The sequence below is a fragment of the Pseudomonas sp. DSP3-2-3 genome, from assembly GCF_049898225.1.
Classification (GTDB): domain Bacteria; phylum Pseudomonadota; class Gammaproteobacteria; order Pseudomonadales; family Pseudomonadaceae; genus Aquipseudomonas.
Genome location: NZ_JAFCXH010000023.1, coordinates 57,672 through 99,893, shown reverse-complemented (window position 1 = coordinate 99,893; position 42,222 = coordinate 57,672). Strand labels below are relative to the sequence as shown.

Sequence of the window (42,222 nt, the reverse complement as noted above, 5' to 3'; positions counted from 1 at the left end):
TGCCGTCTTCCCGGCTAAAGCCGGTCCCACAGTGGGACCGGCTTTAGCCGGGAAGGCGTCGGTTCAGACAATACGTCTGGCGCCTGGCGGTTGCCCCCGGACATAGAATCTCCAACGGGAATAACAAAAGCACCGTCAGACAGCGTCTGACGGGGTTTTTTGCTGCGTGCTTGCTAGAGCGACACCTACCCTGTGGGAGCGAGCTTGCTCGCGAAGAACGATGACGCGGTATGCCTGATCCACCGAGGCGCCCGGTTCGCGGGCAAGCTTCGCTCCCACGGGGATGGATTCGGCTCGAAACTGCGCAGTAAAAACCAGACGCAAAAAAAAAGCTGTAAGGCCACATTTTCACGGGCCTTACAGCTTTACAACTACTACATCTAAAAATGGTGGGTCGTGTGGGATTCGAACCTACGACCAATTGGTTAAAAGCCAACTGCTCTACCAACTGAGCTAACGACCCTCTGTTGCGTGGCGCGTATATTACTGATTTCTATGAGTAATTCAACACCTAACTGCAATTAATTTAAAAATAACGGGTTGGGTCGGTGATTCCGGCGTTTGCGAAGCCCTCTGCGCGCAGGCGGCAGCTGTCGCATTTGCCGCAGGCACGGCCTTGATCGTCCGCCTGATAGCAGGAAACGGTAAGCCCATAATCGACGCCCAGCCGCACGCCAGCCTGGACGATTTCGGCTTTGCTCAGATTCTGCAGCGGCGCTTGAATCGTGAAGCCGTTACCTTCAACGCCGGCCTTGGTGGCCAGATTGGCCATGCGCTGGAACGCCTCGATGAATTCCGGCCGGCAGTCCGGGTAACCCGAATAATCCACCGCATTGACGCCGATGAAGATATCCCGTGCGCCGAGCACTTCTGCCCAGCCCAGGGCCAGCGACAGGAAGACCGTATTGCGAGCTGGAACGTAAGTCACCGGAATGCCCTCGCCGGGAGTTTCCGGGACGGCGATGGAACTGTCGGTCAGCGCCGAGCCACCCATGCCATTCAGGTTCAGGCCGATCACCTTGTGCTCGACAGCGCCAAGGTCACGCGCGACGCGTGCCGCCGCATCGAGCTCCGAACGGTGGCGCTGGCCATAATCAAAGCTCATGGTGTAACAGGCATAACCCTCAGCGCGGGCCATGGCCACGACAGTGGCGGAATCCAGGCCGCCAGACAACAGGATTACCGCTCGTTTTTCAATCATGGTTGATTCACTCATCTCAGCGCCCCGGCTCATCGTTCCAGAGAAATTTATGCAGCTGCATTTGCAGGCGTACAGGCAGGTTGTCGGCAACGATCCAGTCGGCCAGATCCCGTGCGTTCAGTTGATGGTGGCTCGGCGAAAACAGCACCTCACCCGCGCGACGCTCCAGACCATACTGAATCAGCTTGGAAACCGCCCAGTCGTAGTCTTCGCGGGAACACAGGACGAATTTAACCTGGTCGTTCTGGGTCAGCAGGTCGATATTTTCATAACGATTGCGTGCGACCTCCAACGAGCCAGGCGTCTTGAGATCCAGGATGCGGCTGACGCGGGTGTCCACCGCAGAGATATCAAGGGCGCCGCTGGTTTCCAGCGAGACCTCGTAGCCGGCATCACAGAGACGCTTGAGCAATGCAATGGCGTTGGGTTGGGCCAGCGGCTCGCCGCCGGTCACACAGATATAGCGAGGCCGGTAGCTGGCGACCTGCTCGATGATGGCGTCCAGCGTTTGAATCGTGCCGCCGCTGAAGGCGTAGGCGCTGTCACAATACTGGCAACGCAGCGGGCAGCCGGTGAGGCGTACAAATACAGTGGGCAGGCCAGCTGTACGTGTTTCACCCTGCAACGAGTAAAAGATTTCGGTGATACGTAATGTGTCTTGCATAGGGGCCACGGGCGTAACAGCTAAACAGGCCGTCCGCCTCCGTCAGGCACTTCAAAACACCCTGCACACGCAGAATCCAGAGAAGCGTATTAAATACCGGAATTTCGGGTGCCGAATTCTAACGAAAAAAGCCGCGACAAGCGCGGCTTTCTTGAGTTTCGGGTCAGAACGTCAGAGACGTTGCAGATCTCGTTGCGCCAGCTGCGCAGCCGATGTGCCCGGATACTGGGCAACAACCTGCTGCAAAATGCCTTTCACCTTGTCGGCATGACCGAGACGGCGTTCGACATCAGCGAGCTTGTACAGCGAGTCCGGCACCTTGGCGTGCTTGGGATAAAGCTGGCTGACCTTGGCGAATGCCTGACCGGCGCCTTGCAGGTCGCCTTTGGCCAGATTCACTTCACCCAGCCAATACTGGGCATTACCCGCGTAGAGACTGTTCGGATACTTGCGAAGGAAAGCGGTAAAAGCCTGACTGGCCTTATCGAAATCCTTGGCCTTGATCAGGTCGAAGGCGGCTTCGTAATAAAGCTTCTCCTTGGCCGGATCAGGGGTTTCCGTACCTGCGGCCGGCGCTTGCGCGCTCGGTACGACAGGTGCTCCGCTGGCGTTTATTTCACCGCCACCGGGTTGGGAATTATTGGTAGCCGCTGCGGCTGCGCCGCCTGCTCCTATGCGTGAATCAAGATCCTGATACCGTTCTAGCGCTTCTTGTTTCATGCGCTGGATATCGTTTTGCTGGACCTCGACCATACCGCGCAAACGCGCGATTTCGTCTTGCATTTGCTGCAACTGCATGAACAGCTGACCTTGTGCCGAGGGAGGAGCCGAAACCCCTCCCCCGGCATAGGCGCCGGACGTGCCATAACCCGCTGGCGGATAACTGTTGCTGCTGCCAGAGCCAGAATTGTTATCGACCACAGGAGCCGCACCCCACGCAACAAGTGGAAGGGTGAGGGCCAAAACGGTTAGAGCACGTCGGCACGTTCGCATGTCAAATTACTTACGCAGTTCGACGCGACGGTTTTGAGCCCAGGACTGCTCGTCGTTGCCGGTAGCAACTGGACGCTCTTCGCCGTAGGAAACCAGTTCCAGCTGAGCTGGGGAAACACCTTGCAGTACCAGGTAGCGTTGAACGGCTTTCGCACGACGCTCGCCCAGTGCCATGTTGTACTCACGAGTACCACGTTCGTCGGTGTTGCCTTCCAGAACGACGCGAGCGCCATTGCCTTTCAGGTCTTTGGCGTGAACATCCAGAGCGCGCATGGCTTCTGGCTTCAGGTCCGAGCTGTCGTATTCGAAGTAGAAGGTGGTGATGGCGCGCAGAGCAGCTTCTTCGCTCAGGGAACCGTCAACAGCACCAGTGTTTGCGCCGTAACCAGCGTTTGGATCAACAGCAGCGCCTGCACCGGCATTGTCGCCGCCTTTGGACGAGCAACCTACAGCTACAGCCATGGCCAGAGCCAGCGCAGCAAACTTACCAAACTTCAGCATTTCCATCTTGAAACTCCTAATGAACCCCAGTGTGTTAAGCAAAACGTGTAGCGCCGCGTCAGTTCAGGTAAGGGGACCAGGAAGGTTCTCTGACTTCGCCTTGAGCGGTAGGAAGCGGGAGCCTTACGCGTCCGTTAATGGACACGAGCATCAAGACTCCCCGGCCCTGCTGGCGGGTGGCGTAGATTACCATGGTGCCGTTGGGTGCGACAGTAGGCGACTCATCTAGGTTGCTATCTGTGAGGATTTTTACACTTCCCCGTGCCAGATCTTGCACTGCAACCTTGAAATTAGTGAAGCCATCCTGCCTGTGAATCATTACCAGCGTCTTTTCATCGGCCGATAATTTCGGGTTAGCGTTGTAGTTACCAATAAAGGTAACTCGCTCGGCACCGCCACCACTGATGTTGGTTTTATAGATCTGTGGCTTGCCGCCACGATCCGATGTGAAGTAAATCGTCGAGCCATCCTTGCCGAAGAACGGTTCGGTATCGATCGAAGAATCATTGGTCACGCGATTCAAGGCGCGGGAAGCCAGGTTCATCACGTAGATTTCCGGGTTACCGTCCTTGGACAGCACGAACGCCAGCTTGCTGCCATCCGGCGACCATGCAGGCGCGCCATTGAGGCCTTCAAAGTTGGTGATCTGCTCGCGGCGACCGGTATCGATGTGCTGAACGAAAATACGCGGACGCTTCTGTTCGAACGATACATAAGCGATGCGCTTGCCATCCGGTGCGAAACGCGGCGACAGGATCGGCTCACGGGACTGCAACAGCGTCACTGCACGGGCACCGTCGTAATCCGAACGTTGCAGAGTGAAGCGGGTGTTGTTTTCCGAGAAACGTTCAGCCGTTACGTACAACATACGGGTAGAGAACGCGCCCTTGATGCCGGTCAGCTTTTCGAAAGACTGGTCAGCGATGTAATGCGCCATGTCGCGCAGTTGATCGTTGGTCCCCGAAACATTACCGGTCAACACTTGCTGTTCGGTCGCAACGTTGAACAAAGCGTACTGGATCTGCAGGCGACCGCCCGCAGGAACAATATTGCCTACCATCACGTACTGAGCATTCAGTGCTTTCCAGTCACGGAAAATGACTTCGCTGGCCTGGGTCGGCAAGCTGATCATGTTCTGCTTTGGAATAGGCGAGTAATAACCCGAATTGCGCAGGTCATTGCTGACGATTTCCGCCATGTCTTCCGGCAACACCGCCCCGCCCTGCCAGCCAAACGGCACAACAGCAATCGGGGTGGCACGGTCACTGCCGCTAGTGACCAGAATGTTCTTTTCATCTGCGGCGACCAGTGTGGCTGCACAACAGAGAACGACTACTAGCAATCCTCGAAAAAGCTTGATCACAAGGCTAGATCTCCAGGTGTGAATGTCATCTTGAATGAACGATAGGGAGCGAAGTCAGCCGGCTTCAGGCCCTGCATTTCTGTTAAACGCCCAATATTCTTGACCGCTGCTACTGCGGAACTGTCAAACGGACCGTCGCCGCTGGATTTGGCCACCGACACAGACGATATCGTACCGTCCGGCAGCATCCCGATCTGCAGTATTACCGACATATTGTTGCGCGCTGACGGTGGTCGACTCCAACCTTCTGAAGCTCGAACACGAATCAAATCATCGAAACTACCTGCCGTTTCATCGCCTTGCTCGTCCGCCAACGCCTGTTGCCGCTCCGGTTTGTCAGAGAGCAAGTCAGCCAAGGCCTGAGCCTTTTTCTCTTCGGCCGATTTACGCGCAGCTTCCTGCGCCTTCTTGGCCGCATCGGCTGTGGATTTCTTCTTGGCGTCTTCGGTCGCTTTTTTCTTGGCGTCTTCCGCGGCTTTCTTCTTCGCGTCTTCAGCTACTTTCTTCTTCGCGTCATCGGCCGCCTGTTTCTTGGCTTCCTCAGCTGCGGCTTTCTTCGCGTCTTCTTCAGCCTTTTTCTTGGCGTCTTCTTCGGCTTTTTTCTTGGCTATATCGGCGAGCTGTTTCTCTTCGACCTTTTTAGCGTCATTCACTTTCTTGGCTTCGTCAGCTTTTTTCGCATCGTCGGCTTTCTTGGCGTCATCGGCCTTTTTGGCGTCCTCTGCTTTCTGCTCAGCCTTCTGTGCCGCTTCTTCAGCCTTTTGTTCCTCGGCTTTTTGAGCTGCCTCTTCTTTCTTTTGTTCCGCAGCTTTTACAGCTTCCTGCTTTTTCTGCTCGACTAATTTCTGTTCCAGCTGCTCGGCTTCAGTCTGACGCGCAGCGGATTTCTTCGCCTCACCGGCAATTTTCTGATTGGTCTGGGTCGTCGCCTGGCTCTTGGATTTGAGCTGATAAAGCGTCGCCTGAACGATAGGCTTGGATTCCGGCAGATCCGGAGTCATGGCGAAGCTGACGAAGAGCAGGCCAAAAATCAGGATGTGCAGGGCCACGGCCCAGATACCAGGCCAGAAGTAGCTTTCCGAGGCGGAAGGCTCTCGAATTGGCTGCATCAGGGTGCCTCAGTAATCAAACCAACATTCCCGACCCCTGCTTTCTGCAGCCCGCCCATCGTGCCCATCACCGAGCCGTAATCAACGGTTTTGTCACCACGAATGAAGACCTGCGTCTGCTTGCCCGCTTCACGACCGGAGGCGACGATCTTGGTCACCGCCGAGGTCAGCTGCGGCAGGGTCATTGCCTTGTCCATCTGCTTGTCGGTATCGACTTCGCTGCCAAGGTTCCAGTAGTAGGTCTTGTCAGCCTTGATCGAAATGGTCAGGACCTGATTGTTGTTGTCTTGCGGCAAGGCCTCGCTGGAGACCTTGGGCAAATCGACTTTCACGCCCTGGTTGATCATGGGTGCAGTGACCATGAAAATGACCAGCAGCACCAACATCACGTCGATGTACGGCACCACGTTCATTTCAGCGGTCGGCTTGCGTTTCTTGCGACGATCTCGAGCGATTAAGGCCATTGGGAATTACCTGCTCACTCTTCGCTGGTGTGCACTTTACGGTGCAGGATGGCCTGGAATTCGTCGGCAAAGGTGTAGTAACGGCTGATCAAGGTCTCGCTGGTAGCGGCGAAACGGTTATAAGCGATTACTGCAGGAATCGCCGCGAACAGGCCAATGGCTGTTGCGATCAAGGCTTCGGCAATACCCGGTGCAACAGTGGCGAGTGTCGCCTGTTGCGCCGTAGCCAGGCCACGGAAGGAGTTCATGATGCCCCAGACGGTACCGAACAGGCCGACGTAAGGGCTGGTGGAACCGACAGTGGCAAGAAACGACAGGCCGGCTTCGAGCTTTTCTTCTTCGCGGGAAATAGCCACGCGCATGGCACGCGCCACACCTTCCATGACCGCATCAGGATCAACACCGGCCTGCTGACGCAGACGCGAGAACTCCTTGAAGCCAGCGCGGAAGATTTGCTCCACGCCGGAATCAGGGTCCGGGTTGCTGCCAGCCTGACGATACAGCTTGGACAAGTCGATGCCGGACCAGAAACGCTCCTCGAAGCTTTCCAGTGCACGCCGCCCAGCGCGCAGCATATTGCTGCGCTGAAAAATCATGACCCACGAAGTGACTGAAGCAGCCACCAGGATCAGCATTACCAACTGAACCACAACGCTGGCATTACTGACCAAACTCCACATGGAGGAATGGTCGACGACGTTAGCTTCCACGCTTTATCTCCTGCTCTGAATGTGTACCCGCGCCGCTCTGGTCGGCAAAGGCCGCACGCAAAGCTTCGGGAATGGCCCGGGGTTTCAAACTATCGGCGCGTACGCACGCCACCAAAAACTGCCCTTCACAGAGCAGCACTCCATCCGCGGCCCGCCTGACCTGTTGCTTGAAGCGCAGGCTGGCACGGTTCAATTCGATTACTTCGGCGCTGACCAGCAGTTCGTCATCCAATCGCGCCGGCTTGTGATAACGCGCCTCGCTGGAATGCACGACGAACAACAGGTTCTCCCCCGCCAGCGCGGATTGGGCGAACCCCAATTCCCGCAGCCGCTCGGTACGAGCCCGCTCCATGAATTTCAGATAATTGACGTAATAGACGATGCCGCCAGCATCGGTGTCTTCGTAATAAACCCGACAACGATGTGCGAACGACTGAACCCCGTTTTGCGCGCGCATACTCTAGTGCTTACTCCTCAGATTGCCAATCCGCCAGGCAACTGTTTTTCAAGGTTTTGCAGGATATTCCCGGTCAGATTGGCGCAACTGCCAGTCTGACCACGCAAACCCCGAATAAATCGGTGGTCAGCGGCTTTTTAATTGTCATTATTCTCGACAAAATCTTCCGCGACCGGCATTTCACCCATCCGCGAGGGCAGATTCAAACCAAAATGCAGGTAAGCATGCCGCGTCACCACACGGCCACGAGGTGTGCGCATCATATAGCCTTGCTGGATCAAATAGGGTTCGAGCACATCTTCAATGGTGTGACGCTCCTCACTGATCGCCGCCGCCAGGCTGTCGACACCCACCGGACCGCCGTCGAACTTCTCGATCATGGTCAACAGCAGGCGTCGGTCCTGGTGATCAAAACCGTGTTCGTCGACGTCCAGCAGGTTCAACGCCAGATCGGCGATGGATTTGGTGATCTGCCCGTTGCCGCGTACTTCAGCGAAATCCCGGACGCGACGCAGCAACCGGTTGGCGATACGTGGCGTGCCCCGCGCGCGACGGGCGATTTCGAAAGCGCCCTCCGGCTCGATGGGCAGGCCGAGAATCCCTGCCGAGCGGGTCACGATCGTCGTCAGGTCGGGGATGCTGTAGAACTCCAGGCGCTGGACAATACCGAAGCGGTCGCGCAACGGATTGGTCAGCATGCCGGCCCGGGTCGTCGCGCCAACCAGGGTGAACGGCGGCAGGTCGAGCTTGATCGAGCGCGCAGCCGGACCTTCGCCGATCATGATGTCCAGCTGGAAATCTTCCATTGCCGGATACAGCACTTCCTCGACAATCGGCGACAACCGGTGGATTTCATCAATGAACAACACGTCATTGGGTTCCAGGTTGGTCAGAATCGCCGCCAGATCACCCGGCCGCTCCAGCACCGGGCCGGAGGTGCTTTTGATCGATACCGACATTTCCTGAGCAATGATATTGGCCAGTGTGGTCTTGCCCAGGCCCGGCGGGCCGAAGATCAACGTGTGGTCCAGGGCCTCGTTGCGACCGCGAGCGGCCTGGATGAACAACTCCATCTGCTCGCGCACGGTGGGCTGGCCGATGTAGTCGGCAAGGCTGAGGGGGCGAATCGCGCGATCCAGTTGTTCGTCACGTTCACGGCCGCCAGTGGCGGTTATCAGGCGGTCAGCATCAATCACTTAAGCCATTCCCTTCAGGGCACGTCGAATCAAATCAGCACTGCTCAAGTCTTTTTCCTTGATCGCGGAGACAGCTTTACTCGCCTCCTGAGGTTTGTAGCCCAGGGAAATCAGCGCGCTGACCGCGTCGGACTCAGCTGACGCTACCGGTTCCGGCGCGTTCGGGCCATTGGAAACCAGGGTAAAAGTGCCAGGTAATGTTTCCCAGGCCTTGAATCGGTCCTTGAGTTCGACCAGCAAGCGCTCGGCGGTTTTCTTGCCTACGCCCGGAATCCGGGTCAAGGCCGAGGTGTCCTGCGCTTGCACGCAACGCACCAGCTCGTCGACTTCCAGACCCGACATCAAGGCCAGCGCCAGTTTCGGGCCGACGCCGTTGAGCCTGATCAGCTCGCGAAACAGCTCGCGCTCACGCTTCTCGTAAAAACCATAGAGCAGGTGCGCGTCTTCGCGGACCACCAGATGGGTGTGCAGCGTCACCGGCTCGCCAACATGCGGCAATCGATAGAGTGTAGTCATGGGGACTTCCAGCTCATACCCGACGCCATTGACATCCAACACCAGATGCGGCGGCTGTTTCTCGGCCAAAAAGCCGCGTAAGCGTCCAATCACGTATCGGATCCTTTCATATCGCCGACCCCGTGCAGGGCCAACGGCAAATCAATGGTCGCAATCATTGCAGGAGTGACACGTCCTGCAAGCAAAAAATAATTCATAGCCAAACCCTCGCCTACAACCGCAACCGGCCACCGCGACTTCGCGCCGTGCCCAGGCCGTGGGGAATCAGGCTGGAGCGGGTGTGCGCATGGCACAAGGCAATCGCCAGGGCATCCGACGCATCAATCTGCGGTTTCTGGGTCAGCTTGAGCAAATGCATGACCATCATCATGACCTGCTCTTTATTCGCGCCGCCGGTCCCCGCGACCGCCTGCTTGACCTGGGTCGCGGTGTATTCGGCGATTTCCAGGCTTTCCTCGGCGCCGGCGACGATGGCCGCACCCCGCGCCTGCCCCAGCTTGAGGGCCGAGTCGGCGTTGCGCGCCATGAAAACCTTTTCGATGCCCATGGTTACCGGGCCGTAGGTCTGAATGACTTCGCGCACGCCGCGATAGACAATCTGCAAGCGTTCATGCAGCTCGCCGCTTCCGGTTCTGATGCAACCCGACGCCACATAGACACAACCACGCCCGGTGTCACGCACCACGCCATAGCCGGTAATTCGCGAACCGGGGTCGATACCAAGAATAAGAGTCATAACGCCTGCAGCTTGAGAAGTGACGCATAGCAAAGAGCGCAGCATAAAGGCAGAAGCCGGAGGCCGATAGCGATGTGATCAACACTGCCTCGGATCTCCGGCCCCTGATGTAACTCCGACAGCATGCTGTCAGCCAAGCTGTTCCATGACTTCGTCCGGAATTTCCGCATTGGAATAGACGTTCTGCACGTCATCCAGGTCTTCAAGCATGTCGATCAGCTTGAGGACTTTTTCAGCGGTTTCCAGGTCAAGCACGGCACTGGTGGTCGGCAGCATGACGATTTCGGCGTCCGCAGCCTTGAAGCCGGCGGCCTCAAGGGCGTTGCGAACAGCATAAAAGCCGGCGAAGGAGGTGAATACGTCGATGGAGCCATCTTCGTTGGTCACCACGTCGTCGGCATCGGCTTCCATCGCTGCTTCGATCAGCGCGTCTTCATCAACGCCTGCCGCAAAGGAAATCTGCCCCTTGCGATCGAACAGGTAGGCAACCGAACCGTCGGTCCCCAGATTGCCACCGCATTTGACGAATGCATGACGAACCGCTGCCGCCGTGCGATTGCGATTGTCCGTCATGGTTTCGACCATGACCGCCACGCCACCCGGCCCGTAACCTTCGTAACCCAGCTCTTCTACATCGTCACCTTCGGCTGCACCGGCGCCACGCGCAACCGCGCGGTCGATGGTGTCGCGAGTCATGTTCGCACTCAGCGCCTTGTCCAGCGCCAGCCGCAAGCGCGGGTTGGAGCCCGGATCACCGCCGCCCTGACGGGCAGCGACAGTCAGCTCACGAATCCACTTGGTGAAGATCTTGCCTTTCTTGGCATCCTGACGCTCTTTGCGGTGCTTGATGTTCGCCCACTTAGAATGACCTGCCATATCTCGCTCCAGATTCTTTTCAACACGTTCATGTGTGTCGCAGAACAACCGACACCAGCTTGCCCGGCCAAAACGCAAACGGGGCGCATCGACGTCAATAATGACGCGATACGCCCCGCTCGGCATTACTCAGCTTTCGGCTGTTCGCGCAAACGGATGTGCAATTCGCGCAATGCCTTGGCGTCAACCACGCCAGGCGCCTGGGTCATCACGTCCGCAGCACTCTGGGTTTTCGGGAAGGCAATGACTTCACGAATCGACTGGGCGCCGGTCATCAACATCACCAGACGATCCAGACCGAATGCCAGACCACCATGGGGTGGCGCGCCATATTTCAGGGCGTCGAGCAGGAAGCCGAACTTCTCCTGCTGCTCATCTTCGGCGATACCCAGCAGGCGGAAGACCGCCTGTTGCATTTCCTTGCGGTGGATACGGATCGAACCGCCACCCAGCTCGGTGCCGTTGAGCACCATGTCGTAGGCGCGGGACAGAGCGGTAGCCGGATTGGCTTCCAGTTCTTCCGGGGTGCACTTGGGTGCCGTGAACGGGTGGTGCAGCGCAGTAAAGCTGCCGTCGTCGTTCTCTTCGAACATAGGGAAGTCCACGACCCACATAGGAGCCCACTCGCAGGTGTGCAGCTTGAAGTCGTTACCGACCTTGATCCGCAGCGCGCCCAGGGCTTCGCTGACGATCTTGGCTTTGTCCGCACCGAAGAACACGATATCGCCATCCACCGCGCCAACACGATCAAGGATCACGTTGAGGTTGGCTTCCGGGATGTTCTTGACGATTGGCGACTGCAGACCATCAACGCCGTTGGCGCGCTCATTGACCTTGATGTACGCCAGGCCCTTGGCACCGTAGATCCCGACGAACCTGGTGTAATCGTCGATCTGTTTGCGCGGGATGCTGGCGCCACCTGGAACACGCAGAGCGGCAATGCGGCATTTCGGGTCATTGGCCGGGCCGCTGAACACCTTGAAGTCGACATCCTTGAGCTGATCGGCAACGTCGACCAGTTCCAGCGGGTTACGCAGGTCCGGCTTGTCCGAACCATAACGACGCATGGCCTCTTCGAAGGTCATGTGCGGGAAATCGCCGAATTCCAGGTCGAGCACTTCCTTGAACAGCTGACGAATCATCTTCTCGGTCAGGCCGATGATGTCTTCTTCATTAAGGAAGCTGGTTTCGATGTCGATCTGGGTGAATTCAGGCTGACGGTCGGCACGCAGGTCTTCGTCGCGGAAGCACTTGGCAATCTGGTAGTAACGATCAAAGCCGGCAACCATCAACAGTTGCTTGAACAGCTGCGGCGATTGCGGCAAGGCAAAGAAACTGCCCGGATGTGTGCGGCTCGGCACCAGATAGTCGCGAGCACCTTCCGGCGTGGCGCGGGTCAGGATCGGCGTCTCGACGTCCAGGAAGCCGTTCTCATCCAGATAACGACGGATGCTGGTGGTGATGCGCGAACGCAGACGCAGCTTCTCGGCCATTTCCGGACGACGCAGGTCGATAAAGCGATAACGCAGGCGGGTTTCTTCGCCAACGTCCGAGTACTCGTTCAGCGGGAACGGCGGAGTTTCCGACTCGTTCAGCACTTCGAGCTCGTAGCCCAATACTTCAATGGCCCCCGAGGCCATATTGGCATTCACTGCGCCCGCAGGACGAGCACGCACCTTGCCGGTGATCTTGACGACATACTCGCTGCGCACGCGGTCGGCGGCAGCGAAGGTGTCGGCGCGATCCGGATCGAAGACCACCTGGGCCAGACCTTCGCGATCACGGATGTCGAGGAAAATCACCCCTCCGTGGTCACGACGACGGTGGACCCATCCGCAAAGGGTAATTTCCTGACCTTCCAGGCTCTCGTTCAGTTGGCCGCAATAATGGCTGCGCATCATGATGGTGGTTTCACTTCCGTAATTCGAAATTCGGTGGAGCTTTCGCTCTTGGCTTGCGCTCAATAGTGCAAGAGCCCAGGCATGCAGTTCAAGCTGTCAGCTGATCGCTGGGCGCTCTGTTTGCGCACAAGCGTGCCCGTTTTGGCAAGGCGGGGGATTATATAGGGTTAATCGAAGCCGTGCAGCCGCACGAACCCATCCTGGCAGGATAAGTTCGCCGCAGCCGCTCATGCACTGCGAAGCGCAAGCATCAGGACGCATGCAGAGCGGGCCCGCCACGCTGGCGAGCCCGCAGAAAATGGGGGCGTATCCAACCTACGCCTGGACCAGATCCAGGCTATCGCCTTTCAGGACGTGAGCCACACAGACGACCCTGATAAGACCGCTGAAATTTTTTACACCGCCGTAGCGTAAATGAACTTCCCTGTCGATGTAGGACAGCACCGCATTGACCGAGCAGTTGTTTGATCGGGCAATGGTTCCAAGAATGTTCCAGTAAACGTTTTCCAGCCGCAGGCAAGTTGCCAACCCATTCAGACGCACCGATTTGGAGTGCGGTTGCGCCAGGTTCATATTGAAATCCTCGACAAAAGGATCATTACGTATTTTTCCGTGACGATTTAAGTCTTGTACGTCGCGCTCAACCCCTCGAACCATGGTGATATTTCCTCTACACAGATCAATTCAGACTTCTTGAAGAAACATTTAAATATAAATAAATGTGCCTGCTTATAAAGCCCGAATCCCGACATTATAGCCAGTAGAGCCAATACTCTTACTGTGTAGGAGATCACTACAATTGACAGGCGAATACAGACTTGCCGCCTGGTGATAACCGACCTGAATGTTAAGAAGGTATTTAATATGTATGTAGTTGCGGAAAATATCGGCGAACGCCAGCCGTGGCCGGGAAGCAAGCTACAGGCCGGAGGGGAGGTTCCGGGGATTGGTGAGACAAGCGACGCAGCGGGTGCGTCGCTCGGCAGGACCTTAGTTGGTTTCAAGCATCGAACGCAGCATCCAGGCTGTTTTCTCATGCACTTGCATCCGCTGAGTCAACAAGTCAGCAGTCGGTTCATCACTGACTTTATCCAACAAAGGAAAAATACTACGAGCCGTGCGGACAACAGCTTCTTGACCCTGAACCAGACTTCTGATCATGGCTTCAGCACTCGGCACGCCCTCTTCTTCCTTGATAGACGACAGGCGAGCGTAAGTTGTGTAGGTACCCGGTGCCGGAAAGCCCAGTGCGCGAATGCGTTCGGCAATCGAATCCACCGCAAGGGCGAGTTCGTTGTATTGCTCTTCGAACATCAAATGCAGCGTACGAAACATCGGGCCGCTGACATTCCAGTGAAAGTTATGGGTCTTGAGATACAACACGTAAGTATCTGCGAGCAAATGAGAAAGACCGTCAACGATCGACTTACGATCTTCTTCGCTGATACCAATATCGATTGCCATGTTTTTCCCCTTAGAGATGGATTATTCAGCAGGTACAGCGGGCACTCTACCAAGAGAACGGCCGTGGCGCAGCCCTGCCCGGCAAAACAGCACCAACCGTGACTCCCACCCTCACCACGAGAAAAAGTCCGGATCAGGACACTGCACCACCCACCGCTCGTCGCTTTGCATAACCCATTTCCAACAATGCCGACGGACCCGCAGGCTCCTGATTTGAGTAGCCCCATGCTTTGCTGTTAAATACACCGCGTGTCGTTGCTGACTTTTCCTGCAACGCATAGGCTGACCCTCGCTCGTGCAGCACGCCTCCACTTTTCCAGAAGCGTACCGGGTGTCATCAGCTATTTCCTCGTGATCCATCTTAATGTGAGTTATCAACATGTTGAAAATCGTTCACCTGCTAACGGGAGCCGCAGCCCTGCTGCTTTCCTTCATCCCTAGCCTGCGCAGTGAAGCTTTGTCTTCATATCTCTTGCAGCCTGATGCGCTCTATCTGGCGTTCTTTGGCCTGCTCAATCTGTTGCTTGCACCAGTGATCCCCTATTGGAACCGGGGTCCACGTCATCAATTGCAAAACCTCGTCAGTGCGTTGCTCATTCTCGCCGTCGTTCTTCAAATCCTGACCCTGCTCGTCCCGCTGGAGATCGTCGCCGGTCAACCGGCTATTATGCTGGGCCTGATCGCAGCCACACTTGCGGTCGCCTTGCACATCGGGATCAGCTTCTATCGATCATCGCCGTCTCCCGCCGCGCAAAGTCATGACATGACCAATCGCGATACAGGGACCGTGAAGTGGTTCAATACCTCCAAGGGCTTCGGCTTTATTTCCCGGGATTCGGGCGACGACATCTTCGTTCACTTCCGTGCCATTCGCGGCGAAGGCCATCGCGTCCTCGTAGAAGGACAGCGCGTTGAGTTCTCGGTCATGAACCGTGACAAAGGCCTGCAAGCGGAAGACGTCATCGCGGCACTCCCCCGCCGCTGATTGTCCCGCCTGATAAAAAAACCGCGACCTCCTCCCGGAGATCGCGGTTTTTTTTTGCGCCAGCGGCTATTAATAGTGCGGCGGCGGCGCATCCTCCTCGAACGTGTCGAACTGACTTCCCAGCTCTTCCTGACGCTTGAGCATCGCGGCCATTTGCTGTTGCAGTCGGTCAAGTGCGCGCTGATGAGTGACCAGCACGTCATTCAACGCCTGAATCGTATCGTCCTGAAAAGCCAGTCGGCTCTCGAGTTCGGTTACCCGCCCTTCCAGACTCATGACAATCCCTCCGCGAAAGTGAAGCTGGCGTCCAGCTCGCTGCGCAACTGCTGCACAATGGTCGACACTTGCTGCGCTGTATAAGGCTGCGCGGGGTGCTTGCCCCACACCGGAGCTGGCCATGCCGGATCGCTGTGACGACGGGCAATAACATGCATGTGTAGCTGACTCACTACATTACCCAGCGCCGCTACATTCATTTTGTCCGCCGCGAACAGCTTATTGAGAATTGCTGCCAACACAGTTGTTTCCTGCCACAACTGCAACTGATCTTCAAGCGCCAGCTCAAATATTTCATTAATATCCGGGCGCTTCGGCACCAGCACAAACCAGGGATAGTTTGAATCATTGGATAACAGCAGTTGGCATAAGGAAAAATCACCAATCAGCACTGTGTCAGCCTGTAAGCGTGAGTCGAGAACGAACACGGTATAACTCCTGATCGTCAGGTTAGGTTTTTGCGCACCCTCGTTTAAGTGTATGGCGCATTACCCAGCAGGATACTCGGGAATAAGTTCAAGTTCACTCCCGGGCTCGGCCACGTGCCATTTGGCGCGGACAACAGGTCGATTGGCGCGGCCCCAGGCTGCCCATCGGCGAAGGCCCGCACCGCACCATGAATGACCATCCACGAATGAAATGCACTCATTTGGAACATCAATTGAGTGTCTTCAACGTTGATACGGTTGTTACAAATCGCTACCCAAAAGTGCGATTCGCAGGCATCAGATCGCCCAAGGCGGTTCAGGTGAGAGTCTGCCGAAACACTCGCCGGGTCCAGAAAGCTTACAGATCACAGCCATGGGCCACCTTCAGGCATCGGAAGCCAGGCGCGCACCAAAACGACTCACTCCAACTGGCCAAAAGGCCTGCCTATCCAGAATTTACCCATGTCGATGGGCAGAAAGTAACGTTCCGCACAGCCGTCCGAGCCTGAAAACACTCCAGCAGCGTGAATTAAAAAGAAAATTCAAAATTTTAAAATACCTATAAATCAATTAGTTGCGGCATGAAAGCGAGGTAAATGCTGCATTTTTCACAAATTTTTCTCATCCGCTTGAGCTTTGTGCACGGTTGTTGCTATATCACTCACAAGGTTGGCACGGACCCTGGCGGAAAACAGGATCCGGCTATCGTGATAATGCGAAGGCCTACCCAGGCATTACTTGAGGACCGGGCTTAGACTGTTTCACCCTATGCTTAGGTCGTAAAAAAGTAATGCGGTAGTTGTAGAGTCGATATGGAAACAGTGCATTTTTGCGACATGGACAGAGCAGTTTGCGACACCGCCGTAAAGATTTCGAAAGGATAGGTCTGTAACTATCGCCACCATTGTCAGCGTGATATAAGTTTCGCCGACACAAAAAAGAAAGAGCCGTCCCAGATAAAAAAACAGGTGGGTCGGCAGCAACTCTTCTTAAAAACCAAAGGAGCAAGTCACGATGAGAGTGATGAAGTGGAGCGCAATCGCACTGGCAGTTACTGCAGCCAGCACCCAACTGGCAACGGCAGCAGCGTTCGTCAGCGATCAATCGGAAGCAAAAGGTTTCGTTGACGGCAGCACGCTTGATGTGAAAGCTCGCAACTACTATTTCAATCGCGACAAAAAAGACGGCGCCGTTGATGACAAAGACTGGACCCAAGGTTTCTGGGGAACGTTCAGCTCTGGCTACACTCAAGGCACCATCGGTGTGGGCGTTGAAGCTTTCGGCTATTTCGGCCTGAAGCTTGACGGTCAGGACAAATATTCCGGTTCGGGCAACCTGGTTACCAACAGCCAGGGCGAAAACGAAGACAGCTTCGGCAAAGCCGGTGGCGCTGTTAAGTTCCGTCTCTCGAAAACCGAGCTGAAAATCGGTGACATGCAGCCTACCAGCCCAGTGTTCGCAGTAGGCGGTTCCCGTCTGTTGCCACAAACTGCCAGCGGTATCAGCCTGCAGAGCAGCGAGATCAAAGGTCTGGATCTGGAAGGCGGTCACTTCTACTCCGGCACCAGCCAGGACGACACCAGCCATACCGGCAACATCTGGGCTACCTACGCCGGTGTTTCTGCGAAGACAGCTGACTTCGCTGGCGGCAAATACGCCATCACCGACAACCTCGGTGTTGCATTCTACGGCGCCAAACTGGAAGACGTCTGGAACCAGTACTACGCCAACCTGAACTATGCACTGCCTTTGAGCGACTCCCAGTCCCTGGCGTTCGATGCCAACCTGTATCGCACTACCGATGCTGGCAGCGCTAAAGCAGGCGACATCAGCAACACCGCGTTCTCCGGCTCCGTTGCCTACTCGTTCCTGGCAGCACACACCCTGACCCTGGCATTCCAGAAGGTTAACGGTGATACGCCATTCGACTACATCGGTATCGGCGACAACAACAAGGGCGGCGACTCGATCTTCCTGGCCAACTCCATCCAGTACTCCGACTTCAACGGTCCTGGCGAGAAATCCTGGCAGGCTCGTTACGACCTGAACATGGCTCCGTACGGCGTTCCTGGCCTGAGCTTCATGACCCGTTATATCAAAGGTTATGACATCGACGGCACCAACACCCCGGCTAACAGCGCATACGCTGGCCTGTACGGTGAAGACGGCAAGCACCACGAGACCAACCTTGAAGCCAAATATGTGCTTCAAACCGGTCCAGCCAAAGACCTGTCGTTCCGCATCCGTCAAGCTTGGCACCGCGCCAATGCTGATGAGGGTGAAGGCGATATCAACGAGTTCCGCCTGATTGTCGACTACCCGATCTCGATCCTGTAATCGCACTTCAGCTACTCGTTATGCAAAGAGCCCGGCTGATGCCGGGCTTTTTCATGCAGGCAATAAAGTCATCAGCTTCGCCTCGCTCAGAGGCCTCGCGCTGTACGGGGGTAATTCGGGCCCGTACAATGCCCAGTCATTTCTAGTCCCAGCAACCGACAACGGCCTCCCATGCGCACCAGTCAATTTTTGCTCGCCACACAGAAAGAAACCCCTTCCGATGCGGTCGTCGTCAGCCACCAGCTGATGCTGCGTGCCGGCATGATTCGCAAACTCGCTTCCGGCCTCTATACCTGGCTCCCCATGGGCCTGCGCGTATTGCGCAAGGTCGAAGCCATCGTTCGTGAAGAAATGGACGCTGCTGGCGCACTCGAAGTATTGATGCCGGGTATCCAGCCCGCAGAGCTGTGGCAGGAATCCGGCCGCTGGGAACAGTACGGCCCCGAGTTGATGCGCCTGACCGACCGGCACAATCGCGAATTCTGCCTGGGCCCGACCCACGAAGAAGTGATCACCGATCTGGCCCGCAACGAGCTCAACAGCTATAAACAGCTGCCGATCAATCTGTACCAGATCCAGACCAAATTCCGCGACGAGATCCGTCCACGCTTCGGTTTGATGCGTGGCCGCGAGTTCGTCATGAAGGACGCGTACTCCTTCCATGCTGATCAGGCTTCCCTGCAGGAAACCTACGACCGCATGCATCAGGCGTACTGCAACGTGTTTACCCGCCTTGGGCTGAAATTCCGCCCGGTGGAAGCAGACAACGGTTCCATCGGCGGCGCGGGCTCCCATGAGTTCCACGTGCTGGCCGAGTCCGGCGAAGACGATATCGTGTTCAGCAATGGCTCCGATTACGCCGCCAACATCGAAAAAGCCGAAGCGATTCCCCGGGAAACCTCTCGCGCCGCGCCGACCGAAGAGCTGCGCCTGATCGACACCCCGAACGCCAAGACCATTGCGCAACTGGTCGAAGGCTTCAACCTGCCTATCGAAAAGACCATCAAGACATTGGTGGTGCACGCAGCTGAAGAAGGCAAGCTGATCGCACTGATCATTCGTGGCGATCACGAGCTGAACGAAATCAAGGCTGCCCAGCAAGAACAGGTCGCCAGCCCGCTGGTCATGGCGTCAGAAGCCGAACTGCGCGACGCGATTGGCGCCGGTGCCGGTTCGCTGGGCCCCCTGAATCTGCCGCTGCCGTGCATCATCGACCGTTCGGTAGAGCTGATGAGCGATTTCGGCATCGGTGCCAACATCGACGACAAGCACTACTTTGGCGTCAACTGGGAACGCGATCTGCCTGTTCCGACCGTTGCCGATCTGCGCAACGTTGTGTCTGGCGATCCAAGCCCGGACGGCAAAGGCACGCTTGAGATCAAGCGCGGCATCGAAGTCGGGCACATTTTCCAGCTGGGCACCAAGTACAGCGAAGCCATGAAATGCCAGGTCCTCGGCGAAAACGGCAAGCCGGTCAACCTGTCCATGGGTTGCTACGGCATTGGCGTTTCCCGGGTCGTCGCCGCAGCCATCGAACAGAACAGCGATGCCAACGGCATTATCTGGAATGACACCCTGGCGCCTTTCCAGATCGCCCTGGTTCCGTTGCGCTATGAAACCGAAGCGGTACGCGAGGCCACGGACAAGCTTTACGCCGAACTGAAAGCGGCTGGTTTCGAAGTGCTGCTGGATGACCGCGACAAGAAAACCAGCCCCGGCAACAAGTTTGCCGACATGGAGCTGATTGGTATCCCGCATCGCATCGTGGTCAGCGACCGCGGCCTGGCCGAAGGCAATCTTGAATACAAGAGCCGCATCGAGCCCGAGGCCCAGGCCTTGCCAGTTGCTGACGTGTTGTCGTTTATCCAGGCTCGTATCCGCCGCTGAGTCATGGACGCGCTCGTCGCTCGCCAAAACGAGCACGAGCGCGTCCAATTCAGGCACCGCGCCTTATCCGCATCAAGAGATCCCATGTTCAAGCGAAGATCCTTAAGCCTCGGCTGTACAGCCTTGTGCGCCAGCCTGCTTGTCAGCGGTTGTGCCAACCACTTGTCACAGCGCAGCGAGCATGAAGAGCGTGTCGAACGCAAATTGCTCGAACATACCCTGCAAATTGATATGGGCGAGCCCAAGACCCTTGAGCTGCCTCAGCGCCGTGTGCGCATCCATGAACAAAAAACCTTTGAGGTCACCGAATTCGAAGTCACCCGCCGCTACGACCGTTACACCGCTTATCAGCCGTGGCGGGAAATCTATGAGATTCCGCTGGGTGCCGTCGCGGTGGTGGCCGGTGTCGGCGCCAACGTGGTCAACGTCCTGGCCTTCGGGCAACTGCCGGACAGCGTGACCAAGGACTGGATCAACTATGGCGTGGCCGGGCTCAACCCGTTCATGAACGCGCCGTCCAATGGCCGCGCGCAACAAAACCTGGCGCACATCGACGAAGTCCAGAAGGACAAGAGAATCGAAAATTCGACCCTGCCCTGGAACGAGCGCCCGGTACTGGTCAAGTCAGGTACGCAAACCCACGAGCTGAATACTGATCGCAACGGCGTGTTGCGCCTGAGCCTGCTGGACAGCCCGTTTGCCGAACAGGACCTGAGCCACGTCACGCGGATTTATTTCAGCGTCGAAGACGATCAGGACAAGGTTCACGCCAATGCCGACTTGCCCATCAGCAAACTGTTGCGTGGCAAATTACTTGAGGCCCACGGCCTGATCTACGATGACCTGGAAGACGATGAAGTCAGTCAGTGGGTCTATCGCGTCAAGCGTCTTTCGGAACTGGGCCTTGAAGATGAAGCCAGCGAACTGGAGCAGAGCCTGATCGAACTGACGCGCAATGATCCCCAGTTGCAGCATGAGTTTGTGAAATCCCTGGCCAAGGATGCAGGTCGCCTGGTCGCTGACCCCGGCGCCAGGCACTGACATCCCTTGCCGCGTGCTCAGGGCGCGAACAGCTCCAGTTGTTCGTGACCGCTGCGCAGATCCTGCAAACGCACACCAATGCCCAATAACCGCACCGGTTTGTCGCCCCGGGCAAACGCCTGGGTCAACAACTGCTGAAAACTGGTCAGATCCCGTCCCGCCCCGGACTGCTCAAGGGTCGTTTGCGTGAAATCGTGGAATTTAACCTTCACGAAGGGTTTGCCAGGCCGATAGTTGTCGGCGATGCGCGCCATGCGCCCGGACAGGGTTTCCATCAACTCCGGTAATTTTTCCAGGCAACTGGCCAGATCCGGCAAGTCGGTGTCGTAGGTATTTTCCACGCTTACCGATTGCCGTCGGCTGTCGTTTTGCACCGGCCGCTCATCGATGCCGTGCGCAAGCCCCCACAAGCGCTCGCCGAAAGAGCCGAACTCCCTGACCAGCGACAACTTGCTCCAGCCGCGCAAGTCGGTGCAGGTAACAATGCCCAGCCTGCCGAGCTTGTCGGCCGTCACCTTGCCAACACCGTGCAGCTTGTTGACCGGCAGCAACGCGACAAAATCCTCGACCTGATCCGGCGTGATCACAAACAGCCCATTGGGCTTTTTCCAGTCACTGGCGATCTTGGCGAGGAATTTGTTCGGCGCAACGCCGGCCGAGACGGTGATATGCAATTGATTGGACACACGACGGCGGATGTCCTGGGCAATACGCGTGGCACTGCCACCAAAATGGCTCGCATCGGAAACGTCGAGAAACGCCTCATCTAACGATAACGGCTCAATAAGATCGGTGTAATCGCGAAAGATCGTCTGGATTTCCTTCGATGCTTCTTTATATGCATCCATGCGCGGCTTGACGATGGTCAGGTCCGGACACAGCTTCAACGCATGCCGCGATGACATGGCCGAGCGCACCCCGTAGGCGCGCGCTTCATAGTTGCAGGTCGCGATCACGCCTCGTCGATCTGCCGAACCGCCCACTGCCAGCGGTTTGCTCGCCAGGCGCGGGTCATCGCGCATTTCGATGGCGGCATAGAAGCAGTCACAGTCGACATGAATGATTTTTCGCTGCGTCATGTAGGCCGATTTGCAGGGGATAAGGTCGCGCAGTATCTCATCGGCATCAGGATGTGGCACTGCGTGATGTGCGAATGGTCATGAAACCTTAACTGAAAAGTGCCCAAACTTGGCCTATAGCCCGTACAGCAAGGCGTCACGGCTACATCAGACCTTAATCGGCACCGCTAAGCGATTGAAGGAAAAGCAGTTTTTTCAAACTAACGGTTGACAGCACAGCGATCCGGCGTAGAATGCCGACACACAGACGCGGGATGGAGCAGTCTGGTAGCTCGTCGGGCTCATAACCCGAAGGTCGTCGGTTCAAATCCGGCTCCCGCAACCAAACATCAAACAAGGCTACTCGAAAGAGTGGCCTTTTTTGTGTCCGATGGTTTTTAGAAGACCCGTTGGAGCGAGGCTTGCCCGCGAATAACGATAGCGCGGTGAGCCTGACCCACCAAGGCGTCAGGTTCGCGGGCAAGCCTCCAACGGATCTACGCAACGTTCGCGACAGGACATACAGCCGATGCATTTGCGTCTACTGGAATGCCGTCTTCCCGGATAAATCCGGTCCCACAAAATCAGCGCGATCCAGTGGGACCGGCTTTAGCCGGGAAGGCGTCGGTTCAGACAATACGTCTGCGGCGCCTGGCGGTTGCCCCAGACATAGAATCTCCAACAGATCCCTCTCCATTTACTGCCCCGATACTCATTTACCCTCATTTCGCATTAAAGGTTGACACCTCGTCGTTCGGCTGTAGAATGCCGCCACACAGACGCGGGATGGAGCAGTCTGGTAGCTCGTCGGGCTCATAACCCGAAGGTCGTCGGTTCAAATCCGGCTCCCGCAACCAAACATCAAACAAGGCTACTCGAAAGAGTGGCCTTTTTTGTGCCTGTAAGAAAAGCATCGCTCCAATCAAGCTAAGCGCTTGTCAGAAAAGGCTATTTTGCATTGCAGGTTTCATCTCATTTTCACGCTTGTAACGTAATATTGCAGTGGGCGACAGTTTTTCCATGGTCGGCCGATAGCCTTTTGTGACTCAATAGTCGCTTAAGCGACACAGACAAATCCGCTCCATTCGCTCGTTAGACGTTGACGCGCTAACATCTCGAAATATTTTTTGCGTAGGGATTGGTAACTTGGCTGCATACCTCCATCCTGTCGCGCACGATCCAAGGAGTGATTGATGCGCGCCAACCCGTCAGAACCCAATGAAGCAGTCACGGCGAATCAACCTATTCAACCTGCTCGCCTACATTGGCTGGAGCTGCTGAGCAAGTATCGCCAACCCATCGGCCTGGCCGTTACGTTGCTGCTTTTCGCCATCGCGCTGATCGCTTGCCGCCACATGTTGAGCGAGCTGGATCTGTATGCGCTGCATGATTCTCTGCTTAGTGTGCCTTTGCCGTCCCTGGCAGGTGCCGTGCTGGCGATGATTGTCGGTTTTATCATCCTGCTGGGCTACGAATGGTCCGCCAGTCGGTACGCCGGGGTTGATCTGCCCAACAAGACCCTGGCGATGGGAGGCTTTACCGCGTTCGCCATCGGCAACGCAGTCGGGCTTTCGATGCTGTCCGGCGGCTCGGTGCGTTATCGGCTGTATTCCCGCAAAGGCGTCGGTGCGATAGAAGTCGCACGCATGACGCTGTTCGCCAGTCTGTCATTGGGCTGCGCCCTGCCGCCGCTGGCCGCACTCGCAACATTGAGCAATTTGTCCGGCGCTTCCCTGGCCCTGCACTTGCCGGTGGGAATGCTCGCGGCGATCGCCATCGGGGTGCTGATTCTGACCGCGCTGCTGACTGTGGCGGTGTATCGCCGTCGGCTGCCGGAACAAACCATCCCGCATACTCTGTTGGTGCGTGCTGGCAGAAGAACCCTGCGTTTGCCAGGTCTGCGCCTGACGTTGATGCAGTTGGTGATCACCGCGCTGGACGTTGCCGCAGCGGCTACGGTTTTGTATTTGCTGCTGCCGCAATCCCCGCCATTCGGTGCATTCCTGCTGGTTTACCTGCTGGCATTGGCCGCAGGCGTGCTCAGCCATGTTCCGGGTGGCGTGGGTGTTTTCGAAGCCATTCTGCTCGCTGCATTCGCCAATGAACTGGGCGCCGCGCCGCTGGCTGCCGCATTGCTGCTGTATCGACTGATCTACGTCGTGCTGCCACTCCTGCTGGCCTGCATGACCCTGCTGTTCACCGAAAGCCAGCGCCTGCTGCCGACCAAACAGGCAATGCGCGTGGCCTCGGGCCTTGCAGCACCGATTCTGGCACTGCTGGTGTTTCTGTCCGGAGTGGTGCTGCTGTTCTCCGGCGCGACGCCGGAAATCGATACCCGCCTGGAATATCTCGGCTTCCTGATCCCGCATCGGCTGATCGATGCTTCGCACTTCGGCGCCAGCCTGATTGGTGTGCTGTGCCTGTTGCTGGCTCAAGGCCTGCGTCGACGTCTGTCGGCGGCATGGATGCTGACCACCATTTTGCTGGTGACCGGCTCGGTGCTGTCGATGCTCAAAGGCTTCGACTGGGAAGAAGCGGTCCTGCTGATTCTCACGGCTTGCCTGCTGGGCGTCTTCCGTCGCTCGTTCTACCGGCCGAGCCGCTTGCTGGAGCTGCCCTTCTCGCCGCTGTATCTGGTGGCGAGCGTCTGCGTGCTGGGTGCTTCGATCTGGTTGCTGCTGTTTGCCTATCAGGACGTCCCGTACAGCCATCAACTCTGGTGGCAGTTCACGCTGGATGCCGATGCGCCGAGAGCCCTGCGCTCGGCGCTGGGCAGCGCAGTGCTGCTGGTAGTGGTGTCGCTGACCTGGCTGTTGCGCACGGCACGACCGGTGATCAAGCTCCCCGACGCGGTGGAACTGGCCAAGGCCGCCGAAATCGTCAACGCCTCATCACAACCTGACGGCGGGCTGGTGTTGACCGGCGACAAGGCGATCCTGCTGCACCCCAATGGTGATGCCTTTTTGATGTACTCGCACCGTGGCCGCAGCCTCGTGGCCTTGTATGACCCGATTGGACCGACCCAGCAGCGCGCCGAACTCATCTGGCAGTTCCGCGACCTGTGCGACGTCCACCATGCACGCCCGGTGTTTTATCAGGTCCGCGCCGAGAACCTGCCGTTCTACATGGACATCGGTCTGACCGCGATCAAGCTGGGCGAAGAAGCCCGGGTCGACTTGCGCCGCTTCGACATCGAAGCCAAGGGCAAGGAAATGAAAGACCTGCGCTACACCTGGAACCGGGGCGGACGCGATGGTCTGTCGCTGGAAATCTACGAAGCAGGTCAGGCCCCGCTGGATGAGCTGAAGGTGATCTCCGATGCCTGGTTGACTGGCAAGAACGTCAGAGAAAAGGGCTTTTCCCTGGGCCGCTTCAGCCCGGAATACCTCACGCATTTCCGCATCGCCATCATTCACTTTGAAGGTAAGCCGGTGGCGTTCGCCAACCTGCTGGAGACCTCGCGCCACGATCTGGCCAGCCTGGACCTGATGCGCGCGCATCCTGATGCGCCGAAACTAACCATGGAATTCATGATGGTCGGGCTGATTTTGTATTACAAACAGCACGGCTACGAACGCTTCAGCCTGGGCATGGTGCCGTTGTCAGGCTTGCAGCCGCGGCGTGGCGCACCTTTGACCCAGCGTCTGGGCTCGATGGTGTTCCGTCGTGGCGAGCAACTCTACAACTTCCAGGGCTTGCGGCGCTTCAAGGACAAATTCCAGCCTGACTGGGAACCTCGCTATATGGCCGTGCCCGCCGGACTCGATCCGCTGGTTGCACTGGCTGACACTGCCGCCCTGATTGCGGGCGGTCTGACTGGATTGGTGAAACGCTGATGATTCAACGCTACTGGCGCTTTTTGCTCGCAGCCCTGGTTATTCTCGTGGTCGCGTTGGGGGTCTGGTTATGGAACCGCCCTGCTCCACCGGCAACCCTCGTACATTCCACCCTGGCTGACGGCTCGGCGCTGACCGACGTAACGCCGGGCAGCCGGACCAAGGTGCGGGTTGCATTGGCGGTCACTGCTGACGACTTGCTCACCGACAAGCAATTGCAGGCCTTGAGCCAGGATGCCGCCGCGCGGATCATTCAGGTGGTGCTGCCCAAGGACAATTGCGTCCTGCAACAGAAGACCTTCAACGACGCTCTGCAACAACTCGACGACGCGCCGAACGTGGTCGGCGGTATCGGCCCGGGTGCGACGTTGGCCTGGCGCTGGCTTGCAGGTCAGGACAACGACGATGCAGAGGCGATTTCGGTAGGTTTTTACCTGGAAGTCCCGTCCCAGCCGACACCGGTGGTAGAGGCCGACGAGCCCGCGCCGGTAATCTGCGACGTGGCGCTGCCAAAAACTGCGCCCCACGGCCACTGGATGGTGGCGTGGAACGACGCGCCCGACGACGCGCCAGCAGCGTTTGTGCGTGACCAGGCCAACGCTGATACGAGCATCAGCGACTACGACATCAAGCTGCCACAGGTTTTGAACAGCGAACTTCGCCACAAATTGATCGGCGAGGATGACAAGGGTGGCGGCGTCGGCGTGCCGGTGGTGGAAGTCCCGTCCGCGCAGCCTTCCGACACGGTGACGCTGTTCATGTCCGGTGATGGTGGCTGGCGCGACCTGGACAAGGTAGTGGCCGGCGATATGGCCAATCTGGGTTATCCGGTGGTCGGCATCGATGTGTTGCGCTATTACTGGGAACACAAGACGCCGGAGCAGACTGCCGCCGACCTCACCGAGCTGATGCAGCACTACCGTCAGAAGTGGGGCACCAAGCGCTTCATTCTCGCCGGCTACTCTTTCGGTGCTGACGTGATGCCTGCGGTCTACAACCGCCTGGCCGCTGAGGAACAGAACCGCATCGACGGCATTATTCTGCTCGCCTTCGCCCGCACCGGCAGCTTCGAGATCCACGTCGACGGCTGGCTCGGCAATGCTGGCAAGGAAGCCACTACCGGCGAAGAGATGGCCAGGCTGCCTGCCGAGAAGGTGTTGTGCGTCTACGGCATCGAAGAAAAAGATGAAAGCGGCTGCACCGCGACCACGGCCGTGGGCGAGAAGCTGCAACTGCCAGGCGGTCACCACTTCGATGAAAACTACCCGGCACTGGCCAAACGCCTGATCGCCGCCATCGACAAGCGTCAGGGCAAGGCTGAGAGCAAGTAAAAGCGCGCGCAAGGCATAAAAAATCCCCGCAACCTCATCAAGGTGCGGGGATTTTTTTTATGCCTGTTGACGATGGAACGCGGCACTTTCGGAGCCAACTTGTTGGCGAGGCCTCGTTTCAGAAGCTTCGCGAGCAAGCTCGCTCCCACACAAGTTAGCTCCCACAGTGGTTGCGACGCTGGCTTTTGATGTTCGCTTTTGGGTGCCGCGGCCTGGCAGACACCGCCAAACGCGCGTCGGGAGGCTGAGCGCAGGTGTCGTGGGGTGGGGCGACCGGCATGGATGCCGGTCGAGCGCCGTTGCGCCAGGTATGGCGCGTCGGCGCGTACCCACACCACGGCACCGGAGTCGAAGGAACCGCTGCGAAGCAGGGGCCGTACGTCAGCGCAGATGTTTTTCGTCTATTTTGCCGAAACAAAATGGACTCTACCGTCAGGGCGAAACCTCAATAAGCCGCACCAAAAATGCTGTTGGTGCCACTCGATCAGAGGCGCTATTCGCGCCTCACCAACCTGGATCGTCACATCGACGATGCGCGCTGGCGAAGTTCGCTCTTACATTTCGACTTGCGTCCCCAGCTCGATCACTCGGTTGAACGGCAGATTAAAGAAGCGCAGGTTGCCGTTGGCGTTCTTGAGCATGAAAGCGAACAGCGCCTCGCGCCAGCGCGCCATGCCGACCATTTTCGACGGGATCACTGTCTCGCGGCTGAGGAAGTAAGTGGTCCGCATAGGACTGAAGTCCAGCTCCTGCAAGTGACACAAGGTCAGCGCAGCCGGGACATCCGGCTCGTCAATGAAGCCGAAATGCAGGATCACTCGATAGAAGCCTTCGCCATGGGCCTCGACTTCAAATCGACGCTGCGCCGGTACGCGTGGCGTGTCTTCGTAGACCACGGTCAGCAGCACCACTTGCTCGTGCAGCACCTGATTGTGCAGCAGGTTGTGCAGCAGAGCGTGTGGGACGGCATCGGCGCGAGCGGTCAGAAATACCGCTGTGCCCTGCACCCGATGCGGCGGCTGGACCTTGATGCTGCTGATGAAGATCGGTAGTGGCAGCCCGCCTTCGTCGATACGATCGACCAGCAACTGTTTGCCGCGTTTCCAGGTGGTCATCAGGATAAACAGCACCACGCCGGCAATGACCGGAAATGCTCCGCCCTGAATCACCTTCGGCACGTTGGCGGCAAAGAACAGGCTGTCCACAAACAATAGACCCAACAACAGCGGCACGGCCAGGAACGCTGGCCACTTCCACAACAGCAGCATGACCGACGACACCAGAATCGTGGTGCAGAACATCGTGCCGGTCACCGCTACGCCGTACGCCGAAGCCAGCGCGCCGGAAGATTCGAAACCCAGCACCAACAGAATGACGCCGACCATCAACGACCAGTTGACCGCGCCGATGTAGATCTGGCCCTGAGCATCACTGGAAGTGTGCTGAATCTGCATGCGCGGGATGTATCCCAACTGGATCGCCTGCAACGTCATGGAAAACGCGCCGGAAATCACCGCCTGAGAAGCAATGACCGTCGCCAATGTCGACAGCCCTACCAAAGGCAGCAGCGCCCAGCTCGGCGCGAGCAGATAGAACGGGTTGCGCGCGGCTTCCGGGTCTTCGAGCACCAAAGCGCCCTGACCGAAATAGTTGAGCACCAGCGCGGGCAACACCAGGATGAACCAGGCGCGGGCAATCGGCTTGCGGCCGAAGTGGCCCATGTCGGCATACAGCGCTTCGGCGCCGGTCAGCGCCAGAACCACTGCGCCAAGGATCGCCACGCCAATCCCCGGATGGATGATGAAGAAGCGCACGGCCCAGAGTGGGTTCATCGCGTGCAGCACTTCCGGTTGGCGCAGAATGCCATGAATGCCCAGCAAGCCGAGCACCACGAACCAGGTCACCATCACCGGACCGAACAACACACCGATGCGCGCCGTGCCGTGCCGCTGAATCAGGAACAGCCCGACCAGCACCACCAGCGCCATGGGCACCACCCAGCGCTCAAGGCCATCGAAAGCCAGTTCCATGCCCTCCATGGCCGACAGCACGGAAATCGCCGGGGTGATCATGCTGTCGCCATAAAACAGCGCCGCACCAAACAAGCCGAAGACCACCATGACCGCCTGCAGTTTCGGTTTACTCGCCGAGGCCCGTCTCGCCAGGGCGGTGAGCGCCATGATGCCGCCTTCGCCCTGGTTGTCGGCGCGCAGGATGAACACCATGTACTTGAACGAGACGACCCAGATCAGCGACCAGAAAATCAACGACAGAATGCCCAGCACCGCGTCATGCGTGACCTCGACGCCATAACCCCCCTGAAACACCTCTTTGAGGGTGTACAGCGGGCTGGTGCCGATATCGCCATATACCACACCCACCGCCGCCATCAGCAAACTCAAGGGTTTGGCTGCGCTTTGCCCGGTCTCAGCCTGACTGCTTGCTTGACTCATCTACCACTCCAGAAACCAAGGCGCGCGCCACTCGACACACGATGATGCTTTGAGCTATCGATACTTATTACGTGCCATCGAAGCCGGTAAATCCGACACATCCCGTAACGCCGCGAAGCATAGCGCAGCACTCGTCGTAATTCTCTGCATAAAGCTGGTCAATCGCAGGACTGGCCGCTAGAATTGCGCACTTTTTGACCAGAGGCGCACGTATCCGCTACCGGATGCCAACGCCCAGCCGGTGTTCAGGCCATTTGCCGAAGCACCACTTACGCCGAGGTTCGCCATGTCCACCGTTATCACGCCTTCCGCCCCGAAGGTCGGCTTCGTTTCCCTGGGTTGCCCAAAGGCCCTGGTGGATTCCGAGCGTATCCTCACCCAACTGCGCATGGAAGGCTACGAAGTGGTCGCAACCTATCAGGATGCTGACGTCGTTGTCGTCAACACCTGTGGGTTCATCGACAGCGCCAAGGCTGAATCCCTGGAAGTGATCGGTGAAGCCATTGCCGAAAACGGCAAGGTTATCGTGACCGGCTGCATGGGCGTCGATGAAAGCGTCATTCGCAATGTGCACCCCAGCGTGCTGGCCGTGACCGGGCCGCAGCAGTACGAGCAAGTGGTCAACGCCGTCCACGACGCCGCGCCGCCTAACCTGAATCACAACCCGCTGATCGACCTGGTGCCGCCGCAAGGCGTCAAGCTGACCCCGCGCCATTACGCGTATCTGAAGATTTCCGAAGGCTGCAATCACAGCTGCAGCTTCTGCATCATCCCGTCGATGCGCGGCAAGCTGGTCAGCCGTCCGGTGGGCGATGTGCTTGATGAGGCGCAGCGTCTGGTCAAGGCCGGGGTCAAAGAGCTGCTGGTGATTTCCCAGGACACCAGCGCCTACGGCGTCGATGTCAAATATCGTACCGGCTTCTGGAACGGCGCGCCGGTCAAGACGCGCATGACCGAACTGTGCCAGGCCCTTAGCTCACTGGGCGTCTGGGTTCGCCTGCACTATGTGTATCCGTATCCGCACGTCGATGAGCTGATTCCGCTGATGGCTGCCGGGAAAATCCTGCCGTACCTGGATATCCCGTTCCAGCACGCCAGCCCGAAAATCCTCAAGTTGATGAAACGCCCGGCCTTTGAAGACAAGACCCTGGCGCGCATCAAGAACTGGCGCGAACAGTGCCCGGACCTGATCATCCGTTCGACCTTCATCGTCGGCTTCCCGGGTGAAACCGAAGAAGACTTCCAGTACCTGCTTGAATGGCTGACCGAAGCGCAACTCGACCGCGTCGGCTGCTTCCAGTATTCACCGGTTGAAGGCGCTCCGGCCAACCTGCTGGATGCACCAATTGTTCCGGACGAGATCAAACAGGATCGTTGGGATCGCTTCATGGCCCATCAACAGGCCATCAGCGCAGCGCGCCTGCAAATGAAGATCGGCAAGGAAATCGAAGTATTGATCGATGAAGTCGACGAGCAAGGCGCCGTTGGCCGCTGCTTCTTCGATGCCCCGGAAATCGACGGCAACGTCTACATCGCCCTCGAATCTGGCAGCCAGGTCAAACCCGGCGACAAGATCATGTGTCGCGTGACCGATGCCGATGAGTACGATCTGTGGGCGGACTTGCTCTGATCGCCTGTTTGTAGCCTCAACTAAAATCAGCCCTGCCCTTCAAACGGCGGGGCTTTTTATGGGTCGAACAGACTGGCGACTTTCCTTTGCACAGCGGCCAGACGGAGCCAAGCCATGCAATACCAGCATCACGAGATTTTCATCCCCAACAAGAACGAATACCCGAAACTGACGCAGGTCTGGGAGGACTCGGTCCGTGCCACTCACGACTTTCTTCCCGACTCGTATATCTCGATCCTCAAGAGCCTGCTGCTCTCGCGGTATCTGGATAGCGTCACGCTGTTCTGCACTCGCGATGGACACATGAACATTACTGGCTTTGCGGGTGTAAGCAGGACCAAGCTGGAGATGCTTTTTATCGACCCAGACCATCGCGACAAGGGCCTGGGAAAACGTCTGCTCGCCCATGCCGTCGAACACTTTGGTATAGAGGAGCTGGACGTCAACGAGCAGAACCCGCAGGCACTGGGTTTCTATCTCAAGCAAGGTTTCGAAGTAGTCAGCCGCACCGAAGTGGATGGCCTGGGCCGATGTTGCGCATGCGTTTGCGCGACGGGGTCAAACCGCAGGACCGGCTTTAGCCGGGAAGCGGCCGGTACATTCTCAGTAGTTGCGTCGTCACGCCTTCCGCCCTCCCGGCTAAAGCCGGTCCTACGGATCCTGTGTGCTGGCCGACATCGCGATGTTCCCGAAACCTGGGTATACCGCTTCGCGAGCAAGCTCGCTCCCACACAAGTTGGCTCCTGCGCACTGATTCCAGCCCATTTGTAATGTTGCCGCGATTAACCGGGCTTGCACGGGTACAATGAGCGCCTTTCTCTCAAGTAACGGCTCTTTGTCATGTCAGAACCCATCCGCCTCTCCAAACGTCTTATCGAGCTGATCGGCTGCTCCCGTCGGGAGGCTGAGCTGTACATCGAAGGCGGCTGGGTCACCGTGGATGGCGAAGTCATCGAAGAACCGCAGTTCAAGGTCGACACGCAAACCGTTGAACTCAGCCCGGCAGCCAAGGCCGACGCCCCGGAACCGGTCACGATCATCCTGCACAAACCAGCTGCCATGAGCGATGCCGATGCATTGGCGCTGATCACGCCAGGCACTCTTTCTGAAGAGCACAGCTTCGGCAAGCGTCCGCTCAAAGGGCATTTCCTGCGCCTTGAACCCATTTCAACCCTGCAGGCCAATGCCAGCGGTTTGATGGTGTTCAGCCAGGACTGGAAAATCCTGCGCAAGCTCACGGATGACCGCAGCAAGATCGAGCAGGAATACATTGTCGAGATTACTGGCGATATGGTTGCCCACGGCCTGAATCGTCTGAATCACGGCCTGACCTACAAGGGCAAAGAATTGCCTGCGGTCAAAGCCAGCTGGCAGAACGAAAACCGCCTGCGCTTCGCCATGAAAAACCCGCAGCCCGGCATCATTGCCCAGCTCTGTGAAGCCGTGGGCGTGAAGATCGTTTCGGTGCGCCGCATCCGCATCGGCGGCGTGTCGATGGGCAAGTTGCCCGAAGGCCAGTGGCGCTACATGACCAGCAAAGAAAAGTTCTGATCAACGCACCACCTCATTCAGTGCCGCAGCGGCTAGCTCCTACGGCGTAACACCCGTCTTACCAGGACTCGAACACACCATGATGAACAATGACGTACTGCGCAGCGTGCGCTACATGCTTGATATCAGCGACGGCAAAATCGTCGATATCGTCAAGCTCGCAGGCTTCGAGATTACCAAGGCCGACGTGATCGCCTTCATGAAGAAAGAAGACGAAGAAGGTTATCTGGATTGCAGCGATGAAATCATGGCGCACTTCCTTGATGGCCTGGTGATCTTCAAGCGCGGCAAGGACGATAGCCGTCCGCCACAAGCGGTTGAACTGCCAATCACCAACAACACGGTTCTGAAAAAGCTGCGAGTTGCCTTCGAACTCAAGGAAGAAGACATGCACGCCGTCCTCAAGGCTTCTGAGTTCCCGGTGTCCAAGCCTGAGCTGAGCGCCCTGTTCCGTAAATTCGGCCACAGCAACTACCGCACCTGTGGCGACCAGCTGCTGCGCAACTTCCTCAAAGGCCTGACCTTGCGGGTTCGCGGCTGATCCAGACTGCATTCTTGATCCCAGACTTGTAGGACCGGCTTCAGCCGGGAAGGCATTCTCCCGGCTGAAGCCGGTCCTATGGAAGGACATTCAATTGCGATGACTGGCCGGAACCCTCATGCCTGATTCCTACAACGTCTCTCCCATCGGCTACGTGCGCTCCTGCTTCAAGGAAAAGTTCGCCATCCCGCGCCAGCCGCAGCTCGCGCCGGCGGCTCGCGGCGTGCTGGAACTGGTGGCGCCATTTGATCAGGGCGACGCGGTGCAAGGTCTGGAACAGGTCAGCCATGTCTGGCTGTTGTTCCTGTTTCATCTGGCACTGGAAGACAAGCCTCGCTTGAAAGTGCGCCCGCCGCGCTTGGGCGGCAATCAATCCATGGGCGTGTTCGCCACTCGGGCGACCCATCGCCCGAACGGCATCGGCCAGTCAGTGGTCAAGCTGGACAAGGTTGAAGCCGGACGACTGTGGTTGTCCGGCATCGACTTGCTGGACGGCACGCCGGTGCTGGACATCAAACCCTACGTGCCTTACGCCGATAGCGTCCCCACCGCGAGTAACACCATCGCCAGTGCCGCGCCTGAGCTGATCCCGGTTCAGTGGGCGGATGACGCGCTGCGTCAGGCCCGTGAACACGCGCTGCGTCTGGGCGAGCCACTGGTTGAACTGATCGAGCAATGCCTGGCTCAAGACCCGAGACCGGCTTATCAAGTGCCAACGCCTGAACGTCGCTACGGCGCGCAGCTCTGGGATCTGGATGTGCGCTGGCATTATCCGCAAGCCGGGCTGATTCGCGTGCTTGAGGTCGTTCCGGTCACAACCTGAGTCGCAGCCGACAAACGTCTCCCACAAAAAAACCGCCTGGTCCGTGACCCCCAGGCGGTTTTTTCGTCACAAGCGCGATGTACCTTGCAGTACATCCCGCGTTGTAATTCAGCTGCGCACGTCGCTTACTTCTCGACGAACGCACGCTCGATCAGGTAATCACCCGGCTCGCGCATACGCGGCGAAACGGTCAGGCCGAAGCTGTTGAGCACTTCGCTGGTTTCGTCGAGCATGCTCGGGCTACCGCACAACATCGCGCGATCGTCCTGAGGATTGATCGGCGGCAGACCAATATCGCTGAACAGCTTGCCGCTGCGCATCAGATCGGTCAGACGGCCTTCGTTTTCGAAAGGCTCGCGGGTAACGGTCGGGTAGTAGATCAACTTGTCACGCAAGGCTTCACCGAAGAACTCGTTCTGCGGCAAATGCTCGGTGATGAATTCGCGGTAGGCCACTTCGTTCACGTAACGAACGCCATGGCACAGGATGACCTTTTCGAAACGCTCGTAGGTTTCCGGGTCCTGGATGACGCTCATGAACGGCGCCAGGCCAGTACCGGTGCTCAGCAGATAAAGATGCTTGCCCGGCTTGAGGTCGTCCAGCACCAGCGTACCCGTAGGTTTCTTGCTGATGATGATCTCGTCGCCTTCTTTCAAATGCTGCAGCTGCGAGGTGAGCGGACCGTCCGGCACCTTGATGCTGAAAAACTCGAGATGCTCTTCCCAGTTCGGGCTGGCAATCGAATAAGCGCGCATGAGCGGGCGGCCATTGGGCTGCTGCAGACCGATCATGACGAACTGACCGTTCTCGAAACGCAGACCTGGGTCGCGGGTGCACTTGAAACTGAAGAGCGTGTCGTTCCAGTGATGGACGCTAAGGACACGCTCGTGGTTCATGTTGCTCATGTACGTAGGAACTCCTGAAATTTCACCCGCGCCGGGTAAGAGCGCTATTGCGCGATATTCTAGTGGCAGACACAATATCTGTTAACTGGATTATCAAGATATAGGTTATCGGTTATATAGATATGCGATTTACTCTACGTCAACTCCAGGTCTTCGTCGCCGTCGCACAACAGGAAAGTGTTTCCCGTGCGGCCATCCTGCTGTCCCTGTCGCAATCAGCGGCGAGTACCTCCATAACAGAGCTGGAACGCCAATCCAGCTGCCAGTTGTTCGACCGTGCTGGCAAACGCCTGAGCCTCAATGCCACCGGCCGCCAGTTGCTGCCGCAGGCCGTGGCGCTGCTGGATCAGGCCAAGGAGATCGAGGACTTGCTCAACGGAAAATCCGGTTTCGGCTCACTGGCGGTCGGCGCGACGCTGACTATCGGTAACTACCTGGCAACCCTGCTGATCGGCAGCTTCATGCAGCGCCACCCGGAAAGTCAGGTCAAGCTGCACGTACAGAACACCGAGCATATCGTGCAACAAGTCGCTCACTACGAAATTGATCTAGGTCTAATTGAAGGCGACTGCACGCATCCGGACATCGAAGTACAACGCTGGGTCGAAGACGAACTGGTGGTGTTCTGTGCGCCGCAGCATCCTTTGGCCAAGCGTGGCCATGCCAGTCTCGATCAGCTGACCGAAGAAGCCTGGATCTTGCGTGAGCAGGGTTCCGGCACCCGCCTGACCTTCGACCAAGCCATGCGCCATCACCGTAACGCACTTAATGTGCGATTGGAGCTGGAACACACCGAGGCGATCAAGCGTGCGGTGGAATCAGGATTGGGGATTGGTTGTATTTCCCGGCTGGCCCTGCGCGATGCGTTCCGGCGCGGCAGCCTGGTAGCCGTCGAAACGCCGGAGCTGGACCTGATCAGGCAGTTTTATTTCATCTGGCACAAGCAGAAGTATCAAACCTCCGCCATGCGCGAATTTCTCGATCTGTGCCGCTCATTCACCACGGGCATCCGCCGCAGCGATGAAATCGTCCTGCCGAGCATTTATCAGGCTGACGCCTAAGCGGCCTGGACTGGCCTGGGCTGCGCTTCAGCCCAGCAGAATCAAGCCCCAGACCACGGCGATCATCCCCAGGGCAATGAACTGCGCGGCGCTGCCCATGTCTTTGGCATTCTTCGAAAGCGGATGCAATTCCAGGGAAATCCGGTCGATCGCGGCTTCTACGGCAGAATTGAGCAATTCTACGATCAGCGCCAGAAGGCAGACGGCGATCAACAAGGCATGCTCGGCCTTGCTGACGTGAAACAGAAAAGACACGGGAATCAGGATCACGTTCAGCAATACCAACTGCCGAAAAGCCGCCTCGCCTTTAAAGGCAGCGGTGAGGCCGTCAAAGGAATAACCAGTGGCATTGAAGATACGTTTGAGGCCGGTTTGGCCTTTGAAAGGAGACATAGATAGGCTGCTGCTTGAATAGAAAAGGCGAAGTTAATTCAGGACAAGTCAAAAAAGCGTGAACCCATGGCGCAGCTTACGCAATCAGTTTGGTGAAATAGATTCCAGTTGTTGCAGAAGCAGCGCGGCCTGAGTGCGGGTTCGCACGCCCAGCTTGCGGAAAATCGCTGTCACATGCGCCTTGATGGTCGCTTCGGAGACGCTCAGTTCGTATGCGATCTGCTTGTTCAGCAAGCCTTCGCAGACCATGGTCAGCACCCGGAACTGCTGTGGAGTCAGACTTGCAAGGCCGGCACTGGCCGCTTTGGCTTCAGCCGAAACACTGACCGGTTCATTGACCTGCGCTGGCCACCAGACGTCGCCTTCGAGAACCGTGCGCACGGCTTGCTGAATGGTTTCCAGGGAGCTGGATTTAGGAATAAACCCGCTGGCGCCGAACTCCTTGGAGCGTACAACAATCGACGCTTCTTCCTGAGCGGAGACCATCACCACGGGAATCTGCGGGTACTGCCCGCGTAACAGCACCAAGCCGGAAAAACCGTAAGCCCCCGGCATGTTCAGATCCAGCAGAACCAGATCCCAGTCGGTCTTTTCACCCAAATGAGTTTCAAGCTGAGCAATGCTGTCGGCTTCTACCAACCGGACATCCGGGCCGAGGCCGATGCTCAATGCCTGATGCAGCGCGCTGCGAAATAGCGGATGGTCATCGGCAATCAGGATTTCGTAGGTCATTGGGTGATCCTGTTTTTATAGGAGCAGCGATCCGATCGCGGCTCAGCAAGGCATTCGAAAATGCCAGCAAATGCTCGTTGGGCGACACAGCACATTCGACGCAAACCCACAAAAACAAGCGTCCAATCCTTTATGCGGCGCCAAGCATGCCCAGCGAAGCCGGGGTGGTCAAGCGCCATCCTTGGTGAAACGTTATTGCATATTGTGCACTTATCTTCAGCGGGCGGGCGCCGCAGATCAGCTATCTATATAAAAGCTTTCAGGTGAGTGTGGGCGGCGTCCTGCGCGTCAATAGGGTTTTGAAACTTGGCCCCCAGATAATGCGCAGTGAACACGTCCAGATATGCATCCAGAACGCCACTGGCGTGGGTATCGCCCGCCAGCTCCAGACACAGCGCCGCGACTTCAGCCGTGCAGAAATGATCGTCGCGCTTGGAGCGGCGCAGTCGGTAGCGAGACAGCTGCTCCGATTCCAGACTCAGCACGGGAAAACGCTCCAGATAAGGGCTCTTGCGAAACATCTTGCGGGCCTCGGGCCATGTCGCATCCAGCAAAATAAACAGCGGACGCTTGCCTGTTTCGAAGACCACTTCGCTGACCACCCGCTCCTGCGAGACAAACTCACCGGGGAACACGATATACGGCTGCCACTGCGGGTCATCCAGCAACGCCAGCAGATGCGGATTGACCTCGACGCGGGACCAGCCAAATGCGTGGGTGTCTTTGATCACGTCGGCAATCAACCAGCCGGTGTTGGTCGGCTTCAAGGGCTCGGTGTCATACATCAACAGACACACGGCCGACATCGCGGGCACGTTCGGTTTCCAGGCGCACAGGCAATAATCGGAAATCACCCGACAGCCAGGGCAACGTGGCGCGCGTGAGCCTCGGGCAATGAACGGCTTGGTACTTTGCGCCAGGCGTTGATCGCGCAGACGGGAAACGGCATGGCTCATGGCTGAGCGCACCGATGGACAGAAGGCATTGACACTGGGTTGCCCCGAGGAGGTAATAAGTTGTCGCAGTTTACCAGAGCTGGACGGCCTGCCGCTGAGCTGTCCTGTCAGGAATCCGTTTTCGGCCTAGGAGCTGTATCGGCTCGTCCTCTATACTTCGCCCCCGCTGAAGCATCTGCATCTGGCAGCCTGCTTAGTGAACGTACTTTTAAGTTTCCGGTCCAACGGCCAGTCACTGAATCAGGAGAGTTTAATGCTGCGCCTTATCGTTCCCACCCTTACGCTGTTGCTCGTTGCTCCGCTGTGCGCCAATGCGGCGTCCAAGCAGGAGTTCGAACTGAGCAAAATGCTTGAAAAAGTCGCGAAGGAAAGCAGCGTCGGTACACCACGGGCGATCAACGAAGACATTCTCGATCAAGGCTACACGGTTGAAGGCAACGCGCTGATCAACCACCTGAGTGTGCGCGAAGGGCAGGCACAACAGATGCGCGCCAACCCGGATGCCGTGCGCAATCAACTGGGCAATAGCGTTTGTCACAACAATGGCTATCGTCAGCTGATGACCAAAGGCGCGGTGCTCAAGTACCAGTTCACCGAGTACAAGACCAATCGTCCGGTCACCACCCAGATGTTCAAGGCAACCGACTGCGCCGTGAAGAAGTAACTGATCCTCGTTGGTAACAGGTGGAGCGCAATGCTTGCTCAGCGGCGCGCCACCTGACAGAGTTCTCCCCTGCAGACCATCTTGTTCTGTGCGCAACACATCCTCATAAATCATTATTCCGACGCAGACAATCGTTGCCAGCTTCAATGCTATAAGCACATCATCGAAATGAGCCAGGCTTCCTGTTCGAACGATCAGCTTTGATCAGGATGATGATTTTGCGCATGGAGAAGCTTTGAATGCCTTACGTACCGAATGACCTTCTTTCAACACACTTTCAGGGCGACGGTGCTGACCTTGCCAGGCAAATTGAAGAACAGATCAAAGTCGTAGCCCCCGACAGCCCGAATCTTCCGCTTTACCGAGACATGATGTTGACCGTGCTGCGCATGGCTCAGGATGATCGCAGTCGCTGGAACGCGAAGATCACCCTGCAGACCTTGCGCGAACTGGACCATGCATTTCGCACCCTCGATCAATTCAAGGGGCGGCGCAAAGTAACAGTCTTCGGCTCTGCGCGGACGCCTGCCGAACACCCTATGTACAACCTGGCCAGAGAACTTGGCCAGGTATTGGCGCAAGCAGACTTAATGGTCATCACCGGCGGCGGTGGCGGCATCATGGCTGCTGCCCATGAAGGAGCTGGTCGCGAGCACAGCCTGGGTTTCAATATCACCCTGCCCTTCGAGCAACATGCGAATCCGACGATAGAAGGCACCAGCAACCTGCTGCCTTTCCACTTCTTCTTCACCCGCAAGCTGTTTTTCGTCAAGGAAGCGGACGCGCTGGTTCTTTGCCCTGGCGGCTTCGGTACTCTGGATGAAGCACTGGAAGTTCTAACCCTGATCCAGACCGGCAAAAGCCCGCTGGTGCCTATCGTGCTGCTCGATGCACCTGGCGGAGGCTTCTGGCAAGGCGCGCTGGATTTCATCAAGGCTCAACTGGAAGCCAATCATTACATTCTGCCCAACGATATGAAGCTGCTGCGACTGGTTTACAGCGCTGAAGAAGCGGTCGAAGAAATCAACCAGTTCTACAAAAACTTCCATTCAAGTCGCTGGTTGAAAAACAAATTTGTCATTCGCATGCATCACTCTCTCAGCGAACCGGCGATGGAACATATGCAGGAAGCGTTCGCCGACTTGCGCCTGGCTGAAGGTTTCCATCAACACTGCTATGCAGGAGAAGAACATGATGAGGCGCAATTCAGCCATCTGACCCGGCTTGCCTTCACCTTCACCGGGCGCAATTACGGCCGCTTGCGAGAGTTGGTCGACTATATCAACCAGCCGGAAAACTGGGTTGGTACCGACAGTCACCTACGTCAGCAGCATGCATCGGTAAACGTCAGCTAATCAGTCGTCCCCGCCACGGCCGCTAAGCAAGCGGCCGATCAAATCCAGCGGATAGCCCCGATAACTCAAAAACCGGCCTTGCTTGGCGCGCTCTCGGGCATCTATGGGTAAATGCCCGGAAAATTTCCGCTGCCAGGTTTCCTGAAGCATCTCTTGCCAATCAAAGCCGCATTCCCGCAATGCCTGTTCAATGTCCCCACGCTGCAAGCCGCGCTGGCTGAGTTCTTCACGAATGCGCAAAGGCCCGTAGCCCGAGCGCGCACGATAGGAAACAAAGCTTTCAAGGTAGCGGGATTCAGACAGCAGCCCTTCTTCCGTCAGGCGGTCCAGGGCCGGGTCGATCAATTCGGGAGGTGCGCCGCGCTGACGCAGTTTACGCGTCAGCTCGACACGACCGTGCTCGCGGCGCGCGAGCAGGTCCATTGCAGTTCGCCGGATGGCGACGGGTGTATCGAGTATCGCAGACATGAACTATCAGATATCGACGTCAGCTTCAGCCATATCAGCAGCCGGAGCGACAGCAGGACGTGAACCTTCAGCCTTGGTGTCGACGCCTGGAGTCAGCAGTTTGTCGCGAATCATCTTCTCGAGCGCCGCACCGACTTCAGGATTATCCGCCAGGTACTTGGCCGAGTTGGCTTTACCCTGACCGATCTTGCTGCCCTGATAGCTGTACCACGCACCGGATTTCTCAACGAAGCCATGCAGCACAGCCAGATCGATGATCTCGCCGTTCAGGTAAATACCCTTGCCGTAAAGAATCTGGAACTCGGCCTGACGGAACGGCGGAGCCACCTTGTTCTTCACAACCTTGACGCGGGTTTCGCTACCAACGACTTCGTCGCCTTCCTTCACGGCACCTGTACGACGAATATCCAGACGTACCGAAGCGTAGAACTTCAGCGCGTTACCACCCGTAGTGGTTTCCGGGCTACCGAACATCACACCGATCTTCATGCGGATCTGGTTGATGAAGATAACCAGGCAGTTGGCGTTCTTGATGTTACCGGTGATCTTGCGCAGTGCCTGAGACATCAGACGAGCCTGCAGACCAACGTGCATGTCGCCCATCTCGCCTTCGATCTCGGCCTTTGGCACCAATGCTGCCACGGAGTCGACCACGATCACATCGATCGCATTCGAACGCACCAGCATGTCGGTGATTTCCAAGGCTTGCTCGCCGGTGTCCGGCTGCGAAACCAGCAGGTCATCGACGTTTACGCCCAGCTTGCCGGCGTATTCAGGATCGAGTGCGTGCTCTGCATCGACGAACGCGCAGGTTGCGCCCATTTTCTGGGCCTGAGCGATAACCGAAAGGGTCAGCGTGGTCTTACCGGAAGATTCCGGACCGTAGATTTCAACGATCCGGCCTTTAGGCAAGCCGCCGATACCGAGTGCAATATCCAGACCGAGCGAACCGGTAGAGATAGAAGGAATCGCCTGGCGGTCATGGTCACCCATGCGCATTACGGCACCTTTACCGAATTGACGCTCGATCTGACCCAAGGCCGCAGCCAAGGCTTTCTTCTTGTTCTCGTCCATTGAAGTCCTCACGTAATCAAATTCAATTAGGGGCCTGATGGCCACAACACCTGTATAAGTAGACAGTATTATTCCACAGGGTTGAGCGCGCGCCTACCCCTGTGTTGGTATTTCTGCTTGAGCAAGCGCTATCAGCCCCTCTAGCGCGGCCTTTACCGTTTGTCGGCGTACATCGTCGCGATTGCCGTCGAACTGGCGCCGCTCGGAAATGAGCGTTCCTCCATTCCCCCAGGCCAGCCAGACCGTGCCCACCGGCTTGTCGATCGAACCGCCGTCAGGCCCCGCG

40 protein-coding genes, 3 tRNA genes and 1 pseudogene (1 of these 44 cut by a window edge) are annotated in these 42,222 nt (G+C 57.4%); 16 read left to right on the top strand and 28 right to left on the bottom strand.

All coding sequences use genetic code 11. The annotated features are described in order from the left end of the window. Positions 1-387: 387 nt before the first annotated feature. The 17 genes from ACP7E4_RS22845 to ACP7E4_RS22765 form a co-directional block, all read right to left on the bottom strand. Positions 388-463 (bottom strand) — tRNA-Lys (locus tag ACP7E4_RS22845). 63 nt (positions 464-526) lie between these two features. Then, positions 527-1,201, bottom strand: a complete 675-nt coding sequence (gene queC, locus ACP7E4_RS22840) for a 7-cyano-7-deazaguanine synthase QueC (protein WP_426117806.1) — start codon at positions 1,199-1,201, stop codon at positions 527-529. Between the two features lie 16 nt (positions 1,202-1,217). Continuing rightward, positions 1,218-1,865, bottom strand: coding sequence for a 7-carboxy-7-deazaguanine synthase QueE (gene queE / locus ACP7E4_RS22835; protein WP_426117805.1), 648 nt, complete (start codon positions 1,863-1,865; stop codon positions 1,218-1,220). Between the two features lie 171 nt (positions 1,866-2,036). After that, complete coding sequence (ybgF, locus tag ACP7E4_RS22830) at positions 2,037-2,858, bottom strand: tol-pal system protein YbgF (RefSeq protein WP_426117804.1); 822 nt, start codon at positions 2,856-2,858, stop codon at positions 2,037-2,039. Positions 2,859-2,864: 6 nt separating this feature from the next. Then, entirely contained in the window at positions 2,865-3,365 is a 501-nt protein-coding gene (pal, locus tag ACP7E4_RS22825) for a peptidoglycan-associated lipoprotein Pal (RefSeq protein ID WP_020289412.1), read from the bottom strand. A 52-nt stretch (positions 3,366-3,417) separates the two neighbouring features. Then, positions 3,418-4,668, bottom strand: coding sequence for a Tol-Pal system beta propeller repeat protein TolB (gene tolB / locus ACP7E4_RS22820; RefSeq protein WP_020289413.1), 1,251 nt, complete (start codon positions 4,666-4,668; stop codon positions 3,418-3,420). Between the two features lie 50 nt (positions 4,669-4,718). Beyond that, complete coding sequence (tolA, locus tag ACP7E4_RS22815) at positions 4,719-5,831, bottom strand: cell envelope integrity protein TolA (RefSeq protein WP_426117803.1); 1,113 nt, start codon at positions 5,829-5,831, stop codon at positions 4,719-4,721. Beyond that, positions 5,831-6,295 (bottom strand): protein TolR, encoded by a 465-nt coding sequence (gene tolR / locus ACP7E4_RS22810; RefSeq protein WP_020289415.1) that lies wholly within the window; start codon positions 6,293-6,295, stop codon positions 5,831-5,833. Before tolR ends, tolA begins: the two co-directional genes overlap by 1 nt. Positions 6,296-6,309: 14 nt before the next feature. Beyond that, positions 6,310-7,005 (bottom strand): protein TolQ, encoded by a 696-nt coding sequence (gene tolQ / locus ACP7E4_RS22805; RefSeq protein ID WP_426117802.1) that lies wholly within the window; start codon positions 7,003-7,005, stop codon positions 6,310-6,312. Further along, positions 6,995-7,462, bottom strand: a complete 468-nt coding sequence (ybgC, locus tag ACP7E4_RS22800) for a tol-pal system-associated acyl-CoA thioesterase (protein WP_426117801.1) — start codon at positions 7,460-7,462, stop codon at positions 6,995-6,997. The genes tolQ and ybgC overlap by 11 nt, the downstream gene beginning before the upstream one ends. Positions 7,463-7,599: 137 nt before the next feature. Beyond that, positions 7,600-8,658 (bottom strand): Holliday junction branch migration DNA helicase RuvB, encoded by a 1,059-nt coding sequence (ruvB, locus tag ACP7E4_RS22795; RefSeq protein ID WP_426117800.1) that lies wholly within the window; start codon positions 8,656-8,658, stop codon positions 7,600-7,602. Beyond that, the gene (ruvA, locus tag ACP7E4_RS22790) at positions 8,659-9,267 is read right to left on the bottom strand and encodes a Holliday junction branch migration protein RuvA (RefSeq protein WP_426117799.1); all 609 of its coding nucleotides are present in this window, start codon (positions 9,265-9,267) and stop codon (positions 8,659-8,661) included. A 118-nt stretch (positions 9,268-9,385) separates the two neighbouring features. Further along, complete coding sequence (gene ruvC / locus ACP7E4_RS22785) at positions 9,386-9,910, bottom strand: crossover junction endodeoxyribonuclease RuvC (RefSeq protein WP_020289420.1); 525 nt, start codon at positions 9,908-9,910, stop codon at positions 9,386-9,388. Between the two features lie 129 nt (positions 9,911-10,039). Then, entirely contained in the window at positions 10,040-10,786 is a 747-nt protein-coding gene (locus tag ACP7E4_RS22780; RefSeq protein ID WP_426117798.1) for a YebC/PmpR family DNA-binding transcriptional regulator, read from the bottom strand. Between the two features lie 125 nt (positions 10,787-10,911). Further along, on the bottom strand, positions 10,912-12,687 hold the full coding sequence (aspS, locus tag ACP7E4_RS22775; RefSeq protein WP_426117797.1) for an aspartate--tRNA ligase: 1,776 nt from the start codon (positions 12,685-12,687) through the stop codon (positions 10,912-10,914). Between the two features lie 315 nt (positions 12,688-13,002). Next, complete coding sequence (locus ACP7E4_RS22770; RefSeq protein ID WP_426117811.1) at positions 13,003-13,350, bottom strand: ribbon-helix-helix domain-containing protein; 348 nt, start codon at positions 13,348-13,350, stop codon at positions 13,003-13,005. Between the two features lie 327 nt (positions 13,351-13,677). Beyond that, positions 13,678-14,151, bottom strand: coding sequence for a Dps family protein (locus ACP7E4_RS22765; RefSeq protein ID WP_426117796.1), 474 nt, complete (start codon positions 14,149-14,151; stop codon positions 13,678-13,680). Positions 14,152-14,530: 379 nt separating this feature from the next. On the opposite strand from ACP7E4_RS22765, the gene ACP7E4_RS22760 reads away from it, so the two are divergent. Then, positions 14,531-15,136: a cold-shock protein gene (locus ACP7E4_RS22760; protein ID WP_020289425.1), complete on the top strand. Its 606-nt coding sequence runs from the start codon at positions 14,531-14,533 to the stop codon at positions 15,134-15,136. A gap of 69 nt (positions 15,137-15,205) precedes the next feature. Here ACP7E4_RS22760 and ACP7E4_RS22755 read toward each other — a convergent pair whose 3' ends face one another. Then, entirely contained in the window at positions 15,206-15,412 is a 207-nt protein-coding gene (locus tag ACP7E4_RS22755) for a SlyX family protein (protein ID WP_426117795.1), read from the bottom strand. Then, positions 15,409-15,840: an HIT domain-containing protein gene (locus ACP7E4_RS22750; protein ID WP_426117794.1), complete on the bottom strand. Its 432-nt coding sequence runs from the start codon at positions 15,838-15,840 to the stop codon at positions 15,409-15,411. The genes ACP7E4_RS22755 and ACP7E4_RS22750 overlap by 4 nt, the downstream gene beginning before the upstream one ends. Before the next feature lie 1,014 nt (positions 15,841-16,854). Here ACP7E4_RS22750 and ACP7E4_RS22745 point away from each other — a divergent pair. The 3 genes from ACP7E4_RS22745 (at position 16,855) to ACP7E4_RS22735 (ending at position 21,105) form a co-directional block, all read left to right on the top strand. Continuing rightward, a complete protein-coding gene (locus tag ACP7E4_RS22745) occupies positions 16,855-18,177 on the top strand; it encodes an OprD family porin (protein ID WP_426117793.1) in 1,323 nt (440 codons plus the stop codon). 171 nt (positions 18,178-18,348) lie between these two features. After that, positions 18,349-20,064, top strand: coding sequence for a proline--tRNA ligase (locus ACP7E4_RS22740; protein ID WP_426117792.1), 1,716 nt, complete (start codon positions 18,349-18,351; stop codon positions 20,062-20,064). An 84-nt stretch (positions 20,065-20,148) separates the two neighbouring features. Next, positions 20,149-21,105, top strand: a complete 957-nt coding sequence (locus tag ACP7E4_RS22735; protein WP_426117791.1) for a hypothetical protein — start codon at positions 20,149-20,151, stop codon at positions 21,103-21,105. A gap of 17 nt (positions 21,106-21,122) precedes the next feature. On the opposite strand, the gene dinB is transcribed toward ACP7E4_RS22735, so the two are convergent. Then, positions 21,123-22,184 (bottom strand): DNA polymerase IV, encoded by a 1,062-nt coding sequence (dinB, locus tag ACP7E4_RS22730; RefSeq protein ID WP_020289431.1) that lies wholly within the window; start codon positions 22,182-22,184, stop codon positions 21,123-21,125. Between the two features lie 248 nt (positions 22,185-22,432). Between dinB and ACP7E4_RS22725 the strand changes: the two genes are divergently transcribed. From ACP7E4_RS22725 to ACP7E4_RS22710, 4 genes are all read left to right on the top strand, one after another. Beyond that, positions 22,433-22,509 (top strand) — tRNA-Met (locus ACP7E4_RS22725). Between the two features lie 434 nt (positions 22,510-22,943). Beyond that, positions 22,944-23,020 (top strand) — tRNA-Met (locus tag ACP7E4_RS22720). A gap of 336 nt (positions 23,021-23,356) precedes the next feature. Next, on the top strand, positions 23,357-25,999 hold the full coding sequence (gene mprF / locus ACP7E4_RS22715; RefSeq protein WP_426117790.1) for a bifunctional lysylphosphatidylglycerol flippase/synthetase MprF: 2,643 nt from the start codon (positions 23,357-23,359) through the stop codon (positions 25,997-25,999). Then, positions 25,999-27,330, top strand: coding sequence for a virulence factor family protein (locus tag ACP7E4_RS22710; RefSeq protein WP_426117789.1), 1,332 nt, complete (start codon positions 25,999-26,001; stop codon positions 27,328-27,330). Before mprF ends, ACP7E4_RS22710 begins: the two co-directional genes overlap by 1 nt. 554 nt (positions 27,331-27,884) lie before the next feature. Here the strand turns inward: ACP7E4_RS22710 and ACP7E4_RS22705 are convergent. After that, positions 27,885-29,783 (bottom strand): potassium transporter Kup, encoded by a 1,899-nt coding sequence (locus tag ACP7E4_RS22705; RefSeq protein WP_426117788.1) that lies wholly within the window; start codon positions 29,781-29,783, stop codon positions 27,885-27,887. A 286-nt stretch (positions 29,784-30,069) separates the two neighbouring features. Here ACP7E4_RS22705 and rimO point away from each other — a divergent pair, with 286 nt between their 5' ends. The 5 genes and pseudogenes from rimO (at position 30,070) to tsaA (ending at position 34,328) form a co-directional block, all read left to right on the top strand. After that, the gene (gene rimO, locus ACP7E4_RS22700; protein WP_426117787.1) at positions 30,070-31,413 is read left to right on the top strand and encodes a 30S ribosomal protein S12 methylthiotransferase RimO; all 1,344 of its coding nucleotides are present in this window, start codon (positions 30,070-30,072) and stop codon (positions 31,411-31,413) included. Positions 31,414-31,527: 114 nt separating this feature from the next. Continuing rightward, positions 31,528-31,944: pseudogene (locus ACP7E4_RS22695) on the top strand (GNAT family N-acetyltransferase); the annotation flags it as partial. 309 nt (positions 31,945-32,253) lie between these two features. After that, the gene (locus ACP7E4_RS22690; RefSeq protein ID WP_065834840.1) at positions 32,254-32,964 is read left to right on the top strand and encodes an rRNA pseudouridine synthase; all 711 of its coding nucleotides are present in this window, start codon (positions 32,254-32,256) and stop codon (positions 32,962-32,964) included. A 79-nt stretch (positions 32,965-33,043) separates the two neighbouring features. Next, on the top strand, positions 33,044-33,505 hold the full coding sequence (locus ACP7E4_RS22685; RefSeq protein WP_426117786.1) for a DUF1456 family protein: 462 nt from the start codon (positions 33,044-33,046) through the stop codon (positions 33,503-33,505). Between the two features lie 118 nt (positions 33,506-33,623). Beyond that, entirely contained in the window at positions 33,624-34,328 is a 705-nt protein-coding gene (gene tsaA / locus ACP7E4_RS22680; protein WP_426117785.1) for a tRNA (N6-threonylcarbamoyladenosine(37)-N6)-methyltransferase TrmO, read from the top strand. A 125-nt stretch (positions 34,329-34,453) separates the two neighbouring features. On the opposite strand, the gene fpr is transcribed toward tsaA, so the two are convergent. Next, positions 34,454-35,233: a ferredoxin-NADP reductase gene (fpr, locus tag ACP7E4_RS22675; protein ID WP_002554680.1), complete on the bottom strand. Its 780-nt coding sequence runs from the start codon at positions 35,231-35,233 to the stop codon at positions 34,454-34,456. Between the two features lie 122 nt (positions 35,234-35,355). Between fpr and ACP7E4_RS22670 the strand changes: the two genes are divergently transcribed. Next, positions 35,356-36,294 (top strand): LysR family transcriptional regulator, encoded by a 939-nt coding sequence (locus ACP7E4_RS22670; protein WP_426117784.1) that lies wholly within the window; start codon positions 35,356-35,358, stop codon positions 36,292-36,294. A gap of 27 nt (positions 36,295-36,321) precedes the next feature. Here the strand turns inward: ACP7E4_RS22670 and ACP7E4_RS22665 are convergent, their stop codons facing one another. The 3 genes from ACP7E4_RS22665 to ACP7E4_RS22655 all read right to left on the bottom strand — a co-directional run bounded on the left by ACP7E4_RS22665 (position 36,322) and on the right by ACP7E4_RS22655 (position 38,375). Continuing rightward, positions 36,322-36,687: a diacylglycerol kinase gene (locus ACP7E4_RS22665; RefSeq protein ID WP_331151270.1), complete on the bottom strand. Its 366-nt coding sequence runs from the start codon at positions 36,685-36,687 to the stop codon at positions 36,322-36,324. An 84-nt stretch (positions 36,688-36,771) separates the two neighbouring features. Beyond that, entirely contained in the window at positions 36,772-37,419 is a 648-nt protein-coding gene (gene erdR / locus ACP7E4_RS22660) for a response regulator transcription factor ErdR (RefSeq protein ID WP_426117783.1), read from the bottom strand. A gap of 245 nt (positions 37,420-37,664) precedes the next feature. Further along, the gene (locus ACP7E4_RS22655) at positions 37,665-38,375 is read right to left on the bottom strand and encodes a tRNA-uridine aminocarboxypropyltransferase (protein WP_426117782.1); all 711 of its coding nucleotides are present in this window, start codon (positions 38,373-38,375) and stop codon (positions 37,665-37,667) included. Between the two features lie 253 nt (positions 38,376-38,628). On the opposite strand from ACP7E4_RS22655, the gene ACP7E4_RS22650 reads away from it, so the two are divergent. Together ACP7E4_RS22650 and ACP7E4_RS22645 are read left to right on the top strand one after the other, a co-directional pair. Further along, the gene (locus tag ACP7E4_RS22650; protein ID WP_065834833.1) at positions 38,629-39,039 is read left to right on the top strand and encodes a quorum-sensing-regulated virulence factor family protein; all 411 of its coding nucleotides are present in this window, start codon (positions 38,629-38,631) and stop codon (positions 39,037-39,039) included. A gap of 239 nt (positions 39,040-39,278) precedes the next feature. Continuing rightward, positions 39,279-40,394 carry a TIGR00730 family Rossman fold protein gene (locus ACP7E4_RS22645; protein WP_426117781.1) on the top strand — a complete coding sequence of 372 codons (1,116 nt, stop codon included), beginning with the start codon at positions 39,279-39,281 and terminating at the stop codon, positions 40,392-40,394. On the opposite strand, the gene recX is transcribed toward ACP7E4_RS22645, so the two are convergent. From recX to ACP7E4_RS22630, 3 genes are all read right to left on the bottom strand, one after another. Next, entirely contained in the window at positions 40,395-40,862 is a 468-nt protein-coding gene (gene recX / locus ACP7E4_RS22640) for a recombination regulator RecX (protein WP_426117780.1), read from the bottom strand. 6 nt (positions 40,863-40,868) lie between these two features. Continuing rightward, complete coding sequence (gene recA, locus ACP7E4_RS22635) at positions 40,869-41,936, bottom strand: recombinase RecA (protein WP_020289447.1); 1,068 nt, start codon at positions 41,934-41,936, stop codon at positions 40,869-40,871. A 93-nt stretch (positions 41,937-42,029) separates the two neighbouring features. Next, positions 42,030-42,222 carry the 3' end of a CinA family protein gene (locus ACP7E4_RS22630; RefSeq protein WP_426117779.1) on the bottom strand. Its footprint extends 308 nt past the window's final position, so only the last 193 of its 501 coding nucleotides appear in the window; its start codon lies off the right edge, out of view; its stop codon occupies positions 42,030-42,032.

Bases quoted from the DNA above. Each gene is read 5' to 3' on its own strand.
- tolR (WP_020289415.1), bottom strand. From the start codon at position 6,295: ATGGCCTTAATCGCTCGAGATCGTCGCAAGAAACGCAAGCCGACCGCT.
- dinB (WP_020289431.1), bottom strand. From the start codon at position 22,184: ATGACGCAGCGAAAAATCATTCATGTCGACTGTGACTGCTTCTATGCC.
- ybgC (WP_426117801.1), bottom strand. From the start codon at position 7,462: ATGCGCGCGCAAAACGGGGTTCAGTCGTTCGCACATCGTTGTCGGGTT.
- tsaA (WP_426117785.1), top strand. From the start codon at position 33,624: ATGCCTGATTCCTACAACGTCTCTCCCATCGGCTACGTGCGCTCCTGC.
- ACP7E4_RS22740 (WP_426117792.1), top strand. From the start codon at position 18,349: ATGCGCACCAGTCAATTTTTGCTCGCCACACAGAAAGAAACCCCTTCC.
- ACP7E4_RS22735 (WP_426117791.1), top strand. From the start codon at position 20,149: ATGTTCAAGCGAAGATCCTTAAGCCTCGGCTGTACAGCCTTGTGCGCC.
- ACP7E4_RS22645 (WP_426117781.1), top strand. From the start codon at position 39,279: ATGCCTTACGTACCGAATGACCTTCTTTCAACACACTTTCAGGGCGAC.
- aspS (WP_426117797.1), bottom strand. From the start codon at position 12,687: ATGATGCGCAGCCATTATTGCGGCCAACTGAACGAGAGCCTGGAAGGT.
- mprF (WP_426117790.1), top strand. From the start codon at position 23,357: ATGCGCGCCAACCCGTCAGAACCCAATGAAGCAGTCACGGCGAATCAA.
- ACP7E4_RS22710 (WP_426117789.1), top strand. From the start codon at position 25,999: ATGATTCAACGCTACTGGCGCTTTTTGCTCGCAGCCCTGGTTATTCTC.
- ACP7E4_RS22745 (WP_426117793.1), top strand. From the start codon at position 16,855: ATGAGAGTGATGAAGTGGAGCGCAATCGCACTGGCAGTTACTGCAGCC.
- queE (WP_426117805.1), bottom strand. From the start codon at position 1,865: ATGCAAGACACATTACGTATCACCGAAATCTTTTACTCGTTGCAGGGT.
- ACP7E4_RS22765 (WP_426117796.1), bottom strand. From the start codon at position 14,151: ATGGCAATCGATATTGGTATCAGCGAAGAAGATCGTAAGTCGATCGTT.
- rimO (WP_426117787.1), top strand. From the start codon at position 30,070: ATGTCCACCGTTATCACGCCTTCCGCCCCGAAGGTCGGCTTCGTTTCC.
- ruvC (WP_020289420.1), bottom strand. From the start codon at position 9,910: ATGACTCTTATTCTTGGTATCGACCCCGGTTCGCGAATTACCGGCTAT.
- ACP7E4_RS22760 (WP_020289425.1), top strand. From the start codon at position 14,531: ATGTTGAAAATCGTTCACCTGCTAACGGGAGCCGCAGCCCTGCTGCTT.
- ACP7E4_RS22665 (WP_331151270.1), bottom strand. From the start codon at position 36,687: ATGTCTCCTTTCAAAGGCCAAACCGGCCTCAAACGTATCTTCAATGCC.
- recX (WP_426117780.1), bottom strand. From the start codon at position 40,862: ATGTCTGCGATACTCGATACACCCGTCGCCATCCGGCGAACTGCAATG.
- ACP7E4_RS22705 (WP_426117788.1), bottom strand. From the start codon at position 29,783: ATGAGTCAAGCAAGCAGTCAGGCTGAGACCGGGCAAAGCGCAGCCAAA.
- ACP7E4_RS22670 (WP_426117784.1), top strand. From the start codon at position 35,356: ATGCGATTTACTCTACGTCAACTCCAGGTCTTCGTCGCCGTCGCACAA.
- ACP7E4_RS22690 (WP_065834840.1), top strand. From the start codon at position 32,254: ATGTCAGAACCCATCCGCCTCTCCAAACGTCTTATCGAGCTGATCGGC.
- pal (WP_020289412.1), bottom strand. From the start codon at position 3,365: ATGGAAATGCTGAAGTTTGGTAAGTTTGCTGCGCTGGCTCTGGCCATG.
- ACP7E4_RS22685 (WP_426117786.1), top strand. From the start codon at position 33,044: ATGATGAACAATGACGTACTGCGCAGCGTGCGCTACATGCTTGATATC.
- ACP7E4_RS22755 (WP_426117795.1), bottom strand. From the start codon at position 15,412: ATGAGTCTGGAAGGGCGGGTAACCGAACTCGAGAGCCGACTGGCTTTT.
- fpr (WP_002554680.1), bottom strand. From the start codon at position 35,233: ATGAGCAACATGAACCACGAGCGTGTCCTTAGCGTCCATCACTGGAAC.
- recA (WP_020289447.1), bottom strand. From the start codon at position 41,936: ATGGACGAGAACAAGAAGAAAGCCTTGGCTGCGGCCTTGGGTCAGATC.
- queC (WP_426117806.1), bottom strand. From the start codon at position 1,201: ATGATTGAAAAACGAGCGGTAATCCTGTTGTCTGGCGGCCTGGATTCC.
- ACP7E4_RS22655 (WP_426117782.1), bottom strand. From the start codon at position 38,375: ATGAGCCATGCCGTTTCCCGTCTGCGCGATCAACGCCTGGCGCAAAGT.
- ybgF (WP_426117804.1), bottom strand. From the start codon at position 2,858: ATGCGAACGTGCCGACGTGCTCTAACCGTTTTGGCCCTCACCCTTCCA.
- erdR (WP_426117783.1), bottom strand. From the start codon at position 37,419: ATGACCTACGAAATCCTGATTGCCGATGACCATCCGCTATTTCGCAGC.
- tolA (WP_426117803.1), bottom strand. From the start codon at position 5,831: ATGCAGCCAATTCGAGAGCCTTCCGCCTCGGAAAGCTACTTCTGGCCT.
- ACP7E4_RS22650 (WP_065834833.1), top strand. From the start codon at position 38,629: ATGCTGCGCCTTATCGTTCCCACCCTTACGCTGTTGCTCGTTGCTCCG.
- ACP7E4_RS22780 (WP_426117798.1), bottom strand. From the start codon at position 10,786: ATGGCAGGTCATTCTAAGTGGGCGAACATCAAGCACCGCAAAGAGCGT.